This window comes from Clostridium sp. AM34-11AC, assembly GCF_003435375.1.
Classification (GTDB): Bacteria; Bacillota; Clostridia; order Lachnospirales; family Lachnospiraceae; genus Pilosibacter; species Pilosibacter fragilis.
In genome coordinates this window covers 1-57671 of the sequence record NZ_QWGL01000017.1, presented here as the reverse complement: position 1 = coordinate 57671, position 57671 = coordinate 1, and the positions used below count along the sequence as shown (strand labels likewise).

Here is a 57671-nt window from a genome sequence, read left to right as displayed (position 1 = left end):
ACCTCAGAATCTATTTCTTAGGTATTATCGGAAACCTGGTCTACAACATGGGCGCTGCGATCCTGCGAGCTGTGGGAGATTCTAAGAGACCGCTGTATTTCCTTGTGGCGAGCTGCCTGACCAATATTGCTCTGGATCTCCTATTTGTAGTCTGTTTTCATATGGAAGTTGCCGGGGCGGCGCTTGCGACGATCATGTCCCAGCTTTTATCGGCAGTACTCGTTATGATAACGCTGATCCGGACAAAAGAATCTTACCGTTTTATCCCGAAGGAACTCCGTGTGGAGCCGGTATTATTAAAGAGGATCATAAAGATCGGTCTCCCGGCGGGACTGCAGTCCATGATGTACTCGATCTCCAATATCCTGATCCAGGCAAATATCAACGGATATGGAACGAACACGATCGCGTCCTGGGCAGTTTATGGAAAGATCGACGGTATCTTCTGGATGACCATGGATGCTATGGGAATTTCTGTGACGACTTTTGCGGGACAGAACTTCGGTGCAGGAAAGATCAAACGTCTGAAAAAGGGCACCTATGTGGGGCTTCTCATGTCGACGATCATTACGGCAGTACTTGGTGTATTTATGTTTACGGCAGGTCCGGTACTCATCAGTCTCTTTACGAATGATGTGGATGTTATGGCGGAGAGCATGAGTATTATCCGCTTCCTGGTGCCGTTCTGGTTCTGCTACATCTGCGTCAACGTATATCCGTGTACGCTGCGCGGCGTGGGCGATGCCCTGATCCCGATGCTGATCATCTGTGTTGGAACATGTATCCTGCGTGTGCTCTGGGTATTCGGCGCGGGCGCGGTCCATCCGGGGCTGTATACAACGCTGACGAGTTATCCGTTAAGCTGGACTATCACTTCGCTGGCATTCCTGGTATACTATTACCGGTTTAGTGCGATGAGAAAGTTAAATAAACTGATTGAAGAATAAGCATAACTGTTCGGCAGGTCTGTGAACTTATTGTTCTGCTCTGCTGAACAATTATAATAAGTGTAACTGGAATATGGATGTTGAATTTGAATTTAAAGAGAAAAATGGGGGCGCTTGTGTGACAAAGCTTTTGGCACCAGGCGCCGTCTGCGTGGTACCGGAAAGTCTGGGCGGACTTCCGGTGACAGAGCTGGCAGACAAGGTATTTTCGGGGAGCACGGTGGAGAAAGTCTATCTACCGCGGACACTCACCCGGATCGGAAGATATGAATTTTATGGATGTGAGAAGCTTCAGGAGATCCATTTTTACGGGACGCTCCGGGAAGTCGGCGGCGGTGTGTTTACGGGCTGCCGGAATATCAGGAGTCTGACTGTGCATATGGGGGTGGATGAAGAGTCGGCGCTCAGGGATTTTGTGACGGAGATCAATGAGAGAGTCACAGTACATGTGTTTATACAGAGCGGACAAAATCGAATGCAGGACGAGAGAGACACGGACTCTGCACGAACATCGCTGGCTTCAAGTACTTTTGAGGAAGAGAACGGGGAGACAGAGACTGCGCGTGTGATCTTCCCGGAATACTACGACGAGGCGGTGGAAAATACGCCCGCCAGGATCACGGTATCCAATATCCACGGTGCAGGGCAGAAGTATCGCTACTGTTTTGAGGGACGAAAATTCCGATTTGACAGGTATGATAAAATGTTTGTGTATGAAAAAGCAGAGGAATCGGTTCTCATGGCATCGAAGATCGCGGTGACCCGGCTGCAGTATCCGAAAGGACTGTGGGAGAGCGCGAAAAAGGAATATGAAAAGTTTCTTATGGAGAATCTTTATGAAGTACTTCTCGGCAGCCTTGAGGACCCGGAGACGGTAAAATGGCTGGCAGGGCAGTACCTGACACCGGAAAAGAATCCGCTGACGGCGGATAAGATGTCGGGGCTGATCACGGAGATCTCGAAAAAGCATCTGCCGGAGCTTTTGGGGATGTTTATGGAGATCCAGAGGAAGAAGTTTGGCGTAAAGAAGAAAAAGTTTGATTTTGATTTGTGAGGAGGTCAGAAATCGTCATGAGAGAAGATGCGGCATGGTCGCCGATCCTGAGAGAGCAGGGCGCGCTGGAAGAACTGGCGGCGATCGGCGTTGAGATCATACGGAACGCGAGGAATGAGCTGTATCTTTCCATGCGGTTTCTCGACGTGGCCTTAAATGGTCTGTTCCCGGTGGCGGACAACAGCATCAAGGGAATCGGAACGGACGGAACCTTATTATCATTTGAGACAGGATACATCTGCGGCTGGTACCGGAGAAATCCTGTTTATGTAAACCGCATGATCCTGCACGAGACTTTCCACTGTCTCTTTGTCCACCCATGGTCGAGAAAAAAGCGGACAGAGGAATACTGGAATCTGGCATGCGATATCGCTGTGGAGTCCCTGATCGACGGGATCCACAAGCCGTGCGTCCATCTGCCGATGTCCCCGGTGCGGGCGGAATTTTACGGACGTCTGAGGAAAAAGATCAAGGTACTGAACGCGGAGAGCATCTATCACACTATGCAGGAGATGGAGCTTTCGGAGATCGAATATGAGCGGCTCTGCCGGGAATTCTGCCGGGACGATCATTCCAGATGGGAGAAAGAGGACGAGAAGAAATCTCCGAATCCCAACCGGAACCGAAAAAACGATTGGGATGACAAGCGGGAGAAGATGCAGGCGGAGATGGAGGCGTTTTCCAACGAGGCGGCGGATGACTCCAGGGAGCTGATGGATCAGATGGCGGTGGAGAACCGGGAGCGGTACGATTACCGGAAATTTTTGCAGAAATTTTCGGTGCTGAAGGAGACAGTCCAGATCGATCCGGATGCGTTCGACTATGTATTCTACAATTATGGCATGCAGTTATACGGAAATATGCCGTTGATCGAGCCCCTTGAGACGAAGGAAGTCCGGCGGATCGAGGATTTTGTGGTCGTTATCGACACTTCGATGTCATGTTCCGGGGAGCTGGTGAAGAAATTCCTGGAAGAGACCTACGGGGTGCTGGCCCAATCAGAGAGCTTCTTTAAGAAGGTCAATATCCACATTTTGCAGTGCGACGATAAAGTACGGCAGGATGTGAAGATCGAGAGCGAGGAGGACCTTCGGAATTACATGGACCACATGGAGCTCCATGGCATGGGCGGGACTGATTTCCGCCCGGCATTCCTGCATGTGGACCAGATGATCAAGGCGGGAAAGTTCAGCAGGTTGCGGGGACTTCTCTATTTTACGGACGGATATGGGACATTTCCGGTGAAAATGCCGCCATATGACACGGCCTTCGTGTTTATGCGGGATAATTATACTGACGCGGACGTTCCGCCTTGGGCGATGAAGGTGATTCTGGACCCGGAGTCGATGGAGGATGTGGGGAAAATATTAGATGGAAAAGGATGAGTTTCATAGGTCAGGTGCTGGTTGTAAAGATATAGAAGCAACAGGCAGAAAATTTTACCAGAATAATTAAGTTGGAACGTATTTTGCGTGTAGCTGTGAAAAGTCTGAGCAGTTACAATGGGAGAAAAAATGAACATCAAGCGTGCAAAACAGGAAATTAAAAATACGATACAGGTGTATCTGACGAAGAACGAACACGGGGAATACGAGATCCCGTCCATGCGGCAGCGCCCGGTGCTGCTCATCGGTCCACCAGGAATCGGAAAGACCCAGATTATGGAGCAGGTGGCGCGGGAGTGTGGAATCGGTCTCGTCTCCTACACGATCACGCACCATACGAGACAGAGTGCCATCGGTCTCCCGTTTATCTCGGAGAAGACTTACGGCGGGAAGAATGTCCATGTGACGGAATATACCATGAGCGAGATCGTTGCGGCGATCTACAATAAGATCGAGGACACAGGACTCTCCGAGGGACTTCTCTTCATCGATGAGATCAACTGCGTTTCCGAGACGCTGGCCCCGGCCATGCTGCAGTTTTTGCAGTATAAGACTTTCGGAAATCATAAGATCCCGGATGGCTGGATCATCGTGGCGGCAGGAAACCCGCCGGAATACAATAAATCCGTGCGGGAATTCGATATTGCGACCCTGGACCGCATCAAAAAGATTGATGTGGAGGCAGATTTTGAGGTCTGGAAGGAATACGCGAAACAGGCGGATATCCATCCGGCGATCTTGTCGTTCCTCACCGCGAAGCCGCAGTATTTTTACCAGGTGGAGACCACCGTGGACGGAAAAGTGTTCGCGACACCTCGTGGATGGGAAGATCTCTCCGGATTTTTGAAGGTCTGCGAGAAGGTGGGGCTTACCTGCGACCGGGAGGTTGTGGTGCAGTATATCGAGCACCCGCGGATCGCGAAAGATTTTGCGAACTATCTGGAATTATATAAGAAGTATCAGGCGAGATACCAGATCGACGAGATCCTGGAAGGAAAGCGGGACGAGCACCTGATGGAACAGGCGGCGAAAGCGCCGTTTGATGAGAAGCTTTCGATCATCAGCCTGATTTTAGCGAAGCTCGATGTGGAGTTCAAGGCTTATGCGCAGAAAGAGGATTATCTGGAAGTGCTGTTTGGAGAGCTGAAAGCATTCAAGAGAAGCTTGGAAGGTAAAGCGGAGGCCGGAGAAACGATAGAGACGGTGCCGCAGACTCCGATCGCCATCTTTTCCCAGCAGATCGAGGCATTCACTGCGGTATCCGAGCAGAAACAGAAAGCCGGACTCCTCACGAGGGCGGAAAAGTATCGCTGTGCCGATATCACAGCGGCCATGAACCGGTATCTACAGACTGTGAAAGCGGAACTGTTATCTGATGGCGGTGAGATATTCGACCGGTTCCGGGAGATGTTTGGTGACGAACGGACAGAACTTGAGGATCTGTGCGCCCATGCCGGACAGGCGCTGGAGTACGCCTTTGATTTCATGGAAGGAACCTTCGGCAGCAGTCAGGAGATGGTGGTGTTTATCACGGAACTCAACTCCAGCGCCCCGGCAGTGCGGTTCTTACAGGAGAATGAGTGCGAACGGTATTATGAATACAATAAAAATCTATTGTTTGATGAAAAACGGGCAGATATTTTGAGCCGGTTGGACAGATTGGGAGCATTTTAATTGGAAAGGAAAGTGATCATATGGAATATGAAGGAACCGTATACCGCCCACCGAGTGAGGCGAGAAGCTTAATTATCCAGGTAACTGTGGGCTGTGCCCATAACCGGTGCACGTTCTGCAATATGTACCGGACGAAAAAATTCCGTGTGCGGACAAAAGAAGAGATCATGAAAGATCTGGACGAATGCCGCGATTATTACGGACCGTATGTCAGCCGCGTATTCTTTGCAGACGGTGATGCACTGGTGGTAAAGACAGAACTTCTTTTAGAGCTTCTGGCTTACGTCTACAAAAATTTCCCGTATGTGGAACGGATCACCTCCTATGGGACTGCAAAGGATGTTCTGGCAAAGTCTGAGGAAGATTTAAAAGCCTTAGCGGCAGCAGGACTCGAGATGGTCTATATCGGAGCGGAATCCGGCGATGACCGTGTTCTGGAGCATATCCATAAGGATGTGACGGCGGCCCAGATTGCGGCGGCGGGACAGAAATTGAAGCGCTGCGGCATCAAGACCTCTGTGACGCTGATCTCCGGCCTCGGCGGAAGAAAAGGGATCCGGGAACATGCCATCAAGTCGGCGGAGCTGATCAATCAGATGAATCCGGAGTATGCCTCCTTCCTGACATTGCGCCTCTATGAGGGGACCCAGATGAATGAGGAAGTAAAACGCGGGGAGATGGAGCTTATCACCCCGGACGAGATCGTGGAGGAAATGGAGCTGTTTTTAACACACATTGATTCTCCCGGAACGATCTTCCGGACAAACCACGCGTCCAACTATGTAGTGCTTGCGGGAACTTTTAACGAAGATATTCCGAAAATGCTGGCACAATTGGAGGATGCAAAGAAAAGACAGCGTTACCGCCTTGAAGAATGGCGCAGACATATTTAAGTAAGAAGAACAGAGAAAACAGTCCCGCGGGCTTTCTGGACGCTTAAAACGGCAGAAAAATGGCTCGCGGGATATGCCATTTCAGGGGCTTTCCGGGACGATCCCGGAGTGGACTCTTCTTGTAGATTGTATTCAAAAAACAACAAGATATAGTTTTGAATCATGAATTTTTCACCATATATATGGTTTTGGTATATCATATTTATATAGCAGTACTCCTTGCAATCCGGGAACAATACAGTTATAATAGAATCGTTCTCGCGTGAGTGACTAAAAATAACGTGGCGGGAACATGACATGACCGCCTTAAGAGACTCGTGGCGGCAAGTCCGACAGATCAATCATAAAATATCTAAATCAGATAAAATTTCTGTATAATTCTGAAAAAAACAAACTGTATATACAACCAAGAAAACTATCAGCAACTGAAATGTACATGCCTGAGGCCGGCCAGTAAATGCGCGGACCTGTAGGTCAGCTGTGTTTTTTAGCAGAATAGACAGAAGAGAAAAACAGGCAACGGCAGTTGTGCGTAAAGCGGACAATTCTGCCAACACAATGAAATGAAACGGGGAATCAGGGATGAAGATCATCAAAAGAAACGGAGCGGAGGAAAGTTTTGACACGCTCAAGATCGTAAATGCGGTCCAGAAGGCGTGCAACGCCACAGAAAATGCCTATCTGGCACCGGAACAGCTTACGGATATCGCGGATTATGTAGAGTACAAGTGCAATAAGCTGGGACGTGCTGTGTCTGTAGAGGAGATCCAGGATATGGTCGAGAACCAGTTGATGGCCATAGGTGCTTTTGCGATCGCGAAAAATTATGTGCGCTACCGCTATGACCGCTCTCTGGTGCGGAGAGCAAACACGACGGACAACCGGATCCTGTCCCTGATCGAGTGCAACAACGAAGAGGTTATGCAGGAAAATTCCAACAAGAATCCGACGGTCAACAGTGTACAGCGTGACTATATGGCTGGAGAGGTCAGCAAGGATCTCACGAGAAGACTTCTTCTTCCGGAAGATATTGTTGAGGCGGATAAGCAGGGAATCATCCACTTCCACGACTCCGACTATTTTGCACAGCATATGCACAACTGCGACCTTGTAAACCTGGAGGATATGCTGCAGAACGGCACTGTAATCAGCGAGACCCTGATCGAGCGCCCGCACAGCTTTTCCACAGCCTGCAACATTGCGACTCAGATCATCGCTCAGGTTGCCAGCAACCAGTACGGCGGACAGAGCATCAGCCTTGCGCATCTCGCTCCGTTCGTCCAGGTATCGAGGGTGAAGATCCGTCAGGAAGTGATTGGCGAGATGAAGGATCTTGGAATTGCTGTGACAGAGGATCAGATCGATAAGCTCACGGAGGAGCGTCTCCGCAGAGAGATCACGAAGGGAATCCAGACGATCCAGTATCAGGTCGTAACACTCCTTACTACAAACGGACAGGCACCGTTCGTTACCGTTTACATGTACCTCGACGAGGCAAAGAATCCGCAGGAGAAAAAAGACCTTGCGATGATCATCGAGGAGACCTTAAAACAGAGATATCTCGGCGTTAAAAATGAAGCCGGCGTATGGATCACACCGGCATTCCCGAAGCTGATCTATGTGCTCGATGAGGACAATATCACTCCGGATGCGCCGTATTACTATTTAACAGAGCTTGCGGCAAAATGTACCGCAAAGCGCATGGTTCCGGATTATATCTCCGCGAAGAAGATGCGGGAGTTAAAGGGCGATGTGTATACATGTATGGGATGCCGTTCCTTCCTGACTCCGGACCGTTCCTACGTAAAAGGAAACCTTGCGAATGCAGGAAACTACCGGGAAGGCGAGCGCAAGTATTATGGCCGCTTCAATCAGGGCGTTGTAACGGTCAACCTCGTTGATATCGGACTCAGTGCAAGAAAAGACATGAACAGGTTCTGGGAGATCTTTGATGAGAGAATGGAACTCTGCCACCGCGCAATGCGCTGCCGCCACGAGAGATTAAAAGGAACCTTATCCGATGCGGCTCCGATCCTCTGGCAGTATGGCGCGCTTGCCCGCTTAAAGAAAGGTGAGACCATCGACAAGCTCCTGTATGACGGATATTCCACACTTTCCCTTGGCTATGCAGGCCTCTGGGAGTGTGTATACAGCTTAATCGAGAAGAAACTGACTGAGCCGGAAGGAAAGAAACTCGGTCTTGAGATCATGCAGAAGTTAAATGACTACTGCGCGAAGTGGAAAGAGGCGGAAAATATCGATTACAGCATCTACGGAACCCCGCTGGAGTCCACAACCTACTCTTTTGCGAAGAGTCTCCAGAGACGCTTCGGCATCGTAAAGGGCGTAACTGACAGAAACTACATCACAAACAGCTACCATGTACATGTAACGGAACCGATCGACGCCTTCAGTAAGTTAAAATTAGAGTCTGAATTTCAGGCACTGTCCCCGGGCGGAGCGATCAGCTACGTGGAAGTTCCGAACATGCAGGATAATATCCCGGCTGTTCTTCAGGTCATCCGCTACATCTATGACAATATCATGTACGCGGAGTTAAATACGAAGAGCGATTACTGTCAGGTATGCGGTTACGACGGCGAGATCAGGATCATCGAGGATGACGGAAAGCTCGTATGGGAATGCCCACACTGCGGAAACCGTGACCAGAGCAAGCTCAATGTGGCGAGACGTACCTGCGGCTACATCGGAACACAGTTCTGGAATCAGGGCAGAACACAGGAAATTAAGGAAAGGGTACTGCACCTGTAATGAATTACGGAGAGATCAAAACATGTGATATTGCAAACGGTGAGGGAGTCCGCGTGTCCCTCTTTGTGTCCGGCTGTACACATCACTGTAAAAATTGCTTTAATGATGTGGCGTGGGATTTCGGATACGGAAAGCCGTTTACGGAAGAGACGGAAGAAATGTTATTAAAGGCGCTGGAGCCGGATTATGTGGATGGACTTTCGCTTCTCGGTGGAGAACCCTTTGAGCCGGAGAACCAGCGGGCACTTCTCCCGTTCTTAAAGAAAGTGCGCGAGAGATTCCCAAAGAAAAATATCTGGTGCTATACCGGTTATCTTTTCGATAAAGAGCTTCTCGGTGAGAGCCGGGCGAGATGTGAGTGTACGGATGAGATGTTAAGCCTGATCGATGTCCTCGTGGACGGCGAGTTTGTTCAGGAACTTTACAGCGTGGCACTGGCATTCCGCGGTTCGGAGAACCAGAGGATTATCGATGTGAAAAAGTCTCTGGAAACAGGGGAGATCGTCTGGCATGATCTGGTGAGCCGGGGAATCTCGATGAAGTTTAATTAGAATATAAAGCTATATATAGAAAAGATCCGGCAGTTGGGTTGTTTTACGGGAATTTTTGATTCTGTAAGACAACTTGATTGTCGGATCTTTTTGATGTAATAGGAAATTCCGAAGAATTCCCTGTCACACAAAAGGCACTAACGTGCCAATGATGCGCACTTGCGCGAAGATGTAGATTGTCGCAAGCGACTGCGCGAATGTGCCAGGGTGCAAATTCCGGTCGACCTGGGGAATATGCAGCCAAGGCACCTCTTTTTTATAAAATCTGTAGTGCAGGTAAGGACATCATGTGAAGAACGAGATCTGGATATGGCACCTGGATAGGATTAGAATGCTTAGAACTGCCGCTGCTCTTGACTTTTTAAGAATAGTCCTGTATACTAATATAGTTCTAAATAGAACAGTTCACTTTTGAACCAGAGGTGATACACATGAAATTTGTTGATTTTATGGCGGACAGCCGGGATTTCTATACGGGGCTCATTGATCCGGTCTGCAAAAAATACGGGCTGACCCAGATGGAATTCAATATTCTGCTGTTTCTCGCCAACAATCCGGAGTGCGACACCGCCGCCCGGATTATCAAGAAGCGGGCTTTTACAAAGTCCCATGTTTCCATGTCTGTCCGCTCATTAGAAGAGCGCGGACTGCTCACAGGGGAATATTATGGGACGGACCGGAGGACGATCCATCTGAAACTTACAGACGCTGCTGCGCCGATGGTCTCTGATGGAAAAAACGTCCAGAAACGGGCTGCTGAGATCATCTGCCGCGGATTCTCCCCGGAAGAGCACCGGATGCTGTTCGAACTTATGAACCGGATCAATTCAAACATTTCAGATTACAGGAAAGAAGGAAAACTGCATGAACAACAGTAAAGAATTTCTTGGGACAGAGCCGATCGGAAAGCTTCTTTTCAAGCTTGCCGTTCCATCTGTCATTGCACAGATCGTCAACATGCTGTACAACATCGTTGACCGGATCTACATTGGACATATCCCGGGAAGCGGAAGTCTCGCCCTGACCGGTGTCGGCGTCTGCCTGCCGATCATTATGGTGGTCTCCGCCTTCGCGGCCCTCGTCGGCTCCGGCGGTGCGCCGAGAGCGTCGATCTTTATGGGAAAAGATGACATGGACTCTGCGGAGAAGATTCTCAGCGGCTGTTTTACGGTTCAGATCATCATTTCTGCGATCCTGACAGCAGTCTTACTGTTGTTTGGCCGCTCTATGCTCTTGACTTTTGGAGCCAGTGAAAACACCATCGACTATGCCGTTGATTACATGAGTATTTACGCTGTCGGAACGATCTTTGTCCAGATGACGTTAGGCATGAACATGTTCATCACGGCCCAGGGATTTTCAAAGACCAGTATGCTGACGGTTACCATCGGAGCTGTCTGCAACATCATTTTGGACCCGATCTTTATCTTCGGGTTTGGCATGGGCGTAAAGGGTGCGGCTCTCGCGACGATCATCTCTCAGGCGGTATCCTGCGGATGGGTTCTCGCGTTCCTGACCGGAAAGAAGACCTTCTTACGGATCAAAAAGGAGTATTTAAAGCCGGTTCCATCTATCGTTTTTCCGTGTCTTGCGCTGGGACTTTCCACATTTGTGATGCAGTCCAGTGAGAGTGTTATCTCGGTATGCTTTAACTCTTCCCTGTTAAAGTACGGCGGAGATCTGGCAGTCGGTGCCATGACGATCCTTACAAGTACGATGCAGTTTGCAATGCTGCCGCTTCAGGGAATCGGACAGGGCGCACAGCCGATCATGAGCTATAACTACGGAGCGAGAAATATCGACCGTATGAAGAAGACATTCAAGCTCCATCTCGTGATCTCCCTGATCTATTCCACGTTGTTCTGGCTCTTTGTCCAGCTTTTCCCGGCAACCTTCGCGGGAATCTTCAGCTCCGATCCAGAACTCGTTTCCTTCACTGCAGGCGCTCTGCGGATCTACTGCGGTGCGATGTTCCTCTTTGGAATCCAGCTCGCCTGCCAGATGACCTTCGTTGCCATCGGATATGCGGTATGCTCGATCATCGTGGCAGTTGTGCGTAAATTTGTGCTTCTGCTTCCGTTAATCTTCATTGTTCCGATGTTCGTCAGCAATAAAACGCTGGGCGTCTACATGGCAGAGCCGATCGCGGATGCGATCGCAGTGACATTCACGGCGATTTTGTTTTCAATTCAATTTAAAAAGGCACTTAAAAAATTAGATAAGGCATAATAATCTTATACGCATATAGAAAAATCCGATGATCAGGATAACTGCACCAGTAAAATCGTACAGTATCCGATTATCGGATTTTTATTTCAATGGAAACAGTTTGATTCAAGACTTTGCTTGTCTAGAAAATATACTGAGTAAAAGGTTTTAAAGAGCTTCCTTTCTTTTTCCATCACATTTTAATAATATATTTTTAACTGCCTGTTGCAATGAATGTACCAGAACCATATAATCTAAACCGCGTAAACGCTCAACAGGTCCGGAGTAGGTTAGTGTATAAATATGATCCGGCATAGGAAGTGGAACTGCTACGGCAGCGACTCCCTCATCTACCTCCCCTTCGGAGATACAATATCCCCGCTGCCGGATTTCTTTTACTTGATTACGCAGCTTTTCTTCCAGACCAGGATAATTTTGAATTAGACGTTCAACCAATTCATCTGATTGTGCAGCCAGCAAAGTCTTACCGGTTGCACCACAATCTAAAGGTACAATATAACCGTTTTCACTTGAAATTCCCAAATTATGATGTCCTTTTACAAGATCCACGCAAATGCCCGTATCTCCGCGCAAAGAGGAAAGCACGACGGTTTCATTGTGTAAATCACACAAGCGGCGCATTTCTTCACTGATTAGCTGGCGTGTGGTATAGTGCACAGACACGGCAGATGCAATCATTAAAATACCGCTGCCCAACCGGTATTGTCCATTGGTGCTGGATTGCTCGATCCAGCCTACAGACTGCAGTGTGCGCAAAATACGGTATACTGTTGTTTTATGCAGACCAATCGCGCGGCTGATCTCAGTTAGGCTTAAATATTCCCGGCGCTGGGAAGCATAGTAATCTAGAATTTTTGTGGCATGAAGTACCGAATTTACCATAGGTGTGGAGGATTCAATAAAATTCGTATCGCCCATAAAGATTACTCCTTTTCTGTGTCCATTTTCTGAGTGGGGTGGCACTTTGCGGTCAGCGCAGTAAAGGCGCGGACTTATTAGACAACTACTAATGTAGTTTCATTATAGTAAACTGCCTGAAAAAAGTCAATCTGATATGTACTAGAATAGAAACAAACTGTTTCACGTGAGTGTCTGTATTTCAAAATAGACAACAAAACCTTGACTTATTTCTTAGATAGCATATAATGATATCAGAAAGACACAAAAACAAAACGCGTTTCAAAATTGTGACTAATAGGAGGTTTATTATGAATGCTTTTACTGTACAAGATGCACCGTTAAATATGGCACCTACTGGTATTGCGACTTTTGCTAAAGTACCGATCTGCTATGATATTCATCACGCTAATGCAGATATCGCTATTTTGGGCGCGCCATTTGATCTGGCGATTCAGGGAAAAACAGGATGTCGCCTTGGACCGCGTGGAATCCGCAATGCATCTACCCGCTTCCGCATGAAAAAGGGCGGCAACTATGATCCTGAGCGTAATAAGAGTTATCTGGATACCGATCTGTGGCGCGTGGTAGATTGTGGTGACTGTGATTATGTTCCGGGTGATTTAACTGCTACGAATAAAAATTTGGAAGAAGCAGTTCGCATTCTGGCAAAGCAGGGGGTTATGCCTATCGTTTTAGGTGGTGACTGTTCAGTCGGTCATCAAGCTGTAAAAGGATTAGATTGTTATTCCCAACTGGACATCATCCATTTTGATTCCCATCTGGATTGGACAAAACCGCTGAATGGTCAGCCATATTTCAATGGTTCACCTATGCGAAATAATTCCACACTGCCATATGTGGAAAAAATGATTCATCTGGGCATTCGCGGTATAGGAAGCAGTGGACCTGCTGATTTTGAGGAAGCACGTGCAAATGGCGATAAAATATATTCTGTTAAGGATTATCGTCGTGTTGGAATTGAAGAAATTTTAAAGAATTTGGAAGCTGGCCGTAATACGTTTATCCATTTTGATATTGATGCTATGGACTATCCGTTATCGAAAGGTACAGGATCTCCTATGCTGGGTGGATTTACATACGATGAAGCAACTGAGATGTTGGAAGCGATTGCGAACCACTGCAATGTAGTTGGTATGGCTATGACAGAAGTTGCTCCACAGTATGATGATGAAGGTGACACTACCTGTTACACAGCGGCTCGCCTGACTTGTGATCTGATGGGGTTTGCAACGAAAGCACGTGAAAAATAAAAAACTTGTCTGCTTTACAAAAAAAGGAGGATGCGCACATGTCGTTTGAGGTCATTGATTCCCTTTTTACCATCAAGGCTGATGGTATTATGACAGTTGCCATGGCTGCTGTGATATTGCTTATCGGTTTCTTTATCAAGAGCAAGGTTAAATTTTTGGAAAAATATTGTATTCCAGCACCTGTTGTTGGCGGATTCCTGTTTATGTTTGTCACTTTTATTGGTCATGTGACGGGAACATTTGCATTTTCGTTTGACAGTATGTATCAGTCGCCATTTATGCTTGCTTTCTTTACAACAGTTGGATTGGGCGCAAGTATCAGTTTACTGAAAAAAGGTGGCATGTTACTTATTGTTTACTGGCTGATTGCGGGTATTATCTCTGCTTTTCAGAATGTGATCGGCATCGGTGTAGGCAAGCTGGTTGGATTGGAGGCTCCTTATGCATTGCTCTCCAGCGCTATTTCCATGGTAGGTGGTCATGGTGCAGCGGCTGCTTATGGCAGTACATTCGCGGATATGGGATATACAGCAGCACCTCTGGTAGGAGCGGCAGCAGCAACGTTTGGATTAATCAGTGCTGTTATGGTAGGTGGCCCAGTTGGACGGCGGTTAATTGTAAAATACAATTTAAAACCGGATGCATCTGAAAATTTCGAGAGTGATATTAATACAGTAAACGCAGCCGGAGCAGCAAAGCTGAGCAGCCTGGATGTAATAAAGAATGTGACAGCTTTACTTGTTTGCATGGCGCTGGGAACTATGGTTTCCGGTTGGATTGGAAAGCGAATCGGAATGAGCTTTCCTACTTATGTGGGCGCAATGTTTGTAGCGGTAATAGTTCGCAACCTTAATGAAAAATTTAATTTTTATAATTTCGATTTTGCGATAGTTGATGGAATCGGAGATGTTATGTTATCACTGTATCTGTCTATTGCACTGATGACGCTGAAATTGTGGGAATTAGCTGGTCTGATCGGCGGTGTTCTGGTGGTGCTGATCTGTCAGGTAGTATTCATGGTTCTTGTCAGCTACTTTGTAGTATTCCGCCTGTTAGGAAAGAACTACGATGCAGCTGTAATGTGTGCTGGTCTGTGCGGCCATGGTCTAGGTGCTACTCCATCAGCAATTGTGAACATGACTGCTGTGAATGAGCGTTATGGCATGTCCCGCCGCGCAATGATGATTGTTCCTATCGTTGGCGCATTCTTGGTTGATATTATTTATCAACCGCAGACAATTTGGTTTATTAAGACCTTCGTACAGGGGTTTGTCGGTTAAAACCTTATGAAAATGCATTTAAAAACTCTATTAGGTTTTGCACATAAGTGTTCAAATTGATTATATAACACTTACATAAAAAATCCGGTAATCGGAGATAACCGCAAAGTATCATTGCGAGATATCCTGATTACCGGATTTTTATGATTCGATATGACGAGTCTGTTTTTACTTTGTAGTTATCGTTTGTGCTGACTGGCTTATTCCGGACAAACGATCTTACCAGCCACTGCACATGCCGCAGCCGTTCTCGGGGAGGCGAGATAGATCTGGACCTTGGATGTTCCCATACGTCCAAGGAAGTTACGGTTGTTGGTAGCGACAACACGTTCACCGTCTGTCAGGATGCCGCCTGCGCGTCCGCAGCAGAGACCGCAGCCCGGATGGGTGATCATAGCACCCGCCTCGGCCAGTGTCTCAAGGATTCCAAGGTCAGCGGCCTGTCTGTAGATCTTTCGGCTGGCCGGAGTTACGATCAGCTTTACGAATTTTGCAACCTGTTTGCCCTTTAAAACTTCGGCGGCAGCAGCCAGATCTTCCAGGCGTCCGTTTGTGCAGGAACCGATGAATACCTGGTCGATCTCTGTGCCTTCAAGTTCGCTGACATTGCGGATCTTGTCCACCTGGGACGGACACGCCATGACCGGAACGAAATCTTCCGCGTTGTATTCCATCACGCGGCAGTAAGCTGCGTCCGGATCGCCGAAAAGACTCTTCTGGTAGTCGTTTAAGGTAATATCACAGTATTCCGCCGTCTTTTCATCCGGTGTGAACAGAGCGCACTTTGCGCCTGCCTCGATGGCCATGTTAGAGATTGTCATACGGCTTGCGACAGTCATGCTTTCGACAGCGCTTCCGGAGAACTCCAGCGCCTTGTAAGTAGCGCCGTCCGCGCCGAGATCGCCGATGAGGCGGAGAATTACGTCCTTAGACATCACATTCTCCGGCAGTTTTCCGTTGATGACGACTTTGATAGTCTCAGGCACACGGATCCACATGGTTCCGGTGCCTAAGATACTTGCCATCTCCGTGTAGCCGATACCGGAAGAGAACGCACCGACGCAGCCGTAAGTCGTTGTGTGGCTGTCGGTACCGAATGCGATATCGCCCGGCTTTACATATCCGGCTTCGGTCATTAACTGGTGGCAGATTCCGTCGCTTCTGTGTACGTGGGTCATGCCGTACTTTTCAGCGAATGCATTTCCGATGCGGAAGTGTCTCGTGTCGTCCTGCTGGCTTGCCGGAACGAGGTGATCGTAGATCAGAACGACCTTGTCCGGATCCCACAGCTTTTTAAAGCCCATTTCTTCAAATTTTTCAGCCACGAACGGAATAAAAATGTCGTGGATCATGACGCGGTCCACATTTACGATCGCGATATCGCCTGGATTTACGGACTTTCCGGTATTATGTTCAACGATTTTCTCAATTACTGTCTTTCCCATTGTATTCTCCCCCTTTAATCGAGACCATTCAGCTTGCGCATGGCTTTTACAAGACCGCCTGCGCGGATAATGTCCATCAGGTTCTCCGGAAGAGATGCGATCGGGTAAGTTTTGCCGTTGTAGTCGATGTGTTCGTTCATCACAACGGATACGGTATCGCCCTCTTTGATGTCATCGTGAAGTGTTGGCTGTTCGATTAAGAGCAGGCCGTTGTTGATGGAGTTACGGAAGAAGATCCTCGCGAAGGATTTCGCGATCACGCATTGGATTCCCAGCGCTTTGATGATCTCCGGGGCCTGTTCCCTGGAAGAGCCGCAGCCGAAGTTCTTTCCGGCAACAATGATATCGCCCGGCTTGATCTGTCCTGCAAGCTCCGGGCGGAGCGGACTGAATCCGTACTGTTTCATATCGTCAATGGTTTTTAATGCAAGGTACTCGGTCGGGATGATGATGTCGGTGTCGATGTCATCGCCCAGGACCCAGACCTTTCCGGTCATTTTTTCCATGGTTGTTTTCCTCGATTTCTATAATGGCACAACTGCCCGCATGAAAGGACAGGCAGCTGTGAAAAACGTTCTTGTAAATAAAACGAAATTATAAATCACTCGCTAACGCGATCTCGCCTTTAATTGCAGAAGCAGTAACAGTCGCAGCGGATCCAAGATATACCTTGGAGCTCGGATGACCTGCGCGGCCCTTGAAGTTTCTCGTACCGGTGCTGATCAGGACTTCGTTCTCGCCGATCACACCCTGGCAGCTGCCCCAGCATACGCTGCAGTTCGGGTTCATAACAATTGCACCGGCTTCCATAAAGATGTCGATCAGGCCTTCCTTCAGTGCCTGGAGATAAACGGTCTGGCTTGCCGGAACCACAAGGAAACGAACTTTTTCAGCGACCTTCTTTCCTTTAATGATGGAAGCGCCGACTCTCAGGTCCTCGATACGTCCGTTGTTGCAGGAACCTAAGAATGCCTCGTCGATCTTCACGCCGCGGACTTCCTCAGCCGGAACCAGGTTATCAACGAAGTCTGGTTTTGCCACTACCGGACGGATCTTGGAGAGGTCAAAGGTATATTCTCTCGCGTATACAGCATCCGGATCGCTCTTAAAGAGTGCCTTCGGCTTTCTTCCGTGAGCTTCCAGATATTCGATGGCTTTCTCGTCCGGCTCGAAGATACCGGTCTTGGCACCTGCCTCGACAGCCATGTTGCAGAGGACCATACGCTCGCTGATGCTCAATGTCTTAGCGCCCTCGCCTGTGAACTCCATAACCTGGTAGTTGCAGCCGTTTGCGCCGATGGTGCCGATGATGGTTAAGATCAGGTCTCTCGCGTAAACGCCTTCCGGCAGCTTTCCGACGAGGTTGAATTTTACAGTCTCCGGAACAAGAACCCAGGATTTTCCTGTCACCATGCCGTAGAGGAGGTCTGTACATCCAACGCCGGTACCGAAGGCACCGAGAGCGCCGTAAGAGCAGGTGTGGCTGTCAGCACCGAAGATCAGCTCGCCCGGGCAGACATAATGTTCCATCATGACCTGGTGGCAGACGCCTTTTCCCTCCCAGAAATCAATGTTGTTTTCCTTCGCGAAGTCGCGCATCTTCTTCTGGGATGCCGCTGTCTTCGGGCAGTCGGACGGAACATTGTGGTCTACAATGAATACCATCTTTTTTGTGTCCGCGATGTGCGGATGTTTTAATTTATTGCGGTACATGTCAACGGTCAGATGGGTAGTTCCGTCGTTACTCATCATACGGTCTAATGTTACGGTATGGATATCTCCCGGTTTTACGCTCTCAACACCGGCTGCCGCCGCGATGATCTTTTCTGCGATTGTCATTCCCATTGTCCTATTCCTCCTCACGGTTTAAAGAAGCGATCAGTCCGCCCTGATTTAAGATGTTCTGCATGTATTCCGGTAACTTGGTACAGGAATAGGTCTTTCCGTTTGCGTGAGCAGTTCCGTCAGACATGGAAAGTTCCATGGTATCACCGGTCTTTACATCATCCGGCAGGTCTTTACAGACGATAACCGGAAGTCCGATATTGATGGCATTTCTATAGAAAATCCTTGCGAAGGATTTTGCAACGACGGCCTGTACGCCGAGGGCTTTTAAAACGCCCGGTGCCTGTTCTCTGGAAGAACCGCAGCCGAAGTTCTCGCCGCCGACAACAAAATCGCCCGGTTTTACTTTTTTGGGGAAATCCGGGTCGAGAGACTCGAATGTGTGCTCTTTCATCTCTTCCAGATTCGGTAAGAGCAGATATTGGGATGCAATGATCTGATCGGTATCAAGGTCATTATGAAATTTAAAGATCATTCCTTTTGCCATGACTTTATATGTTCCTTTCTTATCTAAGAAATATTAAAAGACAGCTGCGAAGATATAGACCGTCAGCCGCCGTAACAGTTCATGAATTCTTTCATTCCCTCATTATAGCATAGGATCAGGCATAAATAAAATGGCACGTATTGATATGGCACATAACTTAAAGTTATAAAATTATAGTACTCTCCAGCGCCGGGAAAAGGACATAAAAATTGCTGCAGTTAAACTCTGTATTTGAGCGGACATGACAGCTGTATTTTTACACCGCCGGTCGGATCATCACGGAAAACTGCAGCAAAAATGGAACTTATCTGGTTATTTCAGCTTCAAAACCGCCGTTTGCGGTCTCGTCTCAGCCGTCAGCACCAGTGTGTTGGAGTCGTACTCCACCACATTCCGGCAGAGTCCTGTAAATTCCTCAAGACGTCCGATCACCGGATAGCCGAAATGGTCAGAGCGGTAGTGCATCGGGATCACAACGCGGGGCGCGAGGTCATCCACCACAGCCTTCGCCTGGACCGCATCGATCGTATAATAACCGCCCACAGGGATCAGGATCGCGTCGAGATGCTTTAACAGATCCTTTTGTTCTCTGGTAAGAGGACATCCGATGTCACCCATATGGGCAATTTTAAGTCCATCTGATTCTAAAATGTGGATCCGGTTCGGTCCGCGGAGGGCTCCCTGTTCCGGGTCATGCCAGGTGTCGATCTTCGTGATGGAAAACGGGTTTTTTGTCCCGCTGTGCTTTAAGGTTACTGCGTCTGTGTATCCGTGGTCACCGTGCTCGTGGCTGCAGAGTACCATGTCCGCAATGAGGGAAAGCGGAGCGAGTCCCGGTACTGTATTCGGGCCATATGGATCAAATACAATGGAAAATCCATCTTTTTCAACGGTAAAACAGGAATGACCATTCCAGGTGATAGAAATAGAATTCATAATTATGTCCTCCTCTCGAGCAGTTAGAAATGATTGAGCAGATGACTATATTTTATCATGAAACGCAGGGAGATTCAATGGACGAAAAGCAAGGTCCCATCTGAGCCAGAGTGGGAAATTTATGTGATCAGTGCTTGAGAAATCAGGAGCAGCCGCGGTATAATAGTGGATATAATATCGGGCATAACAGGAGGAAATGGCGATGGATCTTACACAGGTAAAGCACGAGATTGAAACATTGGCGGAGAAACACCGGGATGAGTTTGAGGTTGTCAGTGCATACATATTTGCTCATCCGGAGCTGGCATACCATGAAACGCTGGCGCAGGATCAGCTATGCGGGCTGTTGGAAAAGCATGGCTTTAAAGTACAGCGGGGAGCCGGCTCTCTGGAGACCGCATTTGTGGCGGAATACCAGAGCGGAAAGCCGGGATTGACCTTTGCGTTTATGTGCGAGTACGACGCGCTCCCTGAAATTGGACATGCATGCGGTCACAATCTGATCGGCACCAGCGGAGCCGGGGCCGCTGTGATATTAAAAGAGATCATGGAAAAATACGGGATCGGCGGAACCCTGAAGGTTCTTGGAACACCGGCAGAGGAAAACGGAAGCGGAAAGATCACGATGCTGGACGAAGGAATTTTCGATGGTGTGGATATGGCGCTGATCATGCATCCGAGTGATATGTCCATGGCAGATGATATCTCATTTGCAGCCGTAAATAAGACCTATACCTTCACCGGCAAACCGGCACATACCGCAGCGTGTCCGTGGATGGGGGCCAGCGCGTTAAACGGAGTTCTCCAGATGTTCCATGCGGTAGATTCCCAGAGACTTCATTTTAAGGATTATACGAGGGTTCACGGAATTATCGTGGAAGGCGGAACCGTTGTGAATATTGTTCCGGAGAGAGCGGTCTGCAGATTTAATATCAGGGCACTGGATGCGGAGTACCTGAAAGATGTGATCTCCGTGATAGACCGGTGCGCGAAAGGCGCAGCCATCTGCGCCGGTGTAGATGTGGAAATTCAGCAGAATGGCTATCTGATAAAAGATGTCCGCAACAACAGAGAACTTGTGACGGCAGTGGAAAAGAACATGGATTTCATTGGAGAACATCATATCCCCCGTGATCTGACTCAGGGAATCGGTTCCACGGATGTGGGAAATGTGACTCAGGCACTTCCGGCTGCCCAGTTTTATATCGGTGTGGGCGAAGGCTTGGGAACCCATACAGCAGCATTTGCGGACGCTGCAGGAGGAGAAGCAGGAAGACGTGCTCTCACTGCAGCAGTAAAAGTGCTGGCAATGACAGGACTTGATATGATGTCCGGCCGATCATAAAAATAACAAAGCATGAAGGTGGTTGTTCATGCGATCGGGACGAAGATGAAAGAAATCTAAGAAAACGGAAGAATCGACAGAAATAAAAATCTCTGCCCGGACACGCCGAGGTGCGTCCAGACAGAGATTTTTTGTGCACTGTGGGAAAATATAGATTGTCGCAAACGACCGCGCGAGATGCGAGTAACAAAAAACGGACACAGAATAGATATTTCTGTGTCCGGATGTTTGGCTGTATTACAGTGCCGTCGCCTTCGGCAGCGTAAAGATAAATTCCGACCCGACCCCCTGGGTGCTGATCACATCAATATTTTCCCCATGTGCCTGTATGATCTCTTTTACGATTGCCAGACCGAGTCCTGTTCCCTTCTTATCCTTACCTCTGGAGAGATCCGACTTATAGAACCGGTCCCAGATCTTCTTGATACTCTCTTTCGGAATACCGATTCCCGTATCTTTCACGGAAATAAAGACTTTCTCGTACTTCAGCGAAGTCTGGATATAGATCACAGAGTTCTCACGGCTGAATTTGATGGCGTTGTCGATCAGATTGTAGAGTACCTGCTGGATCTTACCGAGGTCTGCATACACCATCTGGATATCCGCAGCGAAGGTGAGATCGAGAACGATATCCTTGGCATTGCAGGTTCCTTCAAAGGTTGCCGCGGTATCTTTAATAACGCGATTGATATCAAAGTTGCTCCGTGTCAGGAATCCCTTGCTGTCGAGAGAGTTTAACGTCAACATGCCCTGAGTGAGTTTGTTTAAGCGCTCTGTCTCGGAAATCAGGATACCGAGATATTTATCATATAATTCCGGCGGGATCGTTCCGTCTTTGATCGCTTCCAGATACCCCTTGATGGATGTCAGCGGGGAGCGGAAGTCGTGGGAGACGTTGGCGATAAAGGAATGCTGATATTCCTCCATCTTATTTAATTCACTGGACATATAATTTAAGGTGTTGGCAAGATACCCCATCTCATCGGCAGAATTTACCTTGATCGTATGACTTAAATTTCCCGCCGCGTATTCCTTCGCGCCCGCAGTGATCTTTTTTAACGGGACATATACAGTCTTTGTGAACACGAGAAGAATGATCAGGGAGAGGATGAAAACCACCAGCGCTGTAATGTATACAATGTTCAGGATCCGGTCTTTCCCATGTACGATCTGTTCGATGGGCATATGGATCACTACATAACCATATGTATTGAAGTTGCCCGTGATCGGCGCAATGACGGACAGCATCTCCTTATCAAACATGCCGAAAAATCTGCCGGTCATATACGAGCGGTTTCCCGCCACGGTGGGATCAAAACCATCGATGGCGGTGCCGATATGGGAGGCTGGGGCAGTCTCCGCAACGACGCTGCCTTTCTGGTTGATGACCCAGGCCTGTGCCTTTAAGTAGGTGGCAACGGCCTGCAGCTGCGGGTTTGCCGTGGACAGACTGATATTTTTGCCCTGATAGATATCGCTGTAGGTGGAGGCGAGAAGATTCGCCTCATCGTAGAGCGATTCAGACTTTTCTTCTAAGAGATACTGGTAGGTGATCTCCGAGGACATGGTCGCGATGAAAATGAAACCGAGAAGACCAAACACCAGATATCCGAGAAGAAACTTGGTATAAAGAGAACGGGTCATCGTCTTACCTCGAATTTATAGCCGATTCCCCAGACGGTGGACAGCGCCCAGTTCTCGTCGTCGCGGATCTTCTCGCGAAGACGTTTGATGTGGACATCAACAGTCCGGGTGTCACCGATATACTCATAGCCCCAGATATGATCCAACAGCTGTTCTCGGGTAAAGACCTGATTCGGAGAGGAGGCAAGGAAGTATAAAAGTTCCAGCTCCTTCGGCGGCATATCCACAGAGTGACCTTTGTAGAGGACGGAATAGTTCGTCAGGTTGACGATGAGATTCGGATACTCCACATATTCTCCCTGCTGTTTTGTCGCAGCGGACATACTGACCGGGGCCGCCTGATAGCGGCGGAGAACAGCCTTGACTCTGGCGACAAGTTCTTTTGAATCGAACGGCTTGATCATATAGTCATCGGCACCGAGTTCCAGACCTAAAACTTTGTCGAAGACCTCGCCCTTTGCGGACAGCATGATGATCGGTACCTGAGAGGTCGTGCGGATCTCCCGGCAGACCTGATAGCCATCCATGCCCGGCAGCATCAGGTCGAGAAGGATCAGGTTCGGCTTAAAGACCGGAACCTCCTTCAATGCGGATTCTCCGTCCCCGACGATCTTTGTATCATAACATTCTTTCATCAGGTACAGGGAAATTAACTCTGCAATATTCTCGTCATCGTCGACGATGAGAATTCTCTGTTTATCGACCATGGAGGTCTCCTCCTTCTAAAATTTATCGTAAAAATTTCGTTTTTTGCCTGTAAATCAGGGCAGGTTTCTATTTCCTATAGGATGATGGGTAAAATTGAAACCTTTGCGGTTAACATAACTTTAAAATAGTACTGTTCAGACAAAATCCGACGCAGTTCCTAATTGAAAGTTACTTGAAGGTTACGATCGTAACTCCCGTATCGCCTTCCCCAAACTCACCAAGTCGGAATTCCTTCACATATTTAAGCTTCTTCAAATGCTTATGAACCGCAGCCCGCAGCGCTCCTGTTCCGCGCCCATGCACAACGCGGACCTGCGGAAGATGGGCGAGATAAGCATCATCCAGATACTTGTCAAGAACAGGCATCGCCTCGTCCGTTGTCATTCCGATGAGATTGACCTCCGGGGAGACGGAGAAGGATTTTGCCATTTTGATCTTTCCGCTTCCGGTGTTGTTCCGCTTCAGGGCAGCCGGATCGAGGCCCGGTCCGGATACGGACGCCTCGTCTAAAAGTTCCAGATCTTTGATATTTACAAGGGAGCGCAGGATTCCCATCTGCACATAGAGATCGCCTTTTGCGTTCGGCAGTGTGCTGACTGTTCCCTTTAAGTTCATTGTGAGGACTTTAACACCGTCACCGATCTTTAATTTCTTCGGTGAGATCGTCTTTTTCGGCCCCTTATTGTTCTTCAGACTTAAGCTTTTATCGACTTTATCCAGCTTTTCGCGGAGCTTTGTTCTCTCAGCTTCCAGCTCTTTTCCGACACCGGAGCTTGCGGCAAGCTTGTTGATATTCCGGATCGTCTGGTCCGCGGTCTCTTTCGCCTCGCGTAAGATCCGCTGGGCTTCCTCGTTGGCGTTCTTTAAGAGCTTTTCCTTCCGCTCATCAAGCCGCTCTTCCTTCTGCTCGATATTCTTCTTTAAACGGGAGATCTCTTCCTTGTAGCTTGCGATTTCCTCACGCTCTTTTTCGATGGTCACGCGGCTCTGCTCTAAGTTCGCAAGCAGGTCCTCAAATGCCTCATCATTGGATTCCAGATGGGTCTTTGCATCATCGATGATGTAATCCGGCAGACCTAACTGTCTGGAAATCGCGAATGCGTTGCTCTTTCCGGGAATACCGATCAAAAGCTTATAAGTCGGACGCAGTGTTTCAACATTAAATTCACAGCAGGCGTTCTCAACACCCGGCGTTGACAGGGCGAATACTTTCAATTCGCTGTAGTGGGTGGTCGCCATGGTCCGGCACTTCATATTGTGAAGGAAGGACAGGATAGAGATCGCTAAAGCAGCGCCCTCGGTGGGGTCCGTTCCGGCGCAAAGCTCATCGAAAAGGCAGAGAGACCGGCTGTCTGCCTGATTTAGGATCTTAACGATATTTGTCATGTGGGCGGAGAAGGTACTTAAGCTCTGCTCGATGCTCTGCTCATCGCCGATATCCGCGAATACCTCGTCAAAAACGGAAAGCTCGGATCCGTCAAACGCCGGGATCTGCAGACCGGATTGTCCCATCAGGGTAAACAGACCGACCGTCTTTAAGGATACGGTCTTACCGCCGGTATTCGGTCCTGTTACGATCAGCAGGTCGAAATCTCTTCCCATCCAGATATTGATCGGAACGACCTTTTTTGGGTCAAGGAGCGGATGGCGGCCATCCTTGATATGGATATAACCTTTTCGGTTAAACTTCGGCATGGAACAGTTATAGATTCTTGAGAGAGCAGCCTTCGCGAAGATGAAATCCAGCTTTGTGAGGATCTCAAAATCCGTTGTGATCGGCTCGATATACGGGACGAGCTCGGTGCTTAAGGCAGCTAAGATCATCTCGATCTCTTTCTGCTCCTTTAATTCCAGTTCACGGAGTTCGTTGTTTAGCTTGATGATCGCCATCGGCTCGATAAAGAGTGTGGATCCGGTGGTCGACTGGTCATGGACCATTCCGGCAAACTGGCTCTTATACTCGGCGCGGACCGGGAGACAGTAGCGTCCGTCACGCATGGTGATAACGGCATCCTGCAGCATGGTACGGCTGGAGTTTAGGATGGAGTTCAACTGGGTGTGGACTTTATCTGCCGTGATCTTCATCTGGCGGCGGACGTGGTGGAGTCCCGGGCTTGCATCATCGGCGATCTCATCTTCACCGAGAATACAGCGGGTGATCTCACTGTTCACATTCGTCAGTGGTTCCAGAGTGCGGAACATCTCATCGAGAGAGTCATCAGGAAGTTCCATATTTTCCGGATGGCGTCCATAATTCTTTGCGCGGGCCGCACAGGTCAAAAGTCCGCTGACGGAGAGAAGCTCCGTGATGCTTAAGGAGCTGCCGATCTCCAGACGTTTTAAGGAATCCCGTACATCCCGGACTCCGGCTAAGGAGAGACTTCCTTTCTGGCGGACACGGGTCACCGCATCGGCGGTCTCGGTCTGGGTCTGGACAATCTCGTTGAAATTCGAGGACGGTGTCAGCTCCCGGCACATCTTCTTTCCCGGTTCGGACGCCGCACAGTCGGTCAGGCGGTCAATAATTTTATAATATTCAAGTGTTTTTAATACTTTCTGATTCATAGGTCGATCCTTTTTTCCTTTCAATACGCAGACATTCCGCAGTATGAAACATGCGGAGATTTTCAGTAAAGATGCCTGCCTGCACAGAAAAAGTATAACACAAACGTGTTAAATATCATAGAGATTTTTTCTTACGGTGGAGGTGTCCGATTTGGGAGGGAGAGCCTGTGGAAAAGGTTATCGAATGGTACGGAGAAACTTGTATACACCATTTTTTTGTTGCATAATAAGAGGAAAAAAATTATAATGAAAAGAAAATAGGCTAAACGCAAAGAATCCGCAAATGGAATCATATTTTGATGGATATTTGCCTGTAGCAGCAGGAGTAAGGGCTGCTGTAAGATATGAAAAGGAGACTTTTTTCATGTCAGATACACCTAACGAGAAAAAATTTATGAGGGAAAAGGTCGTAAAACCTCCGATCGATAAGCGTAGGGCCGCGGGCCGGATCCTGTGCTATGTTCTTTTTGCGGCCGTTTTCGGTGGAGTTGCTGCGGTGAGCTTTGTGGCATCACTGCCGACAGCGAAAAAGCTTTTGGGTAAAGAGCAGCCAGTGACCTCCGCACCGATCACGATCGAACGGGACCAAGATCCATCCGGCGAGCCGACACCGGTGGAGACCATGGCGGAGACCACAGGAGAGGGGATCCGCGCGGAAGATCTGAAGGATGAGGTGGATAAGATCGTTGGGGACGCCATGGAAAAGTTCCCATGGACGACGAAAAACCTCACCGAGTTAAACGACGCGTTCCGGAACATCTACCTGGAATCCGAGAAGAGTATCGTGACAGTTTCCGCAGTGAAAAACGACGTGGACTGGTTTGATAACCCTATTGAGACGACAGGACAGTATGCGGGAATCATCATCGCGGTGAATTCCAGCGAGGCGCTGATTCTGACAGGACAAAGCGCGGTGGCTGGAGCCGACTCCCTGCGGGTGACCTTTGGGGACGGATCCACGGCGGCAGTAGAACTGAAATCCCAGGACATCACCTCCAAGATGGCAGTTGTCAGTGCGAAGATCTCTGATATTGAAGGGCAGACCGTAAACTGGATGAAGGCGGTGGAACTCGGAAACTCCTATTCCGTCCGTACCGGGGACATGGTCCTCGCGGTGGGAAGTCCCTCCGGACATGTCCATTCCGTCAAGCAGGGGCTGATTGCCTATGTGGCAAAGGGAGTCCAGGCAGTGGATGGTCAGACGCGTATCCTGTATACCGAGTTTGAGAGCCATGCAGACGAGGGAACATTCCTCTTAAATCTTTCCGGCCAGCTGGTGGGCTGGGCAACCGACACTTATCAGTCCGGTGATAATGGACAGACGGAAGATAAGACGATGGCGATACCGATCTCGGAGTACAAGGGCGTGCTCCAGAAGCTCACAAACGGACAGTCCGCCCCGTATTTCGGAATCCGGGGACAGGATGTGACCTCCGTGATGATGGAGAGCGGAATCCCCAGCGGAGTATATATAACAGATTCCATTGCAGATGGACCTGCCTACAACGTGGGGATCCAGAACGGTGATATCCTGACAAAGATCAGGGACACGGAGATCCAGACGATCCGGGACTTCCAGAACCGGCTGGAGGACACGAAGACCGGAGATTCTGTAAAAGTTACGGTAAAACGGAAGTCTATTGATGAATATAAAGAGATAGAGTATCAAGTGACGATTGGAGCCAGGTAGTTATTACTGCCTGGCTTGTAACTGCTCAGACTTACTGAACAGTTATCTAGTCCAATAATAACGTTTCAGCCTTAAAACTGAAACGCTAGATGTAAAGACAGAAAACGTCTGTCGACGCAATGAATAGAAGGAGAGATTATGAGATTTATTGAAACATTCCGGGAAGGAAACCACATTTCGGATGTATACCTGTGCAAGACAAAACAGATCGCGCTCACAAAGAATGGAAAAGAGTATGGTTCTCTTGTACTGCAGGATAAAACAGGAACTGTTGACGCGAAGATCTGGGAGTTAAACTCTCCGGGAATCAACGAGTTTTGCGCACTGGATTACGTGTATGTTGACGCAGACGTGACTCTGTTCCAGGGACAGAACCAGTTAAATGTAAAACGGATCCGCAAGGCGGATGAGGGCGAGTACCATCCGGCAGATTATCTCCCGGTGACCACAAAGGACATCCCGACGATGCAGCATGAGCTCACCCAGTACATCACAACCATCAAGAACGAGTACTTAAGAAAGCTGGCATCCGGCTATTTCAACGACCCGGAGTTCATGAAGGCGTTCTCCTTCCATTCCGCGGCAAAGAGCGTTCATCACGGCTTCGTCGGCGGACTTTTAGAACATACCTTAAGTGTTGTAAAAATGTGCGATTACTTCTGTAAACAGTACCCGGTGCTGAATCGCGACCTGCTCTTGACGGCAGCGATGTTCCATGATATCGGAAAGACAAAAGAACTTTCCGCGTTCCCGGAGAATGACTACACAGATGACGGACAGCTTCTCGGCCACATCATCATCGGCTCCCAGATGGTAAAAGAGCGGATCGACACGATGCCGGGATTCCCGAAAAAGCTGGAGAGTGAGCTGATCCACTGCATTCTTGCACATCACGGTGAGCTTGAGTACGGTTCCCCGAAGAAACCAGCCCTGATCGAGGCGATGGCATTAAATCTTGCGGACAACGCGGACGCGAAAATGGAGACCATGACAGAGATCTTAAGAGGTGCCGGGGACAACATGGGCTGGCTCGGCTACAACCGCTTCATGGAGACGAATGTCCGCCGGACGAGTGAAAACTAGTATGTAGAAAAATTGACCCGCAGCGGATCATAAATCGTGCATAATTTTGATAATAATTTGTCATAGAAAGACAGATGACACGAAATGTCCGCGTGAAAAAGATATATGTGCGCTTTGCACTGATAAGAAACCGCAAAGATCAAAAAATAACGGTTGACAAAATCACTTTTGTGACTAAAATGAGTGTTGTTCATATTCAAATGCGATGAACGGGACAGGACTTTCTAACAGGATCTTATTCAGAGAACTGCCGGTCGGTGCGAGGCAGATAAGAAATTAGAAGGTTATCACCTGGAAGCAGCCGGGATGAACAGCTCATTTTAGTAATTCCGGACGGAAACCTCACCGTTAAAAGGGGACCGATTCATCTGAGAGTACAGCAGATACTTGAGGAGGATGGGACTGAGAGGCCGGTTTTCCGGCAACAGAAGTGGTAACGCGGAGAATGTTAGATCCTTCGTCTTCTAAGGGAGCGATCCCTGTGGAGACGAAGGATTTTTTGCTTTATACGTATATTCCACAGCAATTCCTGCCGTATTTTCAGGATCGTTTGAATATGGATGGACTACAGGGACCGGAATTCGCGACATTCCGGTATGACGAAATGAATTTACAAAGGAGCGAAATGACATGAACACATTAGTAATCGTTCTCATCTCAGCTGTGTGTCTGTTATGCGGATATATGGTATACGGACGCTGGCTGGCAAAGACCTGGGGTATCGACCCGAAGGCAAAGACACCTGCCTATACACATGAAGATGGACAGGATTATGTACCTACAAACGGCTGGATCGTTTTCTCACACCAGTTTTCCTCTATCGCAGGTGCCGGCCCTGTAACGGGCGCTATCCAGGCGGCTGCATTCGGCTGGGTTCCGGTTCTTCTCTGGATCCTTGTCGGCGGTATCTTCTTCGGAGCTGTCACAGACTTCGGCGCTCTTTACGCAAGCGTAAAGAACGAAGGTAAGTCCATGGGACTCCTGATCGAGAAGTACATCGGCAAGACCGGTAAGCGGTTATTCCTGATCTTCTGTTGGTTATTTACACTGATCGTTATCGCAGCCTTTGCTGACATGGTTGCAGGCACATTCAATGCTTATACGGTTAAGGATGGTGTTACAGAGCTGGCCGCAGCGGCTCAGACAAACGGCGCCGCAGGCTCCATCTCCATCGCATTTATCGTATTTGCGATGGTTTTCGGTGTTCTTCAGAAGAAGCTCAACCTTGAAGGCAAGAGCGAGTTCTTCGTAGGACTTGCATGCACGGTTGCGTCTCTTGCAATCGGTATGGCATTTCCGTTAATCGGCGGTAAGGACGCATGGACAGGATTCACATTTGCGTATATCTTCTTTGCATCTGTTCTTCCGATGTGGCTCTTAAAGCAGCCGCGTGACTACATGACAACATTCATGTTTGCAGGAATGATCCTCGGCGCTGTTGTCGGTATTGTTGTTGCGCATCCGAACATGAACCTTCCGATGTACACAGGCTTCACAAATGAGAAGCTCGGAAACATGTTCCCGATCCTTTTCGTAACCGTAGCCTGCGGAGCCGTTTCCGGTTTCCACAGCCTCGTTTCCTCCGGTACTTCCTCCAAGACCGTTGAGAACGAGAAAGATATGTTAAAAGTTGGTTATGGCGCAATGGTTCTCGAGAGCCTCTTAGCCGTACTTGCACTCTGCGTAGCGGGTGCCGCCGCAGCCGCTGACGGTACCGCAGCAGTAGGAACTCCGTTCCAGATCTTCTCCTCCGGCGTTGCTGGACTTCTTGAGATGTTCGGTCTTCCGATCTATGTTGCACAGTGCTTCATGACCATGTGTGTATCCGCTCTTGCTCTTACAAGCCTTGATGCAGTAGCACGTATCGGACGTATGTCCTTCCAGGAGCTTTTCTCCGTAGACGATATGGAGAATGCGGAGGGTTGGAGAAAATTCCTCTGCAACAAATATGTATCCACGATCATTACACTTGCATTCGGCTATATCCTTACAAGAGTCGGTTACTCCAACATCTGGCCGTTATTCGGAAGCGCAAACCAGCTGTTAAGTGCACTTGTTCTGATCACACTCTGCGTATTCTTAAAGGTAACAGGCAGACAGAACAAGACCCTGATCGTACCGTGCGTGATCATGCTCTGCGTAACCTTCACAGCACTGGTTCAGAGAACGCTTGCTCTTGTAAACGCATTCAGCGCAGGTACCGCAGTATTTATGGTTGAAGGACTTCAGCTGATCGTTGCGATTCTTCTTATGGTTCTCGGTGTGATCATCGTTGTCACATCCGGTAAGGAGCTGTTAAGCAAGAAGGCAGGTTCTGAGGCAAGAGCATAATCGAATCAGGTAAGCAGCAAAGTGGATTGCGAATACCCACTGGACATTGCGATTTACATAATGTTTAACGTATAGAGTTGATATGTTAAGACCGGTTTTCCGGTTCCGGGGACTTCTGAATGGGAGTTTTCGGGGCGCGGGGAGCCGGTTTTTTGTATTGACGTAAAAACGTGACTCATTTGAAAATGCGGATCGGATTCACTTTTTCACTGTTGTTTTGCCTGTATGCGGTATAGGGCAGAGATTTTCACGTTCGTTTATGTGATGGGGGTTGCAAATGCGGGAGTAATTCTTGTATACTTAAGAAAAACTGAGCATTGAGTCTTATTTTTAGGTCTGTTCTGCACTTTGTGTATTCGGTATATTCTCAGTACGGGATATACGCTATTAGTTTGGGTTAGTGAGGTGAAAGGACAGAGTGGGCTCAGCGATAAAAATGTACAACAAGAATATTTATATAGAAGGAACGAATTATGGAAATCAAGAAGAACGATAAATTTACAGTGACCATCGAGGATATGGGAGAGGACGGTGCAGGTATTGGCCGCGTGGACGGATATATCTGGTTTGTGAAGGATGCCCTGATCGGGGATACGATCGAGGCGTCAGCCATGAAAATGAAAAAAAATTACGGCTTTGCCCGTCTTGTGCGCGTCATCACCCCGGCCAAAGGCCGTGTGGAGGCGAAATGTCCGGTGGCGAGAGCCTGCGGCGGATGCCAGCTTCAGGAATTGGACTATAAAGAGCAGTTAAAATTCAAGGAAAAGAAAGTATACAATCACTTAAAACGCATCGGTGGCATGGAAAACCTGTTCCTGCCGGAAGAGGCGGAACAGGCAGCGGGAGTGCCGGACGCGGTCGTCATGGAACCGATCATTGGAATGGAAGACCCGTGGAGATACCGCAACAAAGAGCAGTACCCGATCGGCCGCGGAAAAGACGGAAAATCGACGGCGGGATTCTTTGCCGGACGGACCCACTCCCTGATCCCGGTACCGGAGCTGGACTGCCTGCTTGGATGTGCGGAAAATAAAGATTATCTGGCGGCAGTGTTAAAATTCATGGAAGATTTTGGTATGGAACCTTATGATGAGGCAAACCACAAGGGACTTGTGCGCCATGTTCTCTTAAGAAAAGGTTTCGCCAGCGGTGAACATATGGTATGTCTCGTGATCAACGGAAAGAAGCTTCCTCACGAGAAAGAGTTCATCGAGCGGATGCGTGAAGTGGGAGCGGACAGTATCTCCCTGTCCTTCAATATGGAAAAGACAAACGTGATCCTGGGAACCGAGATCAAAAATCTCTATGGGCCGGGTTATATCACGGATAAGATCGGAAACATCGAGTACCGGATCTCTCCGTTATCCTTCTATCAGGTAAACCCGGTCCAGACAGAACGTCTCTACGGAACAGCTCTGGAATTCGCTGATTTAAACGGCGGTGAGACCGTCTGGGACCTCTACTGCGGAATCGGAACAATCTCCTCCTTCCTCGCCCAGAAAGCCGGAAAAGTCTGCGGTGTCGAGATCATTCCGGCAGCGATCGAGGATGCCAGAGAGAATGCGAAGCGCAACGGTCTCGATAATGTAGAATTCTTCGTCGGAAAAGCCGAGGAGGTTCTTCCGGAACAGTATGAAAAAAATCATATCAAAGCCGATGTAATCGTTGTCGACCCGCCAAGAAAAGGCTGCGATGAACTCTGCCTCGAGACTATCGTAAAAATGTCCCCGGAGAAGGTAGTTTACGTCAGCTGCGATTCCTCAACCCTGGCGAGAGATGTGAAGTACCTCGGAGAAAACGGATATGAGGTAAAACGTGTCAGAACCGTTGACATGTTCGGAATGTCAGGGCATGTGGAGACGGTAGCGTTATTAACGAAAAAATGCCTACACTGTAATTAGTTGGGAGATGAAAATGAATCAGGATCCTTTCAAAGAATATATAAGAGAATCAGAGCCGAATAAACGTGAAAAAGGCTATGCATGGCAGACAGCAATTGGGCTGCAGGCAGTAGATGGGCTGAAAACGTCAAAATATCTGATCGATACTGCGATTCGGAATATCGAAGGTGATATTTCAATTGATGAGGCAAATTCGCTTTTAAATAGCTACTATGAAGAAAACCCAAAACAGGATCCTGGAGACAGAACGGAGGAAGCGGATAAGGTTTCTGTCCGGATCGTAAAGGTTTTGTCAGAAACGGGTTTTAGTTTTACTCCAAATGAATATATCTCGATTCATAAAAAACTATTTACTGGAATCTACAGACACGCCGGAAAGATCAGGGATTATAACATCACAAAAAAAGAGTGGGTATTAGATGGAGAAACAGTTCTTTATGGAAATGCGTCTGAACTCCGTGACACGTTGGAATATGACTTCTCCGAAGAAAGAACATTCAGCTATAAAGGTCTGTCGATCAATGAAATAATTCATCATCTGGCAGTGTTTGTCTCAAGGTTATGGCAAATCCATATTTTTGAGGAAGGAAATACCAGAACGACGGCAGTATTTTTTATCAAGTATTTAAGAACGCTGGGATTTGATGCCACCAATGATATATTTGCCGAGAATGCATGGTATTTTAGAAATGCATTGGTGCGGGCAAATTATAATAATTTTAAAATTGGGATTCATGAAACAACAGAGTATTTAGAGCTATTTCTGCGAAATCTGTTATTGAATGAAGAAAATGAACTGCATAATCGGGTCATGCATATCAGCGGAAAGTTTGTGATTCCTCCAAAAGCGAACGATGAGAGTATAAAAGCGAACATTGAAATGCAAAAAGTGAACGATAAGAGTATAAAAGCGAACATTCGTAAACAGATTGGAAAAATAATTCCTGGATTATCAGATAAAACAGTGGACCATATTCTGCGTATATATGAAGCATACGGAACAGCAGAAGCGTTTGGAAGAAAAGATATAATGCTTTTGACAGGATTAAAAGCAACCAGAGCATCAGAAGTAATAAAGTTATTGATAAGCGCAGAGATCATTGAAACGGTCAAAGGGCATGGAAAAGGAAAATATTGTTTTATAAAAAAGTTAAGTGAAAAGCCAGATTATGAGGGGAGTGTGTAAAATGAAAAACGAACAGGAATACATCATTCTCCAGATCCAGGAGGATGACTATGGCTGTGAGGAACGCCCCGCGGGGGCAAAGAAAACAGTTTTCGTCCGGATGAAAGACGCTGAGGAAAACGAGCGGATGATCCGTCAGGAAGATGACTGGCTTTATGAGCAGGAGATTGATGAAGGTGATCTGGTAGTATTAACGGAGAATCACCTGTATAAAAAAACGGAGGAGAGATAAATAAAGATGGAATTACAGACAGAACGCCTGATTTTAAGACCATGGCAGGAGAGCGATGCGGAGAGCTGCTACGAATATGCGAAAGACCCGCAGGTCGGTCCGGAAGCAGGATGGCCGATGCATACGAGTGTGGAGAACAGCAGAGAGATCATCCGGGAAGTTTTATCGGCGGATGGAACGTATGCGGTGGTTTTAAAGAGTACCGGAAAGCCGGTGGGCTGTGCAGGCCTTACAGTGGGCGCGGCATGCAATATGCCGGTACCAGAAGATGAGGGAGAGATCGGCTGCTGGCTGGGAACTCCGTACTGGGGGCAGGGAATCATCCCGGAGGCGATAAAGGAGTTGATTCGGTACGGTTTTGAAGATCTGGGGCTGAAACGAATCTGGTACGCGTATTTTGACGGGAATGAGAAATCGAAGCGCGTGGCAGAAAAATGCGGCTTCCGGTATCATCATACGAACAGGGATCTGGAGTGGAAATTGTTAAATAAAACAGTGACAGAACATGTCCATGTGCTTGAAAAAAACGACAGGAACGATGAAATCTAAAGAAGGCAAGAGCAGCATGGAGATAGATGCGCTGATCTGTAAAAGGAAAGGAATCTGCTGAAATGATAAAACTCATGATCGCGTCCGACATCCACGGCTCCGCGTACTACTGCAAAAAGATGCTGGAAGCATTCGACCGGGAGCAGGCGGACCGTCTCCTGCTTCTGGGCGATATTTTATACCATGGACCGAGAAACGACCTCCCGAAAGAGTACGCCCCAAAGGAAGTCATCAAAATGTTAAATGAGCGGAAAAACAGGATCTTCTGCGTCCGCGGAAACTGTGATACCGAAGTGGACCAGATGGTTCTGGAATTCCCGATCCTCGCGGATTACGCAGTGATCCCAACGGCGGACCGCCTGATCTACGCCACCCATGGACACCACTTTAACTTAAAACAGCTCCCTCCGCTTCAACCGGGGGACATTCTTCTTCATGGCCACACCCACATCCCGGCCTGGGAATCGTTCGGCGACGGCAACCTGTACCTGAATCCGGGTTCCGTGTCGATTCCGAAAGCGGAGAGCGAGCACAGTTACATGATCCTACAGGATGGGGTAGTTGTCTGGAAAGATCTGGACGGTGAGATCTACCATAGTCAGAAACTGTAGTTTCTGTGGGTGAAAAACCGGCTAAAAATCTTATAAATACTGTTATTACGGATAAAACGGGAACGGATCAAAAAATCTATCCCCGTTTTTTATAGAGCCTATTGCATAATAATTTCTGTAATGCTAAAATATCTCCCATAACAATCGAAGAGGCATCCGGTGCTGCTGCCGCTGTGAAAAAGTTCATGAGAACAGGCGGACAGCAGGTAAAAGGGAAACAGGTGGAAGACCTGTACGATCTCGTCACTGTGAGCAGGGAATACAAGACCATGCGCGAAAGCGCGGTCACTGAGGAAGAAGGACAGTTGGATAAACTGTCGTGAAAGCTTTGGGAAGGCGGTTTTGTGTGATGATCTGTAAGTCAGGAAACCTGCCGGACTGCTGGTACAGGAAGAAAATTTCCAGGTCACGAGGCATTGATCGTACCGTTTATATGTCGGCTGATTCCAGCGGACATCTTTTTCTGATGCATAAGCATTTCGGTATTTGAAAAATTCTCAGATGGAACATCTCCATACCAACTCCGAAGTTATAAATAAAATACAGCTATCCATCAGCCCTGTACAATTACCGGGTCCGTTACAGATAAGGATAGGCCGGGAGGCAAAACAATTCAATATTTACACAACCTGGAGGAGAACATGAAGAAGAAACATGCAAGTCTGCTCTTAGCGGCAGCAATGGCGGCATCCGTAATCTCAGGATGCGGAAATAGCGCGAACAACAGTGCGGCAGAGACAGAAAAGACAGAGACAATTGCAGCGGCAGCGACAAGTGCAGCGGAGGAAACAACAGCAGCCGAGGCAGCGGAAGACACAGAGAAAAACGAGACAGATGAGGTCGTTATTGCGACTCCGCGTGACGCTGTACAGGGAAGCGGAGACGCTTACTACTGTTGGGAAGGCGCTTATGTATGGGAAGCGCTCACGGCAAACAACGGCGGCGTGATCGATCCGTGGCTCGCAAAATCCTGGGAACACAACGATGGCTGTACCGAGTGGACATTCAACCTGCGGGATGACGCGTATTTTACAGACGGTGTCCAGTTTGATGCTGACGTATGCTTAAAGAACATCGAGCGCTGGGGTCATGGAATCACCTCCACATATACGACACTCAGTATCGAGAAATCTCTCCCGAACCTCGATAAGATGGAAAAAGTCGATGATTTCACCGTAAAATTCACCTTCACACAGCCGATCACAACGCTTGAGTATGTCCTTTCCGACTATGGCAGCCCGATGTACAGCCCGAACTGCTTCGACGAGGAGACAGGCGTGATCTCCGACTACGCGATCGGTACAGGCCCATACAAGATCGTTGACCATGTAGAGTCCGAGTATGTGACACTTGAGAGAAACGACAATTACTACGGCGAGAACGGCAAGGTAAAGACCTTCAAGATCCGCTGCATCCCGGATGCAGAGACACGTGTATCTGCATTAAAATCCGGTGAAGTTATGGGACTTGCGGACAACGGCGCGATCACCATGGACGCTGCGAAGAACCTCTGCGACACAGACTCCAGCTTCGAGATGGACAGCACTCCGAGCCATATGACCGAGTATATCATGTTCAACGATAAAAATGAGTACCTTGCGGACAAGCGCATGAGAGAGGCTTTCAACCTCGCAACAGACCGCGACAGCATCTGCAGCGTGATCTATGGCGGACTTTTACAGCCGGCATACTCTTTCTTGAGCACCCAGTCTACATTCCATCTGGATATTCAGGGAGCTTACGACATGGAACAGGCAAAGGCCCTCGCAAAAGAGGTTCTCGGCGACAAAACTGTGGACATGACCATGATCATCCGTTCCAGCACTGCATCTGACTACAACTGCAAGGCGGTTGCAGAGTATTTAAAGCAGGTTTACGCAGAACTCGGCGTGAACATTAATATCGAGATCGTAGATTCCTCCCTCTACAAAGAGAGACAGCAGGAGGGCAGCTACGATATGACACTCACCGTATTTGGAATCAACAATGCAGATCCGACTTCCACATTTAAGCAGTACTTCGCAAGCGAAGGAAACAGCAACAAGACATTCAATTACAACTATTATAATGAGACGATCGATGAGCTCGTTGCAAAAGCTCCGACGATCGCTGACGTGGAAGAGCGCAGTAAGATCTACGATGAGATCCAGCAGGAACTCTTTGATGACAGTGCATGCGTTCCGATCTGCTACCAGATCAACGTTAACATCCATAACAAAGCGATCACACACTACGCAGGAAAGACCTTCGGTGTCGGCCTTCCGACAATTTCCTGGGTAAAATAATATCTGAGAGCGATCCGGCGGGTCAGATATCCGCCGGTCAGGCAGATAAGACATGAATTTGGCAGGACTGTCTGAAAAAGGCAGTTCTGCTGTTTTTGAAAGGAACACATATGGCACTTTTAAAGTACATTCTGAAAAAAATGCTGATGCTCTTGCCGGTACTCATCGGAATCAGTATCATTGCCTTTGCGCTTGGGATCATGTCGCCGGGGGATCCGGTAGACCAGGTGCTGAATCCAAATGGAAATGAATCCTACACGCAGGCGGAGTATGATGCCATGGCGGCAAAAATGGGCCTGGACCAGCCGGCGGTAGTCCAGTATTTCAACTGGGTCGACGGTCTGGCGCACGGCGACCTGGGCCGCTCATTTTTCACGAATAAAAGTGTCATGGACCAGCTCGCGAAGCGGATCCCGATCTCGTTAAAGCTGGCTGGTTTCAGCATAATCTTAACGATCGTCTTCGGCGTGGGATCTGGTGTCCTGATGGCGGTGAAAAAAGACCGGCTGCTGGACCATGTTCTGGGGACATTTTCCACAGTGGCCCTGTCCGTCCCCGGATTCTGGATCGCCATCGTCCTGATCTTCATCTTTGCCGAACAGTGGAAGATCCTGCCCAGCAGCGGAATCTCTGACGGCTCCGGATTTATTCTCCCGGCAATCACGCTGGCACTCCCGAGTATCGGAGTCTGCGCGAAACTGACACGGAGCGCGATCCTTGATGAGATCGGACGCCAGTATATGACCGTGGCTGACGCGAAAGGCATGAGCCGCCGCCGCGCGGTGATCCGCCACGCCTTCGGAAACGCCCTGATCCCGATCATCACCTACCTGGGAAACCATATGGCGGGCATTATCGGCGGCGCGTCCATCGTGGAGACGATCTTCGCGATCCCCGGAATCGGAAGCTACGCTATCGCAGGCGTGCAGTCGAAAGACTACTATGTGGTCCAGGCCTACGTTCTGTTCTCCGGATGCATCTATGTGCTGACAAATATCCTGATCGATCTGATCTACATCGCGCTGGATCCAAAGATCCGTGCGGGAGAGGCGGTGGAATCATGAGAAAATTAAAAGAACCCCGTCTGACCGTGAAGGCGAAGACCGGTCTTGTGCTCTTATTTATCATTCTTCTCACCAGCGTCCTGGCACCGGTTCTCGCGCCTTATGATCCGTTGGTATCGAACCTGTCAGAGGCGCTTCAGAAACCGTCGGCTGCGCACCTTTTAGGAACCGATAATATCGGCAGGGACACCCTGAGCCGTGTTCTCTACGGCGGAAGACAGTCCATTCTTCTCGCACTGGCTGCGACGGTGCTCTCCATGCTGCTCGGCTTTGCTCTTGGACTCTTCGCGGGATATTTCGGTGGCTGGATTGACGGAGTCATCACGACGATCTCCAGCATCTTCCAGGGACTTCCGGGCCTGACGCTTATGATCGCCGTGGCAGGTCTCCTGGGACAGGGCGTAAAGAGCATGCTGATCGCCATCGTGATCAACTCCTGGGTAGGTTTTTCCAGGATCGCCCGTGGCGAGGTCATGAAATTAAAGCAGGAGAGCTTTATCAAGGGACTTAAGACCATCGGAGCCAGTGATCTCAGGATCCTGTTTCTCCACATTTCGCCCAATATCCTTGGAACCTTATGCGTGCTCTTTGCCACAAGAATTGCCGGAAACGTGATCTCCGTGGCATCCATGAGTTATCTGGGTCTGGGACTCCAGCCGCCGACACCGGACTGGGGCGTTATGATCAACGACGCGAGGCAGTATTTCCGCCAGGAACCGCTGCTCGTCGTCGCACCGGGACTCTGTATTCTGCTGCTTTCCCTGAGCATCAACCTTCTCGTGGATGAGCTGCGTGACCGGCTGGATGTGAGGAAAGATGTCATGAAGAACATGTAGTGCCAGGGAAATGATCCGCTGTAAGCCCGCCTGAGAAATTTAACGCTTAACGTTGTTGAAGGAAGCTCGGATCACGAAAATTTATGAGCAGCGTGAGCGTGCAAAGTACAGGGGCTGATAGCAGATACAGAGCACAGAGAATGGGGAAGATTAAATGGAAGATAGAAAAAAAACAGGAGAAAAAAGCGACATTGAGATCCGGAACCTCTCCGTCTCCTTCCAGGACGGCGGCGAGACGGTACATGCCATGGAGGGCGTCAACGCGTACTTCCCGGCGGGCAGTGTCACCGGACTCATCGGGGAGAGCGGCAGCGGAAAATCACTTCTCGGCATGTCCATTTTAGGACTTCTCTCTGGTCAGGCGAAGGTGGAAGGAACCTGCATGTATAAGGGCATGGATCTGTACCGGCTGCCGGAAAAGGAGATGCAGGAGATCCGCGGAAAAGAGATCGCCCTGATCCCACAGAATCCCACGGAGTCGTTAAACCCGATCCGGAGAATCGGAAAACAGCTCACGGAGTGCATGACTGTCCATGGAAACAAGGATAAAGAACTCGCAAATTCCCGGCGGGATGAGTTCCTGCGCCGGTTTGGATTCGCTGACCCGGACCGGATCAGCCGCGCCTACTCCTTTCAGCTCAGCGGCGGCATGAACCAGCGTGTGATTTCCGCCATGGGACTCATGAACCGGCCGAAGTGGGCCATCGCCGATGAGCCGACAAAAGGTCTGGACGCCATCTTAAGGCGGCAGGTCTACCAGGTACTGAAGGAGATCTCCGAGACGGACACCGAAGGAATGATCGTGATCACCCACGATATCGCCCTGGCGGGCGTGCTCTGCGACCGGCTGATGGTGCTCTATAAAGGAAGTATCATGGAGGTCGGGGACACGAGGACGATCCTGGAACATCCGGCTCACCCGTACACGAAAGGACTGGTCGCGTCGCTTCCGGCGAAAGGAATGAACCCCATCGGGCGCGCGGTGAGAAAGAACGAAGGAAACTCCGGCTGCAGTTTTTATCCGCGATGTCCGTATGCGGCGGACGCCTGCAAAAACGGGCCGGTCCCGGAGGCGGAGCTTCCGGATGGACGGAAAGTGAGGTGTGTCCTGTATGCTTAAGGTCAGCCATATCTGCAAGACATTTACGGGCGGAATCATCAGGAAGACCCGTGTGGATGCGGTAAAAGATGTGTCCTTTACGATTTGCAACGGGGAGACATTCGGAATTGTCGGGAATTCCGGCTGTGGAAAGTCCACGATCGCCAACATGCTGCTCTCCCTGATCAAGCCGGATTCCGGCACTATCGAGATCGACGGAACGATCCAGATCATCTTCCAACACCCGGAAACATCCTTAGATCCGGCAAAAAAGATCGGTTACAGTTTGGAAGAACCGATGCTCATCCATAAGATGTATGACAAAGCCGGGAGAAAAATTCACGTGAAAGAGTTGTTGGATCTGGTGGATCTCGGGGAAGAACTTCTGGACCGCTATCCGCACCAGATCAGCGGAGGCGAGGCACAGCGCATCATGATCGCCAGGGCGCTCTCTTTGGATCCAAAGATCCTGATCTTAGACGAGCCAACGAGTATGCTCGACGTCTCCGTACAGGCACAGGTCATGACACTCCTAAAAGAACTTCAGGAAAAACTGGGTCTCAGCTACCTGTTTATCTCCCACGATCTCGATGTGGTCCGTTGGTTCTGCGATGAGATCGCGGTCATGGAAGAAGGAAAATTCGTGGAGACTGGACGGACGGAGGATGTGATCGGGCATCCGAAGGCGGAATTTACGAAGAAGCTGGTGGAAAATTTTATATTAGAGTAGAAGCTGCGGTGCGGGAAAAAGTTCCTGCACCGTTTTTGTATGACGAGACAAAGCAGAAGATCGTGAAAAGTCTGCCTGTGACATGAAAATATGTTGGGGCACATTATCTTTTTACAGATTGACATTTAATACGTTAAAGTGGTACGATTTCGACATATAGATCTATAATCCACGCAGTTGGAACAGGCGATGACCTGTTTGCAGAAAATAATAGACCTGGAGGAGAAAACTATGCTGAAATTTGACACGCTGAAAAACGATTATCCATCGCGAAGAAGTGTGATCTACGGACGAAAAGGTATGGTCTGCACGAGCCAGCCGCTGGCGGCACAAGCGGGGCTTGATATCATAAAACAGGGAGGAAATGCCATTGACGCGGCGATCGCCACAGCGGCCTGTATGACCGTGCTGGAGCCGACCTCCAACGGGATCGGAAGCGATGCCTTTGCCCTGGTCTGGACGAAAGGGGAGCTTCACGGCCTCAATGCCAGTGGAAGAGCGCCCATGGCGATCACGGCAGAGAAGGTAAAAAAGCAGGGATACACCGCGATGCCGAAGCGTGGCTGGATTCCGGTGATGGTCCCAGGTGCTCCTTCGGCCTGGGCAGAGCTCTCGGAAAAGTTTGGAAGACTGACGCTTGAGAAGGTGATGGAGCCGGCAGTTACATACGCGAGAGAGGGATATCCGGTGAGTCCGGTGATCTCAAAGCTTTGGAACAATGCATACAAGGAATTTTCCGGGACACTCAAGGACGAGTGCTTTAAGCCCTGGTTCGACACGTTCGCCTGGGACGGACATGCCCCACAGCCGGGAGAGATTTGGAAATCGGAAGCTCATGCGAAGACGTTAGAAAAGATCGCGAAAACTCACGCAAAGGCGTTCTATCAGGGAGAACTTGGGGATCAGATCGACGCATATTCGAGAAAGACCGGCGGTTATCTCCGAAAATCGGACTTGGAGAACTACTGGTGTGAGTGGGTAAAGCCGATCCATGTCAATTACCGGGGATATGATATCTGCGAGATCCCGCCGAACGGGGACGGAATCATCGCGCTGATGGCGTTAAATATCCTGAAGGGATATTCCTTCACGGACCGAAGCTGTGTGGACACGGTGCACAAGCAGCTGGAGGCGATGAAGCTGGCATTCGCGGACGGCAACCGGTATGTGGCGGATCCGGAGTATATGCGCGCGCCGGTGGAGACGCTTCTGTCGGATGAATACGCGGCAGAGCGGAGATCCCTGATCGGGGAAATGGCGCAAGATCCGGAGCCAGGCGATCCGTTCCGCGGCGGAACGATCTATCTCTGCACGGCGGATGGGGAAGGAAACATGGTCTCCTACATCCAGAGCAACTATATGGGATTTGGCTCCGGCATCGTGATCCCGGGGACAGGAATCGCGCTGCAGAACCGCGGGGCAAATTTTACTCTGGACGCGGACATGGAAAACCGCCTGGGACCGGGAAAGAAGTCCCTTCACACGATCATTCCGGGATTTCTGATGAAGGATGGAAAAGCTGTGGGGCCGTTCGGCGTCATGGGTGGTTTCATGCAGCCCCAGGGACATGTGCAGGTAATCATGAACACGCTGGATTTCATGATGAATCCGCAAGAGACTTTAGATGTGCCCAGATGGCAGTGGGTCGGCGGAAAGAAGATCCAGGTGGAGAAAACATTCCCGGCGGAGATCGTGGAAGAACTGAAGCGCCGCGGACATGAGATGGAAGTTCTGGAGAGTTCCCTGACCTTTGGCCGTGGACAGATCATCTGGCGGGATGAGAACGGCGTGCTCTGTGGGGCGACGGAGCCGCGGGCGGACGGTGCGGTGGCGGTGTGGTAATACAGCATCTCTGCCAAGAAAGAGCGAGTGGGAAAACACAGTAAAAAGCAGTTTCCTTTTTAAAGTGATTGTGGTAAACTCGAAATTAAGCAGATAAAGAACTGTTAGGAAAAGATGCATTGAAATAGCATGAAAGAATATGGCTGTCAGAAATGGCAAAATGTAAGCCATTCTGGATATGAAACGGGAAGACAGTTCAGCAACGAAAACGAATTCGCAGGAGGAAGCGCAATGAATTTCAATGAAGCAGCGTTAAAGCTCCATGAGGAACATCATGGAAAGATCGAAGTTGTCAGCAAGGTTCCGGTAAAGACGAGAGATGACTTAAGCACAGCCTATACACCAGGCGTTGCGGAGCCGTGCAGAAAGATCCATGATAATAAGAAAGACGTTTACAAATACACCGCAAAGGGCAATCTGGTAGCGGTTGTCTCCGACGGAACCGCAGTTTTAGGCCTCGGAAACATCGGACCGGAAGCTGCTATGCCGGTTATGGAGGGAAAGGCAGTCCTCTTTAAAGAGTTCGGCGGCGTTGACGCGTTCCCGATCTGCCTTGACACCACAGACACAGAAGAGATCATCAAAGCAGTAAAATACATCGCTCCGTGCTTCGGCGGAATCAACCTGGAAGACATTGCTTCCCCGAAGTGCTTCGAGGTAGAGGCGCGCCTGGAGAAAGAGCTCGATATCCCGGTATTCCACGATGACCAGCACGGTACCGCTGTTGTCGTTACGGCAGCCCTCTTAAATGCATTAAAAGTTGTCGGAAAGAAGATCGATGAGATCCATGTCGTATTAAACGGACCGGGATCTGCCGGAACCGCGATCATCAAGATGTTGCTTGCGACAGGCGTAAAGAACATCATCGCATGTGATGAGAACGGAATCCTCTACAAAGACCGCGGAGTCGGCATTAAAGATCACAAGAAGATGCTCTGCGATATCACAAACCTTGAGGATAAGCGCGGAACACTGGCTGATGCCCTCGTCGGTGCGGACGTATTTATCGGTGTGTCCGTAGCAGGCGCACTGAAACCGGAAATGATCAAAACAATGGCGAAGGATCCGATCGTATTCGCAATGGCAAACCCGAACCCGGAGATCATGTACGATGAGGCGATGGCAGCAGGTGTAAAGGTTATGGGAACCGGCCGCTCCGATTTTCCAAACCAGATCAACAACGTCCTCGCGTTCCCGGGAATCTTCCGCGGCGCGTTAGACTGCGGCGCAAGAGACATCAACTATGATATGAAAGTAGCTGCAGCCCAGGCCATCGCAGAACTCGTAACACCGGATAAACTCTCCGCAGAGTACATTATCCCAGGTGCCCTCGAAGAAGGCGTTGCGGAGCATGTCGCAAAGCGTGTGGCTGAGGCGGCTGTGAAGTCCGGCGCGATCCGTAAGTAATAAAAAATATCAAATACTAAATTTCATAGAATGATCATGAAGAATACTCCTTCCGCATATACATAAGTGCAGAAGGAGTGTTTTTGATTATGGCAGATTATCGCAGACTGATTTCTTATATTTACGAGTACGAAGGAAAACAAAAAGGAAAAAATGTGGGATTCGCGAAGCTGGAGGCGCGGAACGGGCAGTGCAGGATCAATGTGAACGTGAAGCGGATCTATATGGGCGGAAACGCCATCGGAGTGTACCTTTTGGGGACAGGCGGTCGCGAGACATTTCTAGGGAATGTGTTCGTGCGGGGCGGAAACGGGGAATTCCGTGCGAATGTGGACACGAAGAACGTGGAAGGAACAGGAACAGGTCTTGATACATATTTCGGACTCTCGGTCCATGACGTGAAAAATTCCTGGCGGTGCTACAAGACGATCTGGGAGGACGCGCTGGCAGCAGAAGAGGGAAATACCGGGGAGAATCCAGTTCTTTCTGTGCCGAAATTTACTGCGGAGATGTTGCCGGAAGCAGAAAAAGAGATGACACCGCAGGCAGTCTCAAAAGTAGTAAAAGAGATCGAGGCCGAGATCGCCAAAGAGGAGGAACGCCGGGAACAGGAGGAAAAGACTGCGCATGCGGCGGAGCTGCGGGATGAAGCGCAGGAGACGGAAGAAGCTTCATCGGCACAGGGTGAGACAACGGTGCAGGATGATGCAGAAAAGGATGAGAAGCCGAAGCAGGAAGAGAATAGTGAAGAGCATGGGATGGTATACCTGTCGGAGGAAACCGAAGAGATCGACCAGGCAGAGGAAAAGACAGATCGGGCAGAAATAACAGAACAACCAGAAGAATCGCGTCAGGATCCGATGCGGTCGATGAAGAATGCAACGCAAAATCCTGTGGGTGGGCAGCCGGTAATGTCCAAGTCTGCTTCATCAGCGGAGACTCAAACTCAGATAACTGCCCCTGCATCGGCTGCACCATGTCCCTCCCGGCCGCAAAACAGCCAGACAGCGCGGACAAATGCCGCCCCAGCCCCCATGGTCTCCCCGGAACTCGAAAATCCGGAAGTCCTGCGCTATTTACAGGAGACAGAGGATCTGGCAGCGGATCCGGAAAAACTCTGGGAAGAACTAAAAAAATCATACCCGAAGATCCAGCCATTCGAGTATGAGGACGGATGCGATATCTTAACGATCCGCCCCCAGGACATCGGAAAACTTCCGCGGGAGTGCTGGATCCACGGAAACAACAGCTTTCTTCTCCACGGTTACTACAATTTCCGCTACCTGATCCTCGTAAAACTCGGCGGAAACAAAAAGAAAGCCCGATACCTCTTAGGGGTTCCGGGCCACTATTACAGCAGTGAAAAATATATGGCAACGATGTTCGGCTTCCCGAATTTCGTCCTCTCCAGACGCCAGCCCGTGGGAGACGGACGGTTTGGGTACTGGTATACGGACCTTAGAATACGTTGACGATCAGGGAAACGACGGTCTTTATGACTCCGGCCAGCACCATCACCCAGATCGGGTTCATTTTAAACTTCTGAAGCAGGACAACGCAGACAGCGAAGATCACAACAAGAAGCCAGTTTGTGTTCGCGAGGGCGACCGCTGCCTGACTGCCCCAGAACGCGGTGATGAGGATCGAGATCCCGGCAGAGGCGATCAAAGCGACGACCGCGGGACGCAGGGAGTTTAAGATCCCCTGTAAGAGTGCCAGATTTCTGTATTTTAAGTATAGTCTGGCGATACAGGTCACGATGATGCAGGACGGCAGGATGCATCCGAAGGTGGCCGCGAGGGCGCCCCCGGTTCCCGCAATCTTTGTTCCGACAAAGGTTGCGGAATTGATGGCGATGGGTCCCGGTGTCATCTGGGAGATCGTGATCAGATCCGTGAATTCCTCCATCGAAAGCCAGTGATGGGCAGTCACGACCTGTCCCTGGATCAGCGGCATTGCCGCATACCCGCCGCCGAAGCTGAACATGCCGATCTGCAGAAAACTCAAGAAAAGCTGTAGATAGATCATTTTTGTGCTCTCCTTTCCGCCGCAAGTGTCCGCAGCGCGCCGATCAGCCCGCAGGCGATGACAACGAAGACGACGTTGACATGAAAAACGCAGGAAGCAAGAAAAGCGGCAGCCATGATGCACATGGAGACGGCATTCTTCCCGTGGACAATTCCCGCCCCCATCTCATATGTCACAGAGGCGATCACAGCCCCGACACCGGCCTGCATGCCGGAAAGCATCTGGCTGACGATAAAGTTGTCACGGAACGCGTTGTAGCAGACCGAGATCAGGGAGATAACGAGGAACGGAGGGATGATCGTGCCGATGATCGCTGTGACCACGCCGGTCATCCCGGCCAGTTTATAACCGACCACGATCGCCCCATTGACGGCGATTGGCCCCGGAGCTGACTGCGCGATCGCAACAAGGTCCAGCATCTCGTTCTCCTCGATCCAGTGGTATTCATCTACAAATTTTTTCTTCATCAAGGTCACGATCACATATCCCCCGCCGAACGTAAAAGCGCTGAGATACAGGGTCGAGACGAAAAGCTTCATAAGAATTTTCTTTCTATTTTCCATAATCCTTCCTTTTAGCCGGGTATTCCGGCAGCAATCTGCATGAGCGGGCGGAGCGCGTGGTCCAGGAACGCCTGATAACCACAGAATGTATCACCAGGCATACATGCAGTTTCCCGCTGCATGCGTTTACATCCGCCGCCACAAAATTTTCGATACTGACAGGCGGAACATAATTCCGGAAGCAGATCTCTGACCTTACATGGAGACACTGCGGACTTTTCATAGATCGTCCGCAGAGAGTCAGAAACCAGGCTGCCGAGCCGGAACTGGTCGAGACAGTAGAAATCGCAGGGATAAGCGCTTCCGTCCGCTTCCACGACGATCTGGGGCTGGCAGTACCCGCTGATTCCGCAGGAAGTCACGAGCCCCTTTGCAAGCAACTGAAGAAGATCGTCAAATAGCTTGATGCTCCGGTAATTTCCCGTGGCGAAATCCCGGTACCAGAGATCAAAAAGATCAGAATAAAAGTGAAAAAAGCGTTCCGGGGTCAGGGCATATGCGGAAGAGCCGGGAGAATTGAGATCTCCAAGGCAGGGGGTAAACTGGATATAAGACAGATCCAGCTTTTTGATTTGTGCCCAGACCTTCGCGGGATGTCTTGCTGTCTGCCGCGTCAAGGTGCAGAGCACGTTATGCTCGATGTGATATTTCTTCAACAGGGAGATGGAACGAAGAACCTGTTCGTACGTTCCCTGTCCGGCTGTGTCGACCCGGACCGCGTCGTGGCTTTCCGGGAGAATATCCAGGGAGATTCCGATGAGAAACCCGTATTTGGCAAGAAACTTGCACCAGTCATCATCCAGAAGAATTCCGTTGGTCTGAAGGGTATAGTTTATATGGATATTTCGTTTTTTTCCCGCAATATACTGTACCAGATTCCGGTAAAAAGGAAGTCCCGCAAGCATCGGTTCACCGCCCTGAAATGACAGTGTTAGATAGTCCCCATCATCAAGATCTATAAATATATGATCCATGACAGCGGTCATTGCGGACTCTTTCATGACTCCGAAAGAGGAAACCTCTCTGAGACTCGTAATATCCGCATAAAAACAGTATTTACAGCGTAGATTGCAGAGTGAAGATGCCGGTTTCAGCATGATGGTCAGGTGTTTCATGGTTTTGCTCTCCTCAAAAACATTTTCCTTTTGGGCTCATTATGTCATAATTTCCGGATGGAACGTCCCTCATAGATCCGCAGATCCATGAGATATGAGTATCCGTTTCCGCAGTATTCATGATTCTGAATCATCTTTAGCAGGCGTTTGCCAACCTGAATTCCCATATCATAACCCGGATGAATGGAACAGGTAATTCCACTGCGTTCCCAGTCTTGACCGGAATAGTCAAAGCAGACCAGAGAATAATCGTTTGGGACGGATTTACCGTTTTCCTGAAGAAAATGCAGGACAGACTGCAGGATCATGTAGTTGCAGCAGACAATGGCGGTACACTTCGGAAGTCCCTTTAAGAACTTGCCGATTTCCTTGTAGAATCCATCGGCATGGGCTTCGTTGGAAATACACCATTTGATGTAATCATCCTCGAATTTCAGTCCTGCGCTGCGGAGAGAGCCTACATAACCACGGAACTTTTCAATGCTCTGATAATTGTCGTAGACGAAGATCCCGGCAATTTTTTTGTGCCCCGCTCTGGTTAAAAGACCGATCAATTCTCTGGCGCATTTGTAGTCATTGTTAATCACGCGGGGATAATTTAATTCTTTATAGTAGTTGTTGTAAAAGATGACCGGGATCTTTTTCGCAAAGATGTTCCGATAGCAGTCAAGATTGGGATTTAAGAGACTTGCCTTTACCCCGTCCACAATAAACCCGTCGAATCCCTGATGTGCTACCACATCGAGACAGTTTCTCTCGTTGGAAAATTTATTGTCTGTAAAAAAGATCTGAAGATCTACGTCTGTGTCAGACATCACATCACGGATCCCATCGATCAGGCGGGAATTTGCGTGAGAGTCCTGCCCTTGAAGGATCAGTCCGATCTTATATTCAGCGTTTAAACTTCTGGCGGGTCCGGAAACGGCGGCATCTTTATTGATGTAGGTTCCACTTCCCTTGACACGGGTAACGAGATTTTCCTCGACGAGCCGTGCCATGGCGGCACGTACTGTTTCGCGGCTTACATCCAGTCTGCGGCAGAGTTCATTTTCAGATGGAAGCCTCTGGTTGGAAGAAAATTTATTTTCATCGATGTAAGCCCGAAGCCAGTTGTAAATTTTATCGGCCTTTTTCCGGCCTGGCTGTATACCAGAATCAAGCATATGGAGTCCCCCCTGACAAAAATCCGGCAAAACACACTGACAGCATGTCCTGCCGGATGATACATCCCAGTTGTTTTGCGGCATTACGCCTGATCAACGATTACTGGCCGCGTATGCTCCGCTTTTTCGATCCATGCGAGCAGCTTCTCTCTCATTTTCAGACGAACAGAGTCATAAGCATGGTCATGGATCAGATTTGTAAGTTCATATGGATCCTTTTTCAGATCGTAGAGAAAATCGTCTGCGTAGAGGTCTGCGGACGCGTATTCCCCGCCGTTCTTTCCCGGCGCATATACCGCGTACATGTAGTCCTCGGTGCGAATCGAACGGCCGACACGGCTTTCGGAGATCTGTGAATAAACTTCGTTAGCTCTATTATCGGTCTTTCCCTGAACTACGTCAAGAAGATTCTCACCGATCATGGCATCGCCGACATCGACCCCGGCGATGGCTAAGATCGTTTTTGGAAGACTTTCCGTGCTGACGAGTTCCGTGATTTCTTTTCCGCCTTTGAACGCACCGCCGGCGATCACGAGTGGGACATGGGTGGCGGCATCGTGACAGCTCCGCTTATAATCGTCATAGCCGTTTAAATGCTCATCGGTGTTTCTGGTCTTAAAGTGGGAACCATGATCGGAGGCAAAGATGATCACTGTATTATCGTAAAGTCCCTCTTCTTTCAGGCGATTTACAAGTCTCCCGAGATTTTCATCAAGACTTGCGCATTGACCGAGGTAATCAGGATATTCTTCGGCAGCATTTCCTTTTAAAGCGGCGAGATCGCCCGGAAGAACGAAATCCTTATATTTTTCTTTGGAACCGGCAGGTCCTTCGTAATGATTGTGGTCGTTCTGATGATGCGGTTCAATCTGGGAAACCGTCATGAAAAATGGTTTTTTCCGGTCATACTGATCAAAGAACTGAAGAGCCAGATCTGTGATGCAGTCTGGACGATAGCCCTTAAAATCGATCTGGTTATTGTTCTCATCAAACACATATCCATCATATCCGTGGGAGGTGAATTCCAGCACATCGGCCGCCCGCCAGAATCCGGTATATCCGCCGCGGAGTTCCTTCGGCACAGCGGTGATCGTGTGATCGATGGTCGGCGGTTTTTCAAGCTCACCGTCGCTTGCGAGATGCCATTTTCCGATGTAAGCTGTCTCGTAACCGGCTTCCTCGATATAATTCGCGAGAGTTTTTACGTTCTTCGGAAGCATGATATTGTTGCGGAAACAGCCTGTTTCTGTCGGATACTTTCCGGTCTGGAATAATGCCCGGCAGGGACCGCATACCGGCTGCGGGGAAAAGGCGTTGTCGAATTTTACACCGCCCGCAGCCAGTGTGTCGAGATTCGGAGTGATATCTAACGGCTGTCCAAAACAGCCGCAGGTATCTGCCCTCTGCTGGTCAGTAAAATAGAAGATGATGTTTTCTCTCATGGTTAAGCCCCTTTCTGAACGTTCCGGTCCCGTAATTTGCTTCGGATGATCATTGCTACAGCGCCGATGATCAGGATGATAAATGCGATGCAGTATGGACTGCTGACAAAAATGGAAGGATTTCCTTCTGAGATCAGGAGTGCCCGGCGGAAGTTTGTTTCTGTCATGTTTCCGAGAACAAGACCGAGCAGGATCGGAACAGTCGGAAAATCGAGCTTATAGAGAAGCCACGCGATGACTGCGAACGTCAGGGTAACGGCAACGTCAAAGTAAGATTTATTGACAGAGTAAGCGCCTGCAAAGCAGAAGATCACGATGATCGGAGTCAGGATCTCCTGCGGGATCGATACGACTTTGGCAAAAAGCTTTGTCAGATATTTGCCCTGTAAAAGCATGAACAGGTTGACGAAGAGCAGTCCGAGCATGATGGCGTACATGATATCGCCCTGGGTCGTGAACAGGCTCAAACCAGGATTCAGTCCATTGATCATAAGCGCGGAAAGCATGATCGCGACACAGCCGTCGCCCGGGATACCGAGTGTAAGAAGCGGGATTAGTGTAGCGCCGGTAACCGCGTTGTTGGCGCTTTCTGCCGCTGCGATTCCCTCAACAGAGCCGTGACCGAATTCTTCTTTATGTCTGGACATATTTTTCGCTACATCATAGCTGAACCAGGATGCCATGGAAGCGCCGGTACCCGGAATGATTCCGATGATGACACCGATGATGGAAGAGAGCAGCGCCGGGCGGGCCATGCGCTTGTACTCGTCCTTTGTGATCTTTCCGTCATCCATGATCTTTGAGGTGTCAAGCTTCAGACGGTCCGGTTTTAACTCTGCCTTTTTCAGGATCTCGATCAGGGCAAAGAGACCGATGAGGCAGATCGCCAGATCAAGTCCGAGATAAAGTCTGGAAATTCCGAAGGTAAACCGGTCATAGCTTGTCTGCGGGTCAGCGCCGATGCAGGAGATAAATAAGCCCAGGCAGGCTGAGATGATCCCTTTGATCATGCTTTTACCGGAGATTCCGGCGATGATCGTGAGCCCAAAGACACAGACAAGGAAGTACTCGGCAGTTCCGATGTTTGCTGCGACCTTTGCAACCTGGGGAGCCAGAAATAAAAGAGTCAGTGCGGAGAAGATCCCGCCGAAGGTGGACGCGTAAAGGGCAATCTTCAACGCTGCCTTGGTACGGCCTTTTTCTGACATGGGATGACCATCCAGCATGGTGGTCGCCGCGTGGGGAGTACCCGGTGTATTGATCAGAATTGCAGATACACTGCCGCCGTATCCGCCGGCACAGTAGATTCCAAGAAGAAACATCATGCCGGGGATCGCCGTCATCTTGTAGGTAAACGGCAGGAACAGGATGATGCAGAGAATAACGGTCAGACCGGGAATCGCCGCGAAGACGGAACCGATGAAGACACCCAGATTGATCCAGATGAAATTCTCAACGGTAAACAGCATTTTCATAGCAGGGATGATATATTGGAGCATATTCTGTTCCTCCTTTCTAAAATTTTACGTTCAGACCGAAACGGAATGCCGCCCAGATGAGCACGGCCATTCCGATGGTGATCGCATAGTAGGACCGTTTTTTGCAGCGGAAATAGACAAGGAACGCAATGGAGCAGAAAATTGCTCCCAGAACAAACAGATCCGTGATCCGGCAGATGAAATAAGTGATAAAAAGGATCGTCAGGATCATGAGTGCCTTCACCTCAGTCAGAAGATTAAAGGTGCTGACCTGGACCGGCTGTTTTTTTGAAATTTTAATGATATTCTGGATGATGAGGACTGCACTGCAGATCATCATGAGTGAAAAAAGAAGCTTTGGGAAGACGCGCCCGTTTATGACATCATTTTCGGAAATCGGCACCTGAGATGGCAGCATGAAAAACAGGACAGCGCCCAGGAGAAAGAACAGGATGGATCCGGCGAGGTCGGTTGGGATCGAAATCTCTTTTTCCTTCATGCGTGTTGCGAGCTCATCTAATTTTTTCTCGTTAAACATAAGATTTTCTCCTTTCCGCGGAACGTGCCGCAGGATATCCGGCATCATAGAATAAAAGCGGGATGCCGCTTTTGCAGCATCCCGGTTTTGAAAAGTTACTTACTGGACAACCAGGTCTTTGTACTCATTTACGATATCCTGTACATTCTGGATATGTTCAAGAACCTGATCATTTGTCATCGTATCAACTTCAAGAAGCATCGTGTCGGAAAGCCACTCGGTAACGCTCTTATCTGCGAGAATCTTGTCATAGAGTTCTTTTAACTCGGCAACTTTCTTCGCGTCAGTACCTTTTCTCGCGAGGATCAGGCAGCGGTTTCTGAAGTATGGATAACCGTATTTGCCAACACCCTCAACTCCTGCGAACGGACCATCGGCAATGTCTTCACCGTCGAACGCGCACACGATGGTAACGCCGCCCTGCTGATAGGTTTCAAGGATCTGGGACTGGTGGGAGACTGCGAAGTTTGTCTCGCCCTTTGCAACTGCCTGTGCAGCCTCAGCAGCAGAGCTATAGGCAACGATCTTGATCTGGTCACCGTATCCCATTGAGCCGAATAATGCGGCTGCGAGGAATGCTTCAGAACCGGTTGCGCCGTTTGCGGCGATGGAGATCTGATTTCCTGTCTCCATGTATGTCTTCAAATCATCAATATTCTTGATATTGAGCTTGGAATCAGCAGACATAACGAAAACGGAAGAATACAGGTTTTCAACAAACTCGAAATCATCGTAAGTGAACTGCATCTTTGCCGGATCAAGAATGGAGGTGATGGAGAAAAGTCCCTCACCTGCGAAAACGAGTTCCGGATCGTTTGCTTTCGTTTCAGCAACCCAGCTATTTACCGTTGCCGCGTCACCCTTTACTGCGTCAGCGACGAGAATGATCTTATCAGAATAAGTATTTGAAAGACTTGCTGCCTTCTGGCTTACCATAGCAGCGACTCCGGAAGGAGCCCAGGGACATGTGACCGTCCATGTAACCGCCTTTTCCGAACATCCCACGAGTGACATAGCCACCGTCATAACGGCGAGACCGAGTGCTAATAATTTTTTCTTCATACTACCTCTCCTTTGTTAAAAATTGATGATTCATGAGTGCTTTTCTCGTATCTTGTGATACAAGATTAACATACTGGAAATGTGATTTTCAACAACTTTTGTCATTTTCTGGACAAAGTTGTATGTTTGTTGACGAATCAAACAGAAGCTGTAATCGAGATTGATATTTATTAGACATTCTGCACATGAAAAAGGGAGGAAGACCGGACATCGGGTGATTTTCTCTTGCCAGAACTCAAAAATACGGTAAAATAAGAGGCAGGAGTATTTGAAATGAATTTGGAGAAACGTATGAGAAAGATGACGATAGAAGAACACTATATGAAAGAAGCGATCCGTCAGGCGAAAAAGGCGGCTGCGCTTAAGGAAGTGCCCATCGGCTGCGTGATCGTCTATGACGGAAGGATCATCGCGAGAGGATATAACCGCCGGACGGTAGATAAAAACGTACTGGCCCACGCGGAGATCATCGCGATGCGGAAGGCCTGCCGCATTCTCGGCGATTGGAGACTAGAGGACTGTACGATGTACGTGACCTTGGAGCCATGTCCGATGTGTGCCGGAGCCATCGTTCAGGCGAGAATTCCGAAGGTGGTGATCGGCTGCATGAACCCAAAAGCCGGTTGTGCCGGATCCGTGCTCGACATGCTCCACGAGGACGGATTCAACCACCAGGTGGAGACAGAAGTGGGGCTGCTGGGAGATGAATGCTCGCAGATGCTGAAGGATTTCTTTAAAGCGCTGCGGGAAGAAGGAAAGCGGAAGAAGCTGGAACAGGTGCAGAAAGAAGCAAATAAAGAAGAAGCTGAAGACAAGCAGGGTCTTAATTCTTAAATAATATTTGGAGTGCTTGCGTTTATCAAAACCATGACAGCCCACAACAGCAAATTCATATAACAATGAAATTACGGAAGAAAAATAAAATAAGTGTAACTATTCAGTACCTTCATAGTTACGTGCAAAAATCCATTCCAGATCAGCTTCGCTGATGGGATTTTTGCCTTCCAGCCTATGTTTTCTTACGGTCAGCGCAGCAAGTGCGCAGACCTACTGAACAGTTACAAATAAGTTTACATAACAAAACCACCAACAGAAATGAATCTGTGAGGTGGTTTTGTCTATGCAGACGATTATTCAAAATCAAATTGATTCAAAAAGACGATAGAAGTGTCCAAGGCCAAAAAGAGTGCTGATTCTATCACGCACTGATCTTCTTCGGCCGGTACCGGATATCCGAAACTTTATACACCGTGATAAATGCCCCCGGATCACTGGAACTGATATAGTTCATGAGTGCCTGATACTCACGCTTGTCCACGATCGTAATGATCTCATTGTGTTTCTCAAAATTATACGCACCGATCGCTTCATAGATCGTTGCGCCGCTGTGCAGATTGTTAATAATGAACTCGCGGAGTTCTTCCTCTTTCTTCGTGATAATGCAGACACGTCTCTTGACATTCTGGTCAAAAATAAAGTAATCGAGGACGATTCCGTTCACATATGTACCGAGCACACTGAGCACGACGGTCTTCTTGTCATAAACGAACGCGGAAGAAAGCGCCACGCACATGCCGGAGAGAGACATTGCCTTTCCGAGATCCACATGCAGGTACTTGTTCATGATCTTTGCAACGATGTCCAGTCCACCGGATGATGCATTCATGTTAAAGAGCATCGCGAGACCGATGCTGACTACCAGCACATAGCAGACCGCATCCAGCTCCTGACTTCCGGTGAGGGACGTAAAATCCGGGAAGATTTTCTCGAAAATACCTAAGAAGACCGGCAACATGACACTCGTGTATACAGTTTTTGCGCCGAACTCCTTACCGCAGAAAATAAATCCGATGATCAGCAGGAGGATGTTGAGCGCCATCGTGATCACAGAAAGCGGAAGCGGGATAAAGTGGGTCAGAATAATTCCGAGACCGGAAATACTGCTGATCGATGTGTGGCTTGGTACCAGAAAAAAGAAAACCGCTATGGCTGTGATTGCGTCAGCCAGGGTCATGACAAAAATTTCTTTGATCAATCCCTTGTTGTTCATAATACAGAACCCTTTCCCATTTGTGATTTGGTGATCTGCTGTGAGCATTATGCGTTATGTCTTTCCCACAGCTATAATTTTCGGTTCAAGTATATACTGGATGTACATGAAGTGCAAGAACATGTAGTGAAGTGTGACCATGTTAAAAGGCTGTTGTAAGACGGGAAGAAAATAGACAGGAAATGTTAAGGGAATTTATATATGGGAGTAAAAAGTATATGGTAATATAAACCATATAATCAGCTGGGGAACAAGCGGTTCTGCCCGATAACACGACGAGTAAAATAAAAGGTGGGGAAACAATGAATAATAAAAAGAAAATTTTGGCGGCAGCAGGCATCCTGATTCTCTCAGGAGCTACCGCGATGGCATTTTATATATGGAAGAAAAATAAAACTCAGGTGGTGACATCAGTAGGCATTATCGGCGGTGCGGACGGACCGACATCGATTTTTCTCGCCGGTAAACTTGACAATTCCGCCGATGAAGGAACAAAAGCCGCAATTTTGGACCTCGAGACCGCAAAAAAACAGCCCTATGGTCAGGTAGTGGAGCTCGACTATGTGAGTATCGACAGGATCTCCCTCCACGGTTCCTTCGGATACATTGCTTTCGACATAAATGGCTCCGATGATTCTGCGACAATGGAGCCGGTGGCAGCCTACACCCTGGAAGAGGCTGGTCCCATCGTGACACAGGGCGATGAGTATACGGAAGTTCTCGGAAGCGCGGATGGCTGCGTGGTGGCACCGAAGGCGTATATGAAGGAAAAGAATCCGATGTACCTCTACTCCAACACCTATGGAGATGTGACGGAGCTTCCGGAAAAAGTCTGCAAGATCCTCAGAGAGAATAAAGAAAACGGCAGCTTCAAGGATGCATATCTGACGGACGACCGTCTGAATCAGATGGCATCGGATATCTACAACGAATATGGCAGCACACTGCTATACGGCCCGGTGGCGATCCCGGAGTTTGACAGCGAGGTCTACGGCTTCCTGGCAGCGGACGGTGACAATCTGGAGGACATCTGGTACGGAATCTGGCATGCGCCGCTGGAGGACCAGACATTCCCAATCACAAAGATAACACTGTTTGATTAAAAATAGATATTTTATATTTAACAAGAATCAGCAAGAATTCTCCCACCTCTATAGGTGGTGAGATGAATTGCCATCTCTTGCATAGTGCCATAGTTGGTATGTAGATATCAGATTATTGCACATAGCTGTGTTGTGTATTGTAAACTTCTCATATATTGATTTTTATAGTCGTGCTATATCATCAATCCTGCATACAATGAATAAGCCTGAAGGAAAAATAGATTGCAGATCAAGCAGAACAAATGTTCTAGAATGTAATAGACAAATGATCTCATTTGTGATATAATTAAATCAGTCGAAATAGAAAGAAAGGCTGATAAATATGAGAGAACTTGACAATAATGCACATTCA

Annotated in this window: 48 protein-coding genes, 1 riboswitch and 1 other annotated feature (1 of these 50 running past the window's edge); of the genes, 30 read left to right on the top strand and 18 right to left on the bottom strand. The window is 48.9% G+C overall.

The window, feature by feature from the left end:
• The 9 genes from DW826_RS11120 to DW826_RS11075 all read left to right on the top strand — a co-directional run.
• Nucleotides 1-947 carry the 3' portion of an MATE family efflux transporter gene (locus tag DW826_RS11120; protein WP_117483904.1) on the top strand. The gene continues 457 nt to the left of window position 1, outside the view, so 947 of the gene's 1404 nt are visible here — the last part of the coding sequence; its start codon lies beyond the left edge, outside the window; it ends in the stop codon at nucleotides 945-947.
• A 118-nt stretch (nucleotides 948-1065) separates the two neighbouring features.
• The gene (locus DW826_RS11115) at nucleotides 1066-2001 is read left to right on the top strand and encodes a leucine-rich repeat domain-containing protein (RefSeq protein WP_181968049.1); all 936 of its coding nucleotides are present in this window, start codon (nucleotides 1066-1068) and stop codon (nucleotides 1999-2001) included.
• Between the two features lie 17 nt (nucleotides 2002-2018).
• Complete coding sequence (locus tag DW826_RS11110) at nucleotides 2019-3386, top strand: VWA-like domain-containing protein (protein WP_117483906.1); 1368 nt, start codon at nucleotides 2019-2021, stop codon at nucleotides 3384-3386.
• A gap of 129 nt (nucleotides 3387-3515) precedes the next feature.
• On the top strand, nucleotides 3516-5060 hold the full coding sequence (locus DW826_RS11105) for a MoxR family ATPase (protein WP_117483907.1): 1545 nt from the start codon (nucleotides 3516-3518) through the stop codon (nucleotides 5058-5060).
• A 20-nt stretch (nucleotides 5061-5080) separates the two neighbouring features.
• Nucleotides 5081-5953 carry a radical SAM protein gene (locus tag DW826_RS11100; RefSeq protein WP_117483908.1) on the top strand — a complete coding sequence of 291 codons (873 nt, stop codon included), beginning with the start codon at nucleotides 5081-5083 and terminating at the stop codon, nucleotides 5951-5953.
• Between the two features lie 582 nt (nucleotides 5954-6535).
• A complete protein-coding gene (gene nrdD, locus DW826_RS11090) occupies nucleotides 6536-8725 on the top strand; it encodes an anaerobic ribonucleoside-triphosphate reductase (RefSeq protein ID WP_117552744.1) in 2190 nt (729 codons plus the stop codon).
• Nucleotides 8725-9276 (top strand): anaerobic ribonucleoside-triphosphate reductase activating protein, encoded by a 552-nt coding sequence (gene nrdG / locus DW826_RS11085; protein WP_117552743.1) that lies wholly within the window; start codon nucleotides 8725-8727, stop codon nucleotides 9274-9276. The genes nrdD and nrdG overlap by 1 nt, the downstream gene beginning before the upstream one ends.
• A 431-nt stretch (nucleotides 9277-9707) precedes the next feature.
• Nucleotides 9708-10154 carry a MarR family winged helix-turn-helix transcriptional regulator gene (locus DW826_RS11080; RefSeq protein ID WP_117469977.1) on the top strand — a complete coding sequence of 149 codons (447 nt, stop codon included), beginning with the start codon at nucleotides 9708-9710 and terminating at the stop codon, nucleotides 10152-10154.
• Nucleotides 10141-11505, top strand: coding sequence for an MATE family efflux transporter (locus DW826_RS11075; protein WP_117469978.1), 1365 nt, complete (start codon nucleotides 10141-10143; stop codon nucleotides 11503-11505). The genes DW826_RS11080 and DW826_RS11075 overlap by 14 nt, the downstream gene beginning before the upstream one ends.
• Nucleotides 11506-11652: 147 nt before the next feature.
• Here DW826_RS11075 and DW826_RS11070 read toward each other — a convergent pair whose 3' ends face one another.
• Nucleotides 11653-12423 (bottom strand): IclR family transcriptional regulator, encoded by a 771-nt coding sequence (locus DW826_RS11070; protein WP_199537912.1) that lies wholly within the window; start codon nucleotides 12421-12423, stop codon nucleotides 11653-11655.
• Between the two features lie 290 nt (nucleotides 12424-12713).
• Here DW826_RS11070 and DW826_RS11065 point away from each other — a divergent pair, with 290 nt between their 5' ends.
• Both DW826_RS11065 and gltS read left to right on the top strand, forming a co-directional pair.
• Nucleotides 12714-13676 carry an arginase family protein gene (locus tag DW826_RS11065; protein ID WP_117469979.1) on the top strand — a complete coding sequence of 321 codons (963 nt, stop codon included), beginning with the start codon at nucleotides 12714-12716 and terminating at the stop codon, nucleotides 13674-13676.
• A 38-nt stretch (nucleotides 13677-13714) separates the two neighbouring features.
• On the top strand, nucleotides 13715-14956 hold the full coding sequence (gene gltS, locus DW826_RS11060) for a sodium/glutamate symporter (RefSeq protein WP_117469980.1): 1242 nt from the start codon (nucleotides 13715-13717) through the stop codon (nucleotides 14954-14956).
• A gap of 200 nt (nucleotides 14957-15156) precedes the next feature.
• On the opposite strand, the gene DW826_RS11055 is transcribed toward gltS, so the two are convergent.
• The 5 genes from DW826_RS11055 to DW826_RS11035 form a co-directional block, all read right to left on the bottom strand.
• A complete protein-coding gene (locus DW826_RS11055; RefSeq protein WP_117552742.1) occupies nucleotides 15157-16401 on the bottom strand; it encodes a 3-isopropylmalate dehydratase large subunit in 1245 nt (414 codons plus the stop codon).
• Between the two features lie 14 nt (nucleotides 16402-16415).
• Nucleotides 16416-16907 (bottom strand): 3-isopropylmalate dehydratase, encoded by a 492-nt coding sequence (locus DW826_RS11050; RefSeq protein WP_117552741.1) that lies wholly within the window; start codon nucleotides 16905-16907, stop codon nucleotides 16416-16418.
• Nucleotides 16908-16995: 88 nt separating this feature from the next.
• Nucleotides 16996-18246, bottom strand: a complete 1251-nt coding sequence (locus DW826_RS11045) for a 3-isopropylmalate dehydratase large subunit (protein WP_117552740.1) — start codon at nucleotides 18244-18246, stop codon at nucleotides 16996-16998.
• A gap of 4 nt (nucleotides 18247-18250) precedes the next feature.
• Nucleotides 18251-18733: a 3-isopropylmalate dehydratase small subunit gene (leuD, locus tag DW826_RS11040; RefSeq protein ID WP_117552739.1), complete on the bottom strand. Its 483-nt coding sequence runs from the start codon at nucleotides 18731-18733 to the stop codon at nucleotides 18251-18253.
• A gap of 312 nt (nucleotides 18734-19045) precedes the next feature.
• Entirely contained in the window at nucleotides 19046-19669 is a 624-nt protein-coding gene (locus DW826_RS11035) for an MBL fold metallo-hydrolase (protein WP_117552738.1), read from the bottom strand.
• Between the two features lie 202 nt (nucleotides 19670-19871).
• On the opposite strand from DW826_RS11035, the gene DW826_RS11030 reads away from it, so the two are divergent.
• Complete coding sequence (locus DW826_RS11030; RefSeq protein ID WP_117552737.1) at nucleotides 19872-21014, top strand: M20 family metallopeptidase; 1143 nt, start codon at nucleotides 19872-19874, stop codon at nucleotides 21012-21014.
• Between the two features lie 237 nt (nucleotides 21015-21251).
• Here the strand turns inward: DW826_RS11030 and DW826_RS11025 are convergent, their stop codons facing one another.
• The 3 genes from DW826_RS11025 to DW826_RS11015 form a co-directional block, all read right to left on the bottom strand.
• A complete protein-coding gene (locus DW826_RS11025) occupies nucleotides 21252-22658 on the bottom strand; it encodes a HAMP domain-containing sensor histidine kinase (protein ID WP_117512945.1) in 1407 nt (468 codons plus the stop codon).
• Complete coding sequence (locus DW826_RS11020; RefSeq protein WP_015554002.1) at nucleotides 22655-23365, bottom strand: response regulator transcription factor; 711 nt, start codon at nucleotides 23363-23365, stop codon at nucleotides 22655-22657. The genes DW826_RS11025 and DW826_RS11020 overlap by 4 nt, the downstream gene beginning before the upstream one ends.
• Before the next feature lie 169 nt (nucleotides 23366-23534).
• Nucleotides 23535-25931, bottom strand: a complete 2397-nt coding sequence (locus DW826_RS11015) for an endonuclease MutS2 (RefSeq protein WP_117552736.1) — start codon at nucleotides 25929-25931, stop codon at nucleotides 23535-23537.
• A gap of 364 nt (nucleotides 25932-26295) precedes the next feature.
• Between DW826_RS11015 and DW826_RS11010 the strand changes: the two genes are divergently transcribed.
• The 16 genes from DW826_RS11010 to DW826_RS10930 all read left to right on the top strand — a co-directional run bounded on the left by DW826_RS11010 (nucleotide 26296) and on the right by DW826_RS10930 (nucleotide 46249).
• Nucleotides 26296-27621, top strand: coding sequence for a S1C family serine protease (locus DW826_RS11010; RefSeq protein ID WP_181968048.1), 1326 nt, complete (start codon nucleotides 26296-26298; stop codon nucleotides 27619-27621).
• Between the two features lie 138 nt (nucleotides 27622-27759).
• Complete coding sequence (locus tag DW826_RS11005; RefSeq protein WP_117503814.1) at nucleotides 27760-28704, top strand: HD domain-containing protein; 945 nt, start codon at nucleotides 27760-27762, stop codon at nucleotides 28702-28704.
• Nucleotides 28705-28900: 196 nt separating this feature from the next.
• Nucleotides 28901-29172 (top strand) — a binding site (T-box leader).
• A gap of 162 nt (nucleotides 29173-29334) precedes the next feature.
• Nucleotides 29335-31035 carry a carbon starvation CstA family protein gene (locus tag DW826_RS10995; protein WP_117552733.1) on the top strand — a complete coding sequence of 567 codons (1701 nt, stop codon included), beginning with the start codon at nucleotides 29335-29337 and terminating at the stop codon, nucleotides 31033-31035.
• A 473-nt stretch (nucleotides 31036-31508) separates the two neighbouring features.
• The gene (rlmD, locus tag DW826_RS10990; RefSeq protein ID WP_181968047.1) at nucleotides 31509-32936 is read left to right on the top strand and encodes a 23S rRNA (uracil(1939)-C(5))-methyltransferase RlmD; all 1428 of its coding nucleotides are present in this window, start codon (nucleotides 31509-31511) and stop codon (nucleotides 32934-32936) included.
• A 13-nt stretch (nucleotides 32937-32949) separates the two neighbouring features.
• On the top strand, nucleotides 32950-34122 hold the full coding sequence (locus tag DW826_RS10985) for a Fic family protein (protein ID WP_117552732.1): 1173 nt from the start codon (nucleotides 32950-32952) through the stop codon (nucleotides 34120-34122).
• Nucleotide 34123: 1 nt separating this feature from the next.
• The gene (locus DW826_RS10980) at nucleotides 34124-34354 is read left to right on the top strand and encodes a hypothetical protein (protein WP_117483923.1); all 231 of its coding nucleotides are present in this window, start codon (nucleotides 34124-34126) and stop codon (nucleotides 34352-34354) included.
• A gap of 6 nt (nucleotides 34355-34360) precedes the next feature.
• The gene (locus tag DW826_RS10975) at nucleotides 34361-34903 is read left to right on the top strand and encodes a GNAT family N-acetyltransferase (RefSeq protein WP_117552731.1); all 543 of its coding nucleotides are present in this window, start codon (nucleotides 34361-34363) and stop codon (nucleotides 34901-34903) included.
• Nucleotides 34904-34968: 65 nt separating this feature from the next.
• Nucleotides 34969-35514: a phosphodiesterase gene (gene yfcE / locus DW826_RS10970; RefSeq protein ID WP_117552752.1), complete on the top strand. Its 546-nt coding sequence runs from the start codon at nucleotides 34969-34971 to the stop codon at nucleotides 35512-35514.
• Between the two features lie 140 nt (nucleotides 35515-35654).
• A riboswitch (cobalamin riboswitch) is annotated at nucleotides 35655-35907 on the top strand.
• Between the two features lie 248 nt (nucleotides 35908-36155).
• Nucleotides 36156-37799, top strand: a complete 1644-nt coding sequence (locus tag DW826_RS10965; protein WP_117552730.1) for an ABC transporter substrate-binding protein — start codon at nucleotides 36156-36158, stop codon at nucleotides 37797-37799.
• Between the two features lie 110 nt (nucleotides 37800-37909).
• A complete protein-coding gene (locus DW826_RS10960) occupies nucleotides 37910-38863 on the top strand; it encodes an ABC transporter permease (protein ID WP_117552729.1) in 954 nt (317 codons plus the stop codon).
• Nucleotides 38860-39699, top strand: a complete 840-nt coding sequence (locus DW826_RS10955; RefSeq protein WP_117552728.1) for an ABC transporter permease — start codon at nucleotides 38860-38862, stop codon at nucleotides 39697-39699. Before DW826_RS10960 ends, DW826_RS10955 begins: the two co-directional genes overlap by 4 nt.
• A 154-nt stretch (nucleotides 39700-39853) precedes the next feature.
• Nucleotides 39854-40819, top strand: a complete 966-nt coding sequence (locus tag DW826_RS10950; RefSeq protein ID WP_117552727.1) for an ABC transporter ATP-binding protein — start codon at nucleotides 39854-39856, stop codon at nucleotides 40817-40819.
• Nucleotides 40812-41528, top strand: coding sequence for an ATP-binding cassette domain-containing protein (locus DW826_RS10945; RefSeq protein WP_117552726.1), 717 nt, complete (start codon nucleotides 40812-40814; stop codon nucleotides 41526-41528). The genes DW826_RS10950 and DW826_RS10945 overlap by 8 nt, the downstream gene beginning before the upstream one ends.
• 231 nt (nucleotides 41529-41759) lie before the next feature.
• Complete coding sequence (locus DW826_RS10940) at nucleotides 41760-43370, top strand: gamma-glutamyltransferase family protein (RefSeq protein ID WP_117552725.1); 1611 nt, start codon at nucleotides 41760-41762, stop codon at nucleotides 43368-43370.
• Between the two features lie 231 nt (nucleotides 43371-43601).
• The gene (locus DW826_RS10935) at nucleotides 43602-44777 is read left to right on the top strand and encodes a malic enzyme-like NAD(P)-binding protein (protein ID WP_117470029.1); all 1176 of its coding nucleotides are present in this window, start codon (nucleotides 43602-43604) and stop codon (nucleotides 44775-44777) included.
• Nucleotides 44778-44866: 89 nt separating this feature from the next.
• A complete protein-coding gene (locus tag DW826_RS10930; protein ID WP_117504800.1) occupies nucleotides 44867-46249 on the top strand; it encodes a DUF6128 domain-containing protein in 1383 nt (460 codons plus the stop codon).
• Here the strand turns inward: DW826_RS10930 and DW826_RS10925 are convergent.
• The 8 genes from DW826_RS10925 to DW826_RS10890 form a co-directional block, all read right to left on the bottom strand.
• The gene (locus DW826_RS10925) at nucleotides 46236-46805 is read right to left on the bottom strand and encodes a chromate transporter (protein WP_117470001.1); all 570 of its coding nucleotides are present in this window, start codon (nucleotides 46803-46805) and stop codon (nucleotides 46236-46238) included. The genes DW826_RS10930 and DW826_RS10925 overlap by 14 nt on opposite strands.
• Nucleotides 46802-47368: a chromate transporter gene (locus DW826_RS10920; RefSeq protein ID WP_117483933.1), complete on the bottom strand. Its 567-nt coding sequence runs from the start codon at nucleotides 47366-47368 to the stop codon at nucleotides 46802-46804. The genes DW826_RS10925 and DW826_RS10920 overlap by 4 nt, the downstream gene beginning before the upstream one ends.
• Before the next feature lie 11 nt (nucleotides 47369-47379).
• Nucleotides 47380-48483, bottom strand: a complete 1104-nt coding sequence (locus DW826_RS10915; protein ID WP_117483934.1) for a radical SAM protein — start codon at nucleotides 48481-48483, stop codon at nucleotides 47380-47382.
• Between the two features lie 44 nt (nucleotides 48484-48527).
• Nucleotides 48528-49646, bottom strand: coding sequence for a GntR family transcriptional regulator (locus tag DW826_RS10910; RefSeq protein ID WP_021903973.1), 1119 nt, complete (start codon nucleotides 49644-49646; stop codon nucleotides 48528-48530).
• Nucleotides 49647-49729: 83 nt separating this feature from the next.
• Nucleotides 49730-51088, bottom strand: a complete 1359-nt coding sequence (locus tag DW826_RS10905) for a sulfatase-like hydrolase/transferase (protein ID WP_117470004.1) — start codon at nucleotides 51086-51088, stop codon at nucleotides 49730-49732.
• Nucleotides 51089-51090: 2 nt separating this feature from the next.
• The gene (locus DW826_RS10900) at nucleotides 51091-52587 is read right to left on the bottom strand and encodes a tripartite tricarboxylate transporter permease (RefSeq protein ID WP_021903975.1); all 1497 of its coding nucleotides are present in this window, start codon (nucleotides 52585-52587) and stop codon (nucleotides 51091-51093) included.
• A gap of 16 nt (nucleotides 52588-52603) precedes the next feature.
• Nucleotides 52604-53104 carry a tripartite tricarboxylate transporter TctB family protein gene (locus DW826_RS10895; protein ID WP_117504793.1) on the bottom strand — a complete coding sequence of 167 codons (501 nt, stop codon included), beginning with the start codon at nucleotides 53102-53104 and terminating at the stop codon, nucleotides 52604-52606.
• 99 nt (nucleotides 53105-53203) lie between these two features.
• Nucleotides 53204-54166: a hypothetical protein gene (locus DW826_RS10890; protein WP_117470006.1), complete on the bottom strand. Its 963-nt coding sequence runs from the start codon at nucleotides 54164-54166 to the stop codon at nucleotides 53204-53206.
• 300 nt (nucleotides 54167-54466) lie between these two features.
• On the opposite strand from DW826_RS10890, the gene tadA reads away from it, so the two are divergent.
• Complete coding sequence (tadA, locus tag DW826_RS10885; RefSeq protein WP_242994090.1) at nucleotides 54467-55000, top strand: tRNA adenosine(34) deaminase TadA; 534 nt, start codon at nucleotides 54467-54469, stop codon at nucleotides 54998-55000.
• A gap of 364 nt (nucleotides 55001-55364) precedes the next feature.
• Here tadA and DW826_RS10880 read toward each other — a convergent pair whose 3' ends face one another.
• Entirely contained in the window at nucleotides 55365-56216 is an 852-nt protein-coding gene (locus tag DW826_RS10880; RefSeq protein WP_015554023.1) for a YitT family protein, read from the bottom strand.
• A gap of 302 nt (nucleotides 56217-56518) precedes the next feature.
• Between DW826_RS10880 and DW826_RS10875 the strand changes: the two genes are divergently transcribed.
• On the top strand, nucleotides 56519-57319 hold the full coding sequence (locus tag DW826_RS10875) for a hypothetical protein (protein ID WP_117552723.1): 801 nt from the start codon (nucleotides 56519-56521) through the stop codon (nucleotides 57317-57319).
• The last annotated feature ends 352 nt before the right edge of the window (nucleotides 57320-57671 follow it).

Excerpts from the sequence above, each read along its gene's own strand:
- DW826_RS10900 (WP_021903975.1), bottom strand. The coding sequence starts at position 52,587 with ATGCTCCAATATATCATCCCTGCTATGAAAATGCTGTTTACCGTTGAG.
- DW826_RS10935 (WP_117470029.1), top strand. The coding sequence starts at position 43,602 with ATGAATTTCAATGAAGCAGCGTTAAAGCTCCATGAGGAACATCATGGA.
- DW826_RS11025 (WP_117512945.1), bottom strand. The coding sequence starts at position 22,658 with ATGACCCGTTCTCTTTATACCAAGTTTCTTCTCGGATATCTGGTGTTT.
- DW826_RS11050 (WP_117552741.1), bottom strand. The coding sequence starts at position 16,907 with ATGGAAAAAATGACCGGAAAGGTCTGGGTCCTGGGCGATGACATCGAC.
- DW826_RS10925 (WP_117470001.1), bottom strand. The coding sequence starts at position 46,805 with ATGATCTATCTACAGCTTTTCTTGAGTTTTCTGCAGATCGGCATGTTC.
- DW826_RS10985 (WP_117552732.1), top strand. The coding sequence starts at position 32,950 with ATGAATCAGGATCCTTTCAAAGAATATATAAGAGAATCAGAGCCGAAT.
- DW826_RS11100 (WP_117483908.1), top strand. The coding sequence starts at position 5,081 with ATGGAATATGAAGGAACCGTATACCGCCCACCGAGTGAGGCGAGAAGC.
- nrdD (WP_117552744.1), top strand. The coding sequence starts at position 6,536 with ATGAAGATCATCAAAAGAAACGGAGCGGAGGAAAGTTTTGACACGCTC.
- DW826_RS11110 (WP_117483906.1), top strand. The coding sequence starts at position 2,019 with ATGAGAGAAGATGCGGCATGGTCGCCGATCCTGAGAGAGCAGGGCGCG.
- DW826_RS11010 (WP_181968048.1), top strand. The coding sequence starts at position 26,296 with ATGTCAGATACACCTAACGAGAAAAAATTTATGAGGGAAAAGGTCGTA.
- DW826_RS10940 (WP_117552725.1), top strand. The coding sequence starts at position 41,760 with ATGCTGAAATTTGACACGCTGAAAAACGATTATCCATCGCGAAGAAGT.
- DW826_RS11105 (WP_117483907.1), top strand. The coding sequence starts at position 3,516 with ATGAACATCAAGCGTGCAAAACAGGAAATTAAAAATACGATACAGGTG.
- DW826_RS11080 (WP_117469977.1), top strand. The coding sequence starts at position 9,708 with ATGAAATTTGTTGATTTTATGGCGGACAGCCGGGATTTCTATACGGGG.
- DW826_RS11055 (WP_117552742.1), bottom strand. The coding sequence starts at position 16,401 with ATGGGAAAGACAGTAATTGAGAAAATCGTTGAACATAATACCGGAAAG.
- leuD (WP_117552739.1), bottom strand. The coding sequence starts at position 18,733 with ATGGCAAAAGGAATGATCTTTAAATTTCATAATGACCTTGATACCGAT.
- DW826_RS11075 (WP_117469978.1), top strand. The coding sequence starts at position 10,141 with ATGAACAACAGTAAAGAATTTCTTGGGACAGAGCCGATCGGAAAGCTT.
- DW826_RS10955 (WP_117552728.1), top strand. The coding sequence starts at position 38,860 with ATGAGAAAATTAAAAGAACCCCGTCTGACCGTGAAGGCGAAGACCGGT.
- DW826_RS10890 (WP_117470006.1), bottom strand. The coding sequence starts at position 54,166 with ATGAAGAAAAAATTATTAGCACTCGGTCTCGCCGTTATGACGGTGGCT.
- DW826_RS11020 (WP_015554002.1), bottom strand. The coding sequence starts at position 23,365 with ATGGTCGATAAACAGAGAATTCTCATCGTCGACGATGACGAGAATATT.
- gltS (WP_117469980.1), top strand. The coding sequence starts at position 13,715 with ATGTCGTTTGAGGTCATTGATTCCCTTTTTACCATCAAGGCTGATGGT.
- nrdG (WP_117552743.1), top strand. The coding sequence starts at position 8,725 with ATGAATTACGGAGAGATCAAAACATGTGATATTGCAAACGGTGAGGGA.
- DW826_RS11070 (WP_199537912.1), bottom strand. The coding sequence starts at position 12,423 with ATGGGCGATACGAATTTTATTGAATCCTCCACACCTATGGTAAATTCG.
- DW826_RS11015 (WP_117552736.1), bottom strand. The coding sequence starts at position 25,931 with ATGAATCAGAAAGTATTAAAAACACTTGAATATTATAAAATTATTGAC.
- rlmD (WP_181968047.1), top strand. The coding sequence starts at position 31,509 with ATGGAAATCAAGAAGAACGATAAATTTACAGTGACCATCGAGGATATG.
- DW826_RS10975 (WP_117552731.1), top strand. The coding sequence starts at position 34,361 with ATGGAATTACAGACAGAACGCCTGATTTTAAGACCATGGCAGGAGAGC.
- DW826_RS10965 (WP_117552730.1), top strand. The coding sequence starts at position 36,156 with ATGAAGAAGAAACATGCAAGTCTGCTCTTAGCGGCAGCAATGGCGGCA.
- DW826_RS10880 (WP_015554023.1), bottom strand. The coding sequence starts at position 56,216 with ATGAACAACAAGGGATTGATCAAAGAAATTTTTGTCATGACCCTGGCT.
- DW826_RS11035 (WP_117552738.1), bottom strand. The coding sequence starts at position 19,669 with ATGAATTCTATTTCTATCACCTGGAATGGTCATTCCTGTTTTACCGTT.
- tadA (WP_242994090.1), top strand. The coding sequence starts at position 54,467 with ATGACGATAGAAGAACACTATATGAAAGAAGCGATCCGTCAGGCGAAA.
- DW826_RS10910 (WP_021903973.1), bottom strand. The coding sequence starts at position 49,646 with ATGCTTGATTCTGGTATACAGCCAGGCCGGAAAAAGGCCGATAAAATT.
- DW826_RS11005 (WP_117503814.1), top strand. The coding sequence starts at position 27,760 with ATGAGATTTATTGAAACATTCCGGGAAGGAAACCACATTTCGGATGTA.
- DW826_RS11065 (WP_117469979.1), top strand. The coding sequence starts at position 12,714 with ATGAATGCTTTTACTGTACAAGATGCACCGTTAAATATGGCACCTACT.
- DW826_RS10930 (WP_117504800.1), top strand. The coding sequence starts at position 44,867 with ATGGCAGATTATCGCAGACTGATTTCTTATATTTACGAGTACGAAGGA.
- DW826_RS11030 (WP_117552737.1), top strand. The coding sequence starts at position 19,872 with ATGGATCTTACACAGGTAAAGCACGAGATTGAAACATTGGCGGAGAAA.
- DW826_RS10960 (WP_117552729.1), top strand. The coding sequence starts at position 37,910 with ATGGCACTTTTAAAGTACATTCTGAAAAAAATGCTGATGCTCTTGCCG.
- DW826_RS10920 (WP_117483933.1), bottom strand. The coding sequence starts at position 47,368 with ATGGAAAATAGAAAGAAAATTCTTATGAAGCTTTTCGTCTCGACCCTG.
- DW826_RS10895 (WP_117504793.1), bottom strand. The coding sequence starts at position 53,104 with ATGTTTAACGAGAAAAAATTAGATGAGCTCGCAACACGCATGAAGGAA.
- DW826_RS10980 (WP_117483923.1), top strand. The coding sequence starts at position 34,124 with ATGAAAAACGAACAGGAATACATCATTCTCCAGATCCAGGAGGATGAC.
- DW826_RS11045 (WP_117552740.1), bottom strand. The coding sequence starts at position 18,246 with ATGGGAATGACAATCGCAGAAAAGATCATCGCGGCGGCAGCCGGTGTT.
- DW826_RS10875 (WP_117552723.1), top strand. The coding sequence starts at position 56,519 with ATGAATAATAAAAAGAAAATTTTGGCGGCAGCAGGCATCCTGATTCTC.
- DW826_RS10950 (WP_117552727.1), top strand. The coding sequence starts at position 39,854 with ATGGAAGATAGAAAAAAAACAGGAGAAAAAAGCGACATTGAGATCCGG.
- DW826_RS10905 (WP_117470004.1), bottom strand. The coding sequence starts at position 51,088 with ATGAGAGAAAACATCATCTTCTATTTTACTGACCAGCAGAGGGCAGAT.
- DW826_RS10995 (WP_117552733.1), top strand. The coding sequence starts at position 29,335 with ATGAACACATTAGTAATCGTTCTCATCTCAGCTGTGTGTCTGTTATGC.
- DW826_RS10915 (WP_117483934.1), bottom strand. The coding sequence starts at position 48,483 with ATGAAACACCTGACCATCATGCTGAAACCGGCATCTTCACTCTGCAAT.
- DW826_RS10945 (WP_117552726.1), top strand. The coding sequence starts at position 40,812 with ATGCTTAAGGTCAGCCATATCTGCAAGACATTTACGGGCGGAATCATC.